Source organism: Proteiniclasticum aestuarii, from assembly GCF_017368455.1.
Lineage (GTDB): Bacteria > Bacillota > Clostridia > Clostridiales > Clostridiaceae > Proteiniclasticum > Proteiniclasticum aestuarii.
This window is the reverse complement of sequence record NZ_JAFNJU010000001.1, coordinates 57,672-115,342: the sequence shown is the minus strand read 5'-3', so window position 1 is coordinate 115,342 and position 57,671 is coordinate 57,672. Positions and strand designations below refer to the sequence as shown.

Annotated in this window: 59 protein-coding genes, 1 pseudogene and 1 riboswitch (2 of these 61 cut by a window edge); of the genes and pseudogenes, 56 read left to right on the top strand and 4 right to left on the bottom strand. The window is 45.5% G+C overall.

What is annotated here, in order from left to right; translation table 11 throughout:
* The 14 genes from J3A84_RS00560 to scpB all read left to right on the top strand — a co-directional run.
* Positions 1-43: the 3' end of a polyprenyl synthetase family protein gene (locus tag J3A84_RS00560; RefSeq protein ID WP_207598050.1), read on the top strand. The gene continues 818 nt to the left of window position 1, outside the view; only the last 43 of its 861 coding nucleotides appear in the window; its start codon lies off the left edge, out of view; the stop codon is at positions 41-43.
* Between the two features lie 11 nt (positions 44-54).
* Positions 55-1,926 carry a 1-deoxy-D-xylulose-5-phosphate synthase gene (gene dxs / locus J3A84_RS00555; RefSeq protein WP_207598049.1) on the top strand — a complete coding sequence of 624 codons (1,872 nt, stop codon included), beginning with the start codon at positions 55-57 and terminating at the stop codon, positions 1,924-1,926.
* Positions 1,923-2,726 (top strand): TlyA family RNA methyltransferase, encoded by an 804-nt coding sequence (locus J3A84_RS00550; protein ID WP_207598048.1) that lies wholly within the window; start codon positions 1,923-1,925, stop codon positions 2,724-2,726. Before dxs ends, J3A84_RS00550 begins: the two co-directional genes overlap by 4 nt.
* A gap of 20 nt (positions 2,727-2,746) precedes the next feature.
* The gene (locus tag J3A84_RS00545; RefSeq protein ID WP_207598047.1) at positions 2,747-3,583 is read left to right on the top strand and encodes an NAD(+)/NADH kinase; all 837 of its coding nucleotides are present in this window, start codon (positions 2,747-2,749) and stop codon (positions 3,581-3,583) included.
* A 2-nt stretch (positions 3,584-3,585) separates the two neighbouring features.
* Positions 3,586-4,038, top strand: a complete 453-nt coding sequence (locus tag J3A84_RS00540) for an arginine repressor (RefSeq protein ID WP_207598046.1) — start codon at positions 3,586-3,588, stop codon at positions 4,036-4,038.
* Between the two features lies 1 nt (position 4,039).
* A complete protein-coding gene (recN, locus tag J3A84_RS00535; protein WP_207598045.1) occupies positions 4,040-5,725 on the top strand; it encodes a DNA repair protein RecN in 1,686 nt (561 codons plus the stop codon).
* 72 nt (positions 5,726-5,797) lie between these two features.
* Positions 5,798-6,598 (top strand): sporulation transcription factor Spo0A, encoded by an 801-nt coding sequence (spo0A, locus tag J3A84_RS00530; RefSeq protein ID WP_207598044.1) that lies wholly within the window; start codon positions 5,798-5,800, stop codon positions 6,596-6,598.
* A gap of 197 nt (positions 6,599-6,795) precedes the next feature.
* Positions 6,796-7,323, top strand: coding sequence for an NUDIX hydrolase (locus J3A84_RS00525; RefSeq protein ID WP_207598043.1), 528 nt, complete (start codon positions 6,796-6,798; stop codon positions 7,321-7,323).
* Positions 7,323-8,198, top strand: coding sequence for a tyrosine-type recombinase/integrase (locus J3A84_RS00520; RefSeq protein WP_207598042.1), 876 nt, complete (start codon positions 7,323-7,325; stop codon positions 8,196-8,198). The genes J3A84_RS00525 and J3A84_RS00520 overlap by 1 nt, the downstream gene beginning before the upstream one ends.
* A gap of 19 nt (positions 8,199-8,217) precedes the next feature.
* Positions 8,218-9,387: a phosphopentomutase gene (locus J3A84_RS00515; RefSeq protein ID WP_207598041.1), complete on the top strand. Its 1,170-nt coding sequence runs from the start codon at positions 8,218-8,220 to the stop codon at positions 9,385-9,387.
* A gap of 27 nt (positions 9,388-9,414) precedes the next feature.
* Entirely contained in the window at positions 9,415-10,230 is an 816-nt protein-coding gene (locus J3A84_RS00510) for a purine-nucleoside phosphorylase (RefSeq protein ID WP_207598040.1), read from the top strand.
* 7 nt (positions 10,231-10,237) lie between these two features.
* Complete coding sequence (locus tag J3A84_RS00505) at positions 10,238-11,539, top strand: pyrimidine-nucleoside phosphorylase (RefSeq protein WP_207598039.1); 1,302 nt, start codon at positions 10,238-10,240, stop codon at positions 11,537-11,539.
* 117 nt (positions 11,540-11,656) lie between these two features.
* Complete coding sequence (locus J3A84_RS00500; RefSeq protein WP_207598038.1) at positions 11,657-12,397, top strand: segregation and condensation protein A; 741 nt, start codon at positions 11,657-11,659, stop codon at positions 12,395-12,397.
* A complete protein-coding gene (gene scpB / locus J3A84_RS00495; RefSeq protein WP_207598037.1) occupies positions 12,387-13,016 on the top strand; it encodes an SMC-Scp complex subunit ScpB in 630 nt (209 codons plus the stop codon). The genes J3A84_RS00500 and scpB overlap by 11 nt, the downstream gene beginning before the upstream one ends.
* A gap of 61 nt (positions 13,017-13,077) precedes the next feature.
* Here the strand turns inward: scpB and J3A84_RS00490 are convergent, their stop codons facing one another.
* Positions 13,078-14,328, bottom strand: a complete 1,251-nt coding sequence (locus J3A84_RS00490; protein ID WP_207598036.1) for a hypothetical protein — start codon at positions 14,326-14,328, stop codon at positions 13,078-13,080.
* 214 nt (positions 14,329-14,542) lie between these two features.
* On the opposite strand from J3A84_RS00490, the gene J3A84_RS00485 reads away from it, so the two are divergent.
* The 8 genes and pseudogenes from J3A84_RS00485 (at position 14,543) to J3A84_RS00450 (ending at position 24,537) form a co-directional block, all read left to right on the top strand.
* Positions 14,543-16,354: a heme NO-binding domain-containing protein gene (locus tag J3A84_RS00485; protein WP_207598035.1), complete on the top strand. Its 1,812-nt coding sequence runs from the start codon at positions 14,543-14,545 to the stop codon at positions 16,352-16,354.
* Between the two features lie 227 nt (positions 16,355-16,581).
* Complete coding sequence (locus J3A84_RS00480; RefSeq protein WP_207598034.1) at positions 16,582-17,439, top strand: MurR/RpiR family transcriptional regulator; 858 nt, start codon at positions 16,582-16,584, stop codon at positions 17,437-17,439.
* A gap of 290 nt (positions 17,440-17,729) precedes the next feature.
* Entirely contained in the window at positions 17,730-19,097 is a 1,368-nt protein-coding gene (gene gdhA / locus J3A84_RS00475) for an NADP-specific glutamate dehydrogenase (RefSeq protein ID WP_207598033.1), read from the top strand.
* Between the two features lie 109 nt (positions 19,098-19,206).
* Positions 19,207-20,415: a BaiN/RdsA family NAD(P)/FAD-dependent oxidoreductase gene (locus J3A84_RS00470; RefSeq protein ID WP_207598032.1), complete on the top strand. Its 1,209-nt coding sequence runs from the start codon at positions 19,207-19,209 to the stop codon at positions 20,413-20,415.
* On the top strand, positions 20,412-20,768 hold the full coding sequence (gene aroH, locus J3A84_RS00465; protein WP_207598031.1) for a chorismate mutase: 357 nt from the start codon (positions 20,412-20,414) through the stop codon (positions 20,766-20,768). Before J3A84_RS00470 ends, aroH begins: the two co-directional genes overlap by 4 nt.
* Positions 20,769-20,982: 214 nt before the next feature.
* Positions 20,983-22,910, top strand: a pseudogene (locus J3A84_RS00460) (bifunctional 4-hydroxy-3-methylbut-2-enyl diphosphate reductase/30S ribosomal protein S1).
* Positions 22,911-23,037: 127 nt separating this feature from the next.
* The gene (locus J3A84_RS00455) at positions 23,038-23,577 is read left to right on the top strand and encodes an ECF transporter S component (protein WP_207598030.1); all 540 of its coding nucleotides are present in this window, start codon (positions 23,038-23,040) and stop codon (positions 23,575-23,577) included.
* Between the two features lie 75 nt (positions 23,578-23,652).
* Positions 23,653-24,537 carry a GNAT family N-acetyltransferase gene (locus J3A84_RS00450; RefSeq protein WP_207598029.1) on the top strand — a complete coding sequence of 295 codons (885 nt, stop codon included), beginning with the start codon at positions 23,653-23,655 and terminating at the stop codon, positions 24,535-24,537.
* 60 nt (positions 24,538-24,597) lie between these two features.
* Here the strand turns inward: J3A84_RS00450 and J3A84_RS00445 are convergent, their stop codons facing one another.
* Both J3A84_RS00445 and J3A84_RS00440 read right to left on the bottom strand, forming a co-directional pair.
* Positions 24,598-25,794 carry a pyridoxal phosphate-dependent aminotransferase gene (locus J3A84_RS00445; RefSeq protein ID WP_207598028.1) on the bottom strand — a complete coding sequence of 399 codons (1,197 nt, stop codon included), beginning with the start codon at positions 25,792-25,794 and terminating at the stop codon, positions 24,598-24,600.
* A gap of 100 nt (positions 25,795-25,894) precedes the next feature.
* Positions 25,895-27,082: an aminotransferase-like domain-containing protein gene (locus J3A84_RS00440; RefSeq protein ID WP_207598027.1), complete on the bottom strand. Its 1,188-nt coding sequence runs from the start codon at positions 27,080-27,082 to the stop codon at positions 25,895-25,897.
* A gap of 274 nt (positions 27,083-27,356) precedes the next feature.
* On the opposite strand from J3A84_RS00440, the gene miaB reads away from it, so the two are divergent.
* The 7 genes from miaB to J3A84_RS00405 all read left to right on the top strand — a co-directional run bounded on the left by miaB (position 27,357) and on the right by J3A84_RS00405 (position 37,421).
* The gene (gene miaB / locus J3A84_RS00435; protein WP_281069599.1) at positions 27,357-28,688 is read left to right on the top strand and encodes a tRNA (N6-isopentenyl adenosine(37)-C2)-methylthiotransferase MiaB; all 1,332 of its coding nucleotides are present in this window, start codon (positions 27,357-27,359) and stop codon (positions 28,686-28,688) included.
* A gap of 137 nt (positions 28,689-28,825) precedes the next feature.
* The gene (mutS, locus tag J3A84_RS00430) at positions 28,826-31,396 is read left to right on the top strand and encodes a DNA mismatch repair protein MutS (protein WP_207598026.1); all 2,571 of its coding nucleotides are present in this window, start codon (positions 28,826-28,828) and stop codon (positions 31,394-31,396) included.
* Positions 31,396-33,249 (top strand): DNA mismatch repair endonuclease MutL, encoded by a 1,854-nt coding sequence (gene mutL, locus J3A84_RS00425; RefSeq protein ID WP_207598025.1) that lies wholly within the window; start codon positions 31,396-31,398, stop codon positions 33,247-33,249. Before mutS ends, mutL begins: the two co-directional genes overlap by 1 nt.
* Positions 33,246-34,163, top strand: coding sequence for a tRNA (adenosine(37)-N6)-dimethylallyltransferase MiaA (gene miaA, locus J3A84_RS00420; protein ID WP_207598024.1), 918 nt, complete (start codon positions 33,246-33,248; stop codon positions 34,161-34,163). The genes mutL and miaA overlap by 4 nt, the downstream gene beginning before the upstream one ends.
* 86 nt (positions 34,164-34,249) lie before the next feature.
* Positions 34,250-34,495, top strand: a complete 246-nt coding sequence (gene hfq / locus J3A84_RS00415; protein ID WP_207598023.1) for an RNA chaperone Hfq — start codon at positions 34,250-34,252, stop codon at positions 34,493-34,495.
* A 189-nt stretch (positions 34,496-34,684) separates the two neighbouring features.
* Positions 34,685-35,971, top strand: coding sequence for a methionine gamma-lyase family protein (locus J3A84_RS00410; protein WP_207598022.1), 1,287 nt, complete (start codon positions 34,685-34,687; stop codon positions 35,969-35,971).
* A gap of 145 nt (positions 35,972-36,116) precedes the next feature.
* Positions 36,117-37,421 carry a hemolysin family protein gene (locus tag J3A84_RS00405; RefSeq protein WP_242693912.1) on the top strand — a complete coding sequence of 435 codons (1,305 nt, stop codon included), beginning with the start codon at positions 36,117-36,119 and terminating at the stop codon, positions 37,419-37,421.
* Positions 37,422-37,483: 62 nt separating this feature from the next.
* Here the strand turns inward: J3A84_RS00405 and lexA are convergent, their stop codons facing one another.
* Positions 37,484-38,089, bottom strand: a complete 606-nt coding sequence (lexA, locus tag J3A84_RS00400) for a transcriptional repressor LexA (RefSeq protein WP_207598020.1) — start codon at positions 38,087-38,089, stop codon at positions 37,484-37,486.
* A 281-nt stretch (positions 38,090-38,370) separates the two neighbouring features.
* On the opposite strand from lexA, the gene deoD reads away from it, so the two are divergent.
* The 27 genes from deoD to J3A84_RS00265 form a co-directional block, all read left to right on the top strand.
* Complete coding sequence (gene deoD / locus J3A84_RS00395) at positions 38,371-39,087, top strand: purine-nucleoside phosphorylase (RefSeq protein ID WP_207598019.1); 717 nt, start codon at positions 38,371-38,373, stop codon at positions 39,085-39,087.
* A gap of 165 nt (positions 39,088-39,252) precedes the next feature.
* Positions 39,253-39,729: a DUF2975 domain-containing protein gene (locus J3A84_RS00390; protein WP_207598018.1), complete on the top strand. Its 477-nt coding sequence runs from the start codon at positions 39,253-39,255 to the stop codon at positions 39,727-39,729.
* Between the two features lie 11 nt (positions 39,730-39,740).
* A complete protein-coding gene (locus tag J3A84_RS00385; protein WP_207598017.1) occupies positions 39,741-39,956 on the top strand; it encodes a helix-turn-helix domain-containing protein in 216 nt (71 codons plus the stop codon).
* A 29-nt stretch (positions 39,957-39,985) separates the two neighbouring features.
* Positions 39,986-40,783: a class I SAM-dependent methyltransferase gene (locus J3A84_RS00380; protein ID WP_207598016.1), complete on the top strand. Its 798-nt coding sequence runs from the start codon at positions 39,986-39,988 to the stop codon at positions 40,781-40,783.
* Positions 40,784-40,897: 114 nt separating this feature from the next.
* Positions 40,898-41,407 carry a hypothetical protein gene (locus J3A84_RS00375; protein ID WP_207598015.1) on the top strand — a complete coding sequence of 170 codons (510 nt, stop codon included), beginning with the start codon at positions 40,898-40,900 and terminating at the stop codon, positions 41,405-41,407.
* Positions 41,408-41,573: 166 nt separating this feature from the next.
* Positions 41,574-41,762: riboswitch (cobalamin riboswitch) on the top strand.
* Between the two features lie 95 nt (positions 41,763-41,857).
* The gene (locus J3A84_RS00370; protein WP_207598014.1) at positions 41,858-43,255 is read left to right on the top strand and encodes a cobyrinic acid a,c-diamide synthase CobB; all 1,398 of its coding nucleotides are present in this window, start codon (positions 41,858-41,860) and stop codon (positions 43,253-43,255) included.
* Complete coding sequence (locus J3A84_RS00365; protein ID WP_207598013.1) at positions 43,224-43,760, top strand: ECF transporter S component; 537 nt, start codon at positions 43,224-43,226, stop codon at positions 43,758-43,760. Before J3A84_RS00370 ends, J3A84_RS00365 begins: the two co-directional genes overlap by 32 nt.
* Positions 43,747-44,499 carry an AIR synthase family protein gene (locus J3A84_RS00360; protein WP_207598012.1) on the top strand — a complete coding sequence of 251 codons (753 nt, stop codon included), beginning with the start codon at positions 43,747-43,749 and terminating at the stop codon, positions 44,497-44,499. Before J3A84_RS00365 ends, J3A84_RS00360 begins: the two co-directional genes overlap by 14 nt.
* A gap of 4 nt (positions 44,500-44,503) precedes the next feature.
* Positions 44,504-45,076, top strand: a complete 573-nt coding sequence (gene cobU, locus J3A84_RS00355) for a bifunctional adenosylcobinamide kinase/adenosylcobinamide-phosphate guanylyltransferase (RefSeq protein ID WP_207598011.1) — start codon at positions 44,504-44,506, stop codon at positions 45,074-45,076.
* Positions 45,073-45,825, top strand: a complete 753-nt coding sequence (gene cobS / locus J3A84_RS00350; RefSeq protein ID WP_207598010.1) for an adenosylcobinamide-GDP ribazoletransferase — start codon at positions 45,073-45,075, stop codon at positions 45,823-45,825. Before cobU ends, cobS begins: the two co-directional genes overlap by 4 nt.
* A complete protein-coding gene (gene cobC / locus J3A84_RS00345; RefSeq protein WP_207598009.1) occupies positions 45,822-46,412 on the top strand; it encodes an alpha-ribazole phosphatase in 591 nt (196 codons plus the stop codon). Before cobS ends, cobC begins: the two co-directional genes overlap by 4 nt.
* Positions 46,413-46,415: 3 nt before the next feature.
* Positions 46,416-47,915: a cobyric acid synthase gene (locus J3A84_RS00340; protein WP_242693911.1), complete on the top strand. Its 1,500-nt coding sequence runs from the start codon at positions 46,416-46,418 to the stop codon at positions 47,913-47,915.
* Positions 47,893-48,879, top strand: coding sequence for an adenosylcobinamide-phosphate synthase CbiB (cbiB, locus tag J3A84_RS00335; protein WP_207598008.1), 987 nt, complete (start codon positions 47,893-47,895; stop codon positions 48,877-48,879). Before J3A84_RS00340 ends, cbiB begins: the two co-directional genes overlap by 23 nt.
* Positions 48,876-49,925, top strand: coding sequence for a threonine-phosphate decarboxylase CobD (gene cobD, locus J3A84_RS00330; protein WP_207598007.1), 1,050 nt, complete (start codon positions 48,876-48,878; stop codon positions 49,923-49,925). Before cbiB ends, cobD begins: the two co-directional genes overlap by 4 nt.
* 59 nt (positions 49,926-49,984) lie before the next feature.
* Entirely contained in the window at positions 49,985-50,956 is a 972-nt protein-coding gene (locus J3A84_RS00325) for an ABC transporter substrate-binding protein (RefSeq protein WP_207598006.1), read from the top strand.
* An 8-nt stretch (positions 50,957-50,964) separates the two neighbouring features.
* Positions 50,965-52,020: a FecCD family ABC transporter permease gene (locus J3A84_RS00320; protein ID WP_207598005.1), complete on the top strand. Its 1,056-nt coding sequence runs from the start codon at positions 50,965-50,967 to the stop codon at positions 52,018-52,020.
* A complete protein-coding gene (locus J3A84_RS00315) occupies positions 52,017-52,820 on the top strand; it encodes an ABC transporter ATP-binding protein (RefSeq protein ID WP_207598004.1) in 804 nt (267 codons plus the stop codon). Before J3A84_RS00320 ends, J3A84_RS00315 begins: the two co-directional genes overlap by 4 nt.
* Positions 52,813-53,340: a cob(I)yrinic acid a,c-diamide adenosyltransferase gene (locus J3A84_RS00310; RefSeq protein WP_207598003.1), complete on the top strand. Its 528-nt coding sequence runs from the start codon at positions 52,813-52,815 to the stop codon at positions 53,338-53,340. The genes J3A84_RS00315 and J3A84_RS00310 overlap by 8 nt, the downstream gene beginning before the upstream one ends.
* A 182-nt stretch (positions 53,341-53,522) precedes the next feature.
* Positions 53,523-54,032, top strand: a complete 510-nt coding sequence (locus J3A84_RS00305; protein ID WP_207598002.1) for a Na+/H+ antiporter subunit E — start codon at positions 53,523-53,525, stop codon at positions 54,030-54,032.
* A complete protein-coding gene (locus J3A84_RS00300; protein WP_207598001.1) occupies positions 54,029-54,295 on the top strand; it encodes an MrpF/PhaF family protein in 267 nt (88 codons plus the stop codon). Before J3A84_RS00305 ends, J3A84_RS00300 begins: the two co-directional genes overlap by 4 nt.
* Positions 54,296-54,307: 12 nt before the next feature.
* A complete protein-coding gene (gene mnhG, locus J3A84_RS00295; protein WP_207598000.1) occupies positions 54,308-54,622 on the top strand; it encodes a monovalent cation/H(+) antiporter subunit G in 315 nt (104 codons plus the stop codon).
* Positions 54,609-54,845: a hydrogenase subunit MbhD domain-containing protein gene (locus tag J3A84_RS00290; protein WP_207597999.1), complete on the top strand. Its 237-nt coding sequence runs from the start codon at positions 54,609-54,611 to the stop codon at positions 54,843-54,845. The genes mnhG and J3A84_RS00290 overlap by 14 nt, the downstream gene beginning before the upstream one ends.
* A complete protein-coding gene (gene mbhE, locus J3A84_RS00285) occupies positions 54,845-55,153 on the top strand; it encodes a hydrogen gas-evolving membrane-bound hydrogenase subunit E (RefSeq protein ID WP_207597998.1) in 309 nt (102 codons plus the stop codon). Before J3A84_RS00290 ends, mbhE begins: the two co-directional genes overlap by 1 nt.
* Positions 55,146-55,571, top strand: a complete 426-nt coding sequence (locus J3A84_RS00280) for an MnhB domain-containing protein (protein ID WP_207597997.1) — start codon at positions 55,146-55,148, stop codon at positions 55,569-55,571. The genes mbhE and J3A84_RS00280 overlap by 8 nt, the downstream gene beginning before the upstream one ends.
* Positions 55,568-55,951, top strand: coding sequence for a cation:proton antiporter subunit C (locus J3A84_RS00275; protein ID WP_207597996.1), 384 nt, complete (start codon positions 55,568-55,570; stop codon positions 55,949-55,951). Before J3A84_RS00280 ends, J3A84_RS00275 begins: the two co-directional genes overlap by 4 nt.
* On the top strand, positions 55,944-57,446 hold the full coding sequence (locus tag J3A84_RS00270) for a complex I subunit 5 family protein (RefSeq protein WP_207597995.1): 1,503 nt from the start codon (positions 55,944-55,946) through the stop codon (positions 57,444-57,446). Before J3A84_RS00275 ends, J3A84_RS00270 begins: the two co-directional genes overlap by 8 nt.
* 13 nt (positions 57,447-57,459) lie before the next feature.
* A protein-coding gene (locus J3A84_RS00265; RefSeq protein ID WP_242693910.1) for a complex I subunit 5 family protein crosses the window boundary here: on the top strand, positions 57,460-57,671 show its 5' end (the start). Its footprint extends 1,828 nt past the window's final position; only the first 212 of its 2,040 coding nucleotides appear in the window; the start codon lies at positions 57,460-57,462; its stop codon lies off the right edge, out of view.

Genomic DNA, 57,671 nt, shown 5'->3' with positions numbered 1-57,671 from the left:
GCTGGCTGAACTGACAAGCCTGCTTCTAAATCGGACCTATTAGGAGGGAAGAAAATGGGTATACTAAGTGACGGCTACAAGAAGCCTGAAGATATCAGAAAATTTACCCTGGAAGAACTCTATCAGCTTTCTGATGAAATCCGAAGCTTCCTTGTGGAATCCGTATCCAGAACAGGTGGTCACCTGGCGCCGAACCTGGGCGTGGTTGAACTGACTGTGAGTCTTTTCAATGTTTTCGATCTGGAGAAGGATAAAATCATATACGATGTGGGCCATCAGAGCTATGTCCACAAAATACTGACGGGACGAAAAGATGAGTTTGGCACACTGAGGCAGTTTAAAGGGCTCAGCGGGTTCCCCAAAAGAGATGAAAGCAGATACGATGCATTTGACACAGGACACTCCTCCACATCCATAAGTGCAGCCCTGGGCATTGCACGAGCAAGAGATCTGAAAGGCGAAGATTTCGATGTGGTGGCTGTCATTGGTGATGGTGCACTCACGGGCGGCATGGCTCTGGAAGCCATGAATGATGTGGGGGACAAGAAAACGGACCTCATCATTGTGCTTAACGACAATCAGATGAGCATATCACGTAATGTTGGTGGTATCAGCACGTATCTCAGCCAGCTCCGGGCTGACCCCACTTATGAGAAGGCGAAGAAGGAAGTGCAGGATCTCTTTGACCGGATGCCTCTGGGAAAAAGCATCAACCGATCGGTGGACCGTGTGAAGGAAGGGATCAAATCCATGGTGCTTCCTGATATGCTCTTTGAAAACATGGGCCTCACCTATTTAGGCCCTGTCGACGGACACAACATCAAAGAGGTTTCAAAAATCCTGAAGATCGCAAAAGAAATGAAGGGACCAAAGCTTGTCCATGTGATCACCAAGAAGGGAAAGGGGTACAAGAACAGCGAGCAGAGACCGGACAAGTTTCATGGTACACCTCCTTTCAACAAATCAGACGGCAGACCGAAGAAGAAGGGAATGATCACCTATTCCAACGTCTTCGGAAATACTTTGACAGAAATGGCGAAAAACAATAAGAACATCGTAGCGGTTGTGGCTGCCATGCCAGATGGTACAGGGCTTTCAGGATTCAAGGAAATCTACGGAAAGAGACTCTTTGATGTGGGGATAGCCGAGCAGCATGCCATGACCCTCGCCGCAGGGCTTGCGGCAGGCGGATTGAAGCCCTACGTAGCGCTGTACTCCACTTTCCTTCAGCGAGCCTATGACCAGCTGATTCATGATGTCTGCATTCAGAAACTGGATGTGACCGTCTGTATCGACCGTGCCGGTATCGTGGGGGATGACGGAGAAACCCATCAAGGACTTCTGGATCTGTCCTTTCTTACCCCGGTTCCGAATCTGACCATTATGGCACCGAAATCTCTGGAAGAGCTCAGGTACATGATGTACTATTCAGAGCATTTCAAAGGACCTTTGGCCATCCGTTACCCGAGAGGAACCGATGAGGCTGATTATCATTTCGAGCCGCTCAAGGAATTCATTCCTGGCAGATTCGAAGTGATGAAGGAAGGTGGAGACGGATATCTCTATGCCACCGGAAAAATGGTATCAAGAGCCGTGAAGCTTTCGGAGATGCTGAAGGAAAAGGGACTGAGTTTTGGTGTGGTGAACGGCTGTTTCATCAAGCCAGTGGACCATGAACTGATCCGAACGCATTTGGACAAAGGGCTGAAGATCATCACCCTGGAGGACAATATGCTTCATGGCGGATTCGGCAGCATGATTCTGGAAAGTGCCATGGGGCATTTCATGGCTGGAAACATTCTGAGGTTCGGCTTCGAGGACAGATTTGTCGAGCAGGGCACGCCGGAGCTTCTCTATGAAGCCTACGGGATGGGATATGAGGAGATCATGAAGAAAATCATCCGTTTCACAGGAGAAAAGCTATGAGTGATAAAGAAAGACTGGATGTGCTGCTGGTGGAGCTGGGCTACTATGAAACCCGTGAAAAGGCGAGAGCGCAGATCATGGCAGGAAAGATTTATGTGAACGATCAGAAATCGGATAAACCTGGAACGAAAATAGCCAGAGATGCCGTGATCGAAGACCGTGGAGAGAAGATGCCCTTTGTTTCCAGAGGGGGATACAAGCTGGATAAGGCCATCAGATCCTTTGAGATCGATCTGACAGGGAAAATCTGTCTGGATATTGGAGCCTCCACAGGCGGGTTCACAGATGTGATGCTGCAAAACGGTGCAGCGAAAGTATATGCGGTGGATGTGGGCTACGGGCAGTTTGCATGGAAACTGCGGACGGACCCGAGAGTGGTCTGCATGGAAAGAATGAATTTCCGCTATGCCACCAGGGAGGACATCAAGGATCCCGTAGACTTTTCCGCCACGGATGTTTCCTTCATCTCCATCATGAAGATCATACCGCCCGCAATGGAACTCATGACAGAAGATGGAGAGATGGTTGCGCTGATCAAGCCTCAGTTTGAAGCAGGGCGGGAGAAAGTGGAGAAGAAGGGTGTGGTGAGAAAGAAATCCACCCATAAAGAAGTGCTGAATGGGATTTCAGATTTCATCACAGGAGAAGGACTGTTTATCTACGGACTGGACTACTCTCCCATCAGAGGACCTGAAGGCAACATCGAATTTCTCATCTATTTCGGAAAGAAGGACAAAGGAATTCTATTTGAGAAGGAAATTATTCTTGACAAGCTGATTGAGGAAGCCCATGGCATCTGATAATGATAGGGGGAGACTGAGTGAAGAAAATTGGAATCATAAGCAACCAGGAAAAAGATGCAGAAGGAATCTATCTGTCAAAAACACTGGATTCTCTGAAGAATACCCTTCCAGATGCTGACATCAGCCTGGTGGACAGCCAGAAAATGGTGGAGGACCTTGAACTGCTCATCGTACTGGGGGGAGATGGAACACTTCTGTCAGCCGCAAGGCTAGCCTATGGATACAATGTGCCGATTCTGGGCGTCAACATCGGCAATCTGGGATTCATGACGGCTACAGACATTCATGGTCTGGAAGACAGCCTCCTGAAGATTGAAGAGGGCAGATATTCCATAGAAGACCGCATGATGCTGGAAACTACCCTTGACTGTGCTGAAGGGAAAAGAACCTTCCATGCACTCAATGATGTGGTGGTCCATAAAGGAGCACTTGGAAATATCATACATTTTGAACTCTATGTGGATCAGGATTTCGCAAACAGTTATCGGGGAGACGGAATCATCATAACAACGCCCACCGGTTCCACGGCATACAATCTTTCTGCGGGAGGATCCATCATGTATCCCACTGTTGAAGCCATAGGGGTGACATCCATCTGTCCCCATACCTTCGGAATCAGAAATCTGATTCTGAGCAGCAGCCAGAAGATCATGATCAAAGTCGGTAAAAGCAATGAAGAGTATTTTCTTTCCATGGACGGACAGATCAATCTGAGACTGACAGACGATGCGGTCATCACCACGAAGAAAGCGGAGCATCCGTGCAAGATTCTGAGACTGGATGACTATGACTATTTTAATGTGTTAAGACAGAAACTGATATATAAGGCAATGAATATTCAAAGGGGTGAATGATGATGAAAATTGACAGACGCAGCAAGATGCTGGAAATTATTTCGAAGAAGGAAATTGAAACGCAGGAGGAACTGGCCCAGGAACTGCGAAAAGAGGGATTCAATGTGACCCAGGCCACGGTATCCAGAGACATCAAGAATCTGCAGCTGATTAAAGTGCTCAGCTCAAGTGGACGATACAAATATGTGGCAAACAAGGAAGACACCAAGGATGCCATCGGAAAACTGGTGACGCTTCTATCCCACACGATTCTATCTGTGGAAAACATTGACAAGATGGTTGTGGTGAGAACCATCACAGCGGCTGCATCCACTGCGGCAGAAGCCATAGACCAGCTGGACCTTGCTGAGATTGCAGGAACCATAGCAGGCGACAATACGATTTTCATGATGGTTCGCTCGGATGAGATGGCAGTGGAAATTGTGAAGAAGATCTCAGAACTTGTAGGTAAGTAAGATGCTGATACAGCTTAATGTGAAAAACTTCGCGCTGATCGATCATCTGGAGCTGAATTTCCAGAACGGATTCACCATCCTCACGGGAGAAACCGGTGCAGGTAAATCCATTCTCATCGATTCCATCAATTTCGTGCTTGGAGAAAAGTTCAACAAGGAGTTCATACGTACGGGTGCCGATTCAACCTTCGTTGAAGCCATCTTCACTCTGGAAGAAGGAACAGAAGAAATTCTGGACGCCCTTGGAATTCCTTATGAGGATACCGTGATCCTATCCAGGGAAAGCTTTGTAAGCGGCAGAAACAATGCCCGCATAAACGGCAAGAGTGTTCTGGTGGGCGTACTGAAAGAAATCGGAAGAGAGCTGCTGGATATTCATGGTCAGCATAACAATCAGAACCTCTTGGACAACACCAGACATATGGATTATCTGGATAGCTTCATCGACCTGTATGAGACAGATGAATTTCGAGCCTACACCAGCGAGTTCACGAGACTTTCAGAGTTGAAGAACACACTTCAGAAGCTTCTGGGCAGTAAAGACCGCGAAAAACTCATGGATTACCTGAAGTTCCAGATCGATGACATCGAGAAGGCGAAACTTACACTGGATGAAGAGCAGGAGCTCATAGAGAAGTTCTCCATGATCTCCCACGCCGAAAAGATATCCACGGGACTTGTGCAGACCTGCGAACTCATGGGCAGCGAAGAAGGAATCCTTAATCATCTGTCCACCTCACTGCATTCATTGAAATCCATAGAGAAATATTTCGAGAAACTGAAAGGCCCCATAGAGAATCTGGAAGGTGCCTATTACACTTTGCAGGAAAGCTTCAGAGAAATCACGGACTACAAGGATTCCGTCTATTATGATCAGGATGAGCTCAATGAAATCAACGAAAGACTCTACACATACGGCAATTATAAGAAGAAATACGGGGAGAAGGTAGAAGATATTCTGGCGTACTATGAGAAGATCAGAGGAGAATATGAGAATCTCGTCAATGCGGAGGAGTTCATCATAAAGGTCAGAAAGGATATCGAGGATGCAAGGAAAATACTGAAGAAGATCGGCGCACGCCTCCACGAGAGAAGAATAGAGGGCGGCAGAAAACTCAGCGAGAAGATCAACAGGGAGCTGAAGTTTGTGGGATTGGAAAAAGCGCAGTTCCAGGTGGACGTTGTGGACGCAGAAGGCATCCACGCGCTCGGTACGGATGAGGTGAATTTTCTTATCTCAACCAATACCGGTGAACCGATGAAACCGCTGGAAAAAATCGTCTCGGGGGGGGAGCTTTCCAGAATCATGCTTTCCATGAAGGTCGCATTCATAGACAAGGACAAAACACCTTCCGTGATATTCGACGAGATCGATACCGGAATCAGTGGACGCATTGCGGAAGCGGTGGGGGAAAAGATGTATTCTCTTTCCCATTCCTTTCAGGTGTTCTGTGTGACGCATCTGCCGCAGATTGCAGCGTTTTCGGACCAGCATTTTGTCGTGTCCAAGCATGAGGACAACAAGAGAACCTTCACACAGGTCGAGTCAGCTGATTTGGGCGCGAAGACAGTGGAACTGGCCAAGATGATCGGAGGAAGCACGATTTCAGACCCTCAGATGCGAAGTGCAGAAGACATCATAGCAAAAACAGAAGAAATCAAAAAGAAATATACACTTAAAAAATGATGCGCTTTGACGTATAATTGATGAATAGGTTAACCACGCGAGTGAGACAAAAGTAATATGAAGAGGTGAAGTATGAACAAGAAAATCAAAGTTGTCATAGCAGATGACAATGCGGATATCAGCAATCTCTTAAGTGAATATCTGGGAAGCGACAGTGACCTTGATATCGTCGGTGTAGCGAAAAACGGGGTGGAGACACTGAGTATGGTGAAGAGCGAAAAGCCGGATGTTCTCCTGCTGGACATCATCATGCCTGAACTGGACGGGCTGGGCGTTCTGGAAGCGCTGAAGACCATTCCCGAAAAACCGGTCATCATCGTCTATTCGGCTATTTCCCATGACAAGGTGACAAACACAGCCATCACCCTTGGTGCGGATTACTATATGGTGAAGGGCATCGATCTGAAGCATCTGAAAAAAAGAATCAAAAGCTATTTCATGGAATCCGAAGAATCTGTAGACCATCTGGAAGCGGCGGGTAATCCCGATTCTTCACAGAACGGGGAAATCAGAGCCGATCTTGCCACAGAGCTTTCCGGAATCCTCCAGGAAGCGGGCATTCTGCCCCATATCAAAGGCTACAGCTATTTAAGAGAAGCCATCACGGAAGTCATCGACAATGTGGATCTTCTTTCTGCTGTGACAAAGGAGCTGTATCCCAATATCGCGAATAAATTCAATACCACCTCATCCAGAGTGGAGCGGGCCATAAGACATTCCATCGAAGTTTCTTGGAACAGAGGTCATCTGGATAACCTGAACAACATCAGTGGATACAATGTGAATTTTGAAAAGGGAAAGCCCACCAATTCCGAATTCATTGCACTGATCAGTGATAAATTCAGACTCCGGAAGAGCAGTGAGGAATCATAGAAATAGTCTTCAGGAACTGGGATTGTGAACAAAATTATAACTTTACATAATATTTCTTCTATTCATGGTTTCAGCACTTATCATCTATGAGATTTTATAGTAGAATTGAATAGAGAAATGAATACATGACTACCGTTTAGAGACCCCGGATAACTCCCAGGGTCTTTTTCTATCATTACAAAAGAAGGAGACATCCTATGCGATTCATTGAAGATACACTCTCAAAGAAAGAACTGTATGACGGAAAAATCATCAAACTGGAAACCCATGAGGTGAAGCTGGAGGATGGCAAGAAGGCGTTCCGTGAAATTGTGCGGCATCCAGGAGGTGTGTGCATACTGGCAAAAGATGAGAATGATAAGATTCTGCTGGTGAAACAGTTCAGAAAGCCCATGGAAGAAGCTTTTCTGGAGCTGCCGGCTGGAAAACTGGAAAAGAATTTAACTCCTGAAGAGAATGCGGTGAAGGAGTTGGAGGAGGAAACCGGGTATAAATGCGAGCATCTGCGATTTCTGGGTGCCTTTGCTTCATCCCCAGGCTACAGTGATGAAATGATTCACCTCTTTGTGGCTGAAGGGCTGCATGAAGGGGAAAAGGGTGGAGACGATGACGAGTTCATCGATATCCATCGTGTCACCGAGGATGAATTTCTGCAAGGCATTCGAAACGGGTCCATCAAGGACCTGAAATCCATTGCCGCTTATACACTGGCGAAGCTGTTGTAATGGAAACCTATCTCAAGGATTATCTGGAAGAACTGAAAAGACTGGAGAAATCCCCCAACACCATCGATGCCTATCGAAGAGACCTGGTTCATCTGCTTTCCTTTCTGAAGGAAGAGGGGCTGGACTATGAGGATTTCAATGAAATCGAAGTTTCGAACTTCATCGGGTATCTTCTGGACTTCAATATGTCCCGGTCCACCATATCCAGGCATCTTGTGTCCATCCGCAATTTCTACAAGTATCTGAGGAAGAAGAACAAAGTCAGGGAAGCACCGATTCTCTATTTTGAACTTCCGGAAATCAAGAGAAATCTGCCGGAACCGCTTTCCATTGAAGAAGTGGAGATGCTCATCGATGCCCCGGATACGGAAAATGCCAAAGGAAAAAGAGACAGAGCTATTCTGGAGCTGCTCTATGCAACGGGCCTGAAGGCCACGGAGCTTCTGGACCTGACCCTTCGGGATGTGGATCTGTCCAGGGGATACATTTCCGTGAAGGGGAAAAAGAACAAGGAAAGACTGATTCCCGTGGGGAGTTTTGCAGTGACCAGCCTCAGAGAATATCTTTCTTCCAGGAAAGAGTCCTTGACAGGGGCATCCGTGCTTTTCCCCTCTCAGAGAGGAGACAGGATGACCAGGCAGGGTCTCTGGAAGATTCTCAAGGAGTATGCCAGAGAATGCGGCCTGGACGATAGCATCAACATCAATACATTGAGGCACTCCTATGCGGTGCACATGCTATCAGGAGGAGCTGACCTCACCACGTTGTCCCTGCTTCTGGGGCATAATGACATCAAGGCTACAGCAGTGTATCTTAAACTGGTGAAGAATAAGAAATTTAAAGAAGTATATGAAGATGCCCATCCGCGGGCATAACAAACAGGAGGCAAAACAGATGAAAAGAGCTATATTAATTGTACTGGATTCAGTGGGAATCGGTGAAATGCCGGATGCGCATCTCTATGGTGATGTGGGTTCCCACACACTAGGAAATATCGCAAAAGCGGTGAAGGGGATGGACATTCCACACCTTGAAGCATTGGGACTGGGCAACATCGAACCGCTGGAAGGCGTCAGGCCTCAGGAAAATCCTCTGGGTGCCTACGGTAAGTCCGCAGAGCTTTCCATCGGAAAGGATACGGTGACAGGGCACTGGGAAATGGCGGGGGTCATTCTGGAAAAACCGCTGAATACCTATCCAGAAGGCTTCTCCAAAGAGATCATGGAGGCTTTTGAGACGAAAATCGGAAGGAAGACCCTTGGAAATGAAGTGGCTTCCGGAACGGAAATCATCGAGCGTTTAGGGGATGAGCATGTGAAGACGGGCTATCCCATAATCTACACATCGGCAGATTCCGTATTCCAGATCGCAGCCCACGAGGACGTGATTCCTCTGGAAGAACTGTACCGCTACTGTGAGATTGCGAGAGAGATGCTTGTGGGAGACTGGCAGGTAGGCCGTGTCATCGCAAGACCTTTTGTGGGAGAATCCGGAAGCTATACAAGAACCGCCAACAGAAAAGATTATTCTCTTGATCCTTTCAACAAGACTATTCTGGAGTATGTCAAGGAAGATGGACAGAATGTCATGTGTGTAGGCAAGATCGAAGATGTCTTCAATAAGATCGGTGTAACCCATGCGGTTCATACGAAGAACAATCTGGAAGGCGTAGCAGAAACCCTGAACTATATGAAGCAGGATCTTCCTGGACTCATCTGGTCTAATCTGGTGGATTTTGACATGAAGTTCGGACACCGTAATGATTACAATGGCTACTATAATGCCATAAAGGAATTCGACGAGAAGCTGCCTGAACTTATGGAGAACCTCAAAGAGGACGATATCCTCATCATCACCGCGGACCATGGCTGCGACCCTACGACAGAATCAACGGATCACTCCAGAGAATATATTCCGATACTGGTATACGGTAAAAACATCAGACCAGGCTCCACACTGGGCGTAAGAAAGACCTTCTCAGACATCGGAAAGACGGTGCTTGATTATCTGGAAATCGATAATGATCTGTATGGAGAAAGCTTCCTCAAGGAAATTCAGAAATAAGACGGAAAGTAAGGAGAGTAGACACAAATGGATATGAGTAGAATAGATAGAATTTGCGAATCAATCAGAAAGAGGGTTCCCTTTGTACCGGATGTACTGGTGATACTGGGATCCGGATTAGGTTCCATGGCGGAGCAGGTGGAAGACAAGATCATCATCAAATATGATGAGATAGATGATTTCCTGGTTTCCACGGTGGAAGGCCATGCGGGGCAGTTTGTCTTCGGTACATATAAGGGCAAAAAAGTAGCCATGATGCAGGGACGATTTCATTACTACGAGGGATACTCCATGAAGGAAGTGACCCTTCCGGTGTACGCCATGAGAAGACTGGGCGTCATGAACATGATCGTGACCAACTCCTGCGGCGGCGTCAATACAGACCTTCAGCCTGGAGATCTCATGCTGATTGAAGATCATCTCAATTTCACAGGAAACAATCCGCTCATGGGCAGAAATTTTGATGAGTTCGGACCTAGATTCCCGGATATGTCCAAGGTCTATGACCGGGGTCTCATGTCCATCGCAGAAAAAATAGCCAGAGACGAGAATATCTCGCTGAAGAAAGGGGTCTACGCAATCTACACCGGGCCGAGTTATGAGACGCCTGCAGAAATCAGAGCCTACAGAATTCTTGGGGCCGATGCCATCGGCATGTCCACAGTGCCCGAAGCCATTGTCGCAAATCACGGCGGAATGCGTGTGCTTGGTGTAAGCTGCATCACCAACATGGCTGCAGGCATTCTGGACCAGCCTCTTAACCATGAGGAAGTCATCGAAGTGTCTGCAAGAGTGAAAGACAGTTTCACCACACTAATTTCGAGAGTCATAGAGGAGATGTAAGAGGAACATGCATATACTGGATATCATCAGCAAAAAGAAACAGGGCATAAAACTGACCAAAGAAGAAATCTATTATGTGGTAAACGGGTATACAGACGGAATCATTCCGGACTACCAGATTTCTGCCCTTCTTATGGCCATCTACTTCAAAGGTATGGATGCGGAAGAAACCAGCACCCTGACCATGGCCATGGTGGAGTCAGGGGACCAGATCGACCTGTCTTCCATCGAAGGGATCAAAGTGGATAAGCATTCCACAGGTGGAGTCGGGGATAAGGTCAGTCTCATCGTCATTCCACTGGTGGCTTCACTGGGGATTCCTGTGGCAAAGCTCAGTGGAAGAGGACTTGGACATACGGGAGGAACCATTGACAAGCTGGAAAGCATCGAAGGGTTTGATATTGGCTTATCCATGGAGAAGTTCATCGATAACGTCAACCGCTATAAAATGGCCATCGCAGGGCAGACAGGCGATCTGACTCCAGCGGATAAAAAGCTTTATGCGTTGAGAGATGTAACGGCGACGGTGGATTCCGTTCCTCTTATCGCAAGCTCCATCATGAGTAAGAAGATCGCATCGGGTTCTGATGCCATCGTTCTGGATGTGAAAGTCGGAAACGGGGCATTCATGAAAACGCTGGAAGAGGCCAGGGTCCTTGCAGAAGCCATGGTGTCCATCGGGAAAGGCTTAGGACGAAATACAGTGGCTGTTCTGACCAACATGAATGAACCTCTCGGAAGAGAAGTGGGGAACGCCAATGAGGTGCGCGAAGCTATAGCCGCCTTGAAAGGGGAGGCCGGAGAGGACCTGATCAGTGTCAGCGTCACCATCGCTTCCTATATGGCGGTGCTGGGAAAAGCCTTCGAGGACCTTGAGACTGCAGAAAAAGCGATTCTGGAGAGCATCCGAAATGGAAAGGCCATGGAGCAGTTTGAGCTTCTGGTGAAGATCCAGGGCGGAAATGCCGAGCAGATCAGACATCCTGAAACCCTTCCCACAGCACAGATTGAAATACCTGTCATTGCCAGAGAAGAAGGCTATGTTCATGAAATCAAAGCCCAGGAAATCGGTACGGCTGCCATGCTTCTTGGAGCAGGCAGAGAAACCAAGGACGATCTGATTGATTATGCGGCTGGCATCCATCTGGAAAAGAAGGTGGGAGACCGCGTCGAAAACGGCGATGTGCTCTGCATCCTTCTCACCAACAGGGAAGATTATCAGGATGCCTACAACAAGGCTCTGGAATCCTATGAAATCAACGAGGAGCAGCCAGAGAAGATTCCGTTCATTCTGGATGTCATCAGCTGAAGCCATACAATACGTTATGCCATACAGGACATCTCATTTGTTTGAGATGTCCTGTTTCAAATGGAGCATAATTTCTGTATAATGGAGAAAGAGTAAAAAAGTCTTTTGGAGGTTGTCATGGAAAGCCTGAATATCAGCATCACCAATTTTGAAGGTCCATTCGATCTCCTTCTACATCTTTTAAAAGTGAACAAGATGCAGATCCAGGAAATCAGGATTTCAGAAATCACCAGTCAGTATCTGAGCTATCTCCATAGCATGCAGGAGCTGGACCTTGAAATCGCATCGGAATTCCTACTGATGGCGTCTACGCTTCTGGAGATCAAATCCAGGGAGATGCTTCCCAAACATGAGGAGGAAGTGGACGAAGAAGAGCTGAAGGAAAAACTTGTGCTGCGTATCGAAGAATATGAGGCGTTCAAGAAGATTGCAGAGAATCTGGCAGAGCTCTTCAATAAAGACCTTTTCATATTCACAAAGAGAGCGGAAACCATCGCCCAGGATGAGGTGCCGCTGGAAGATCTTCTAAGCGGTGTGACCATGGATAGCCTTTATATTACCTATAAGAGTCTTATGAACAGGCAGAAAGAAAAGGTGAACAGAAGCTTCATCAGAACGAAAACCGTGGAAAGAGAAGAATTCAAGATCGAGGATAAAATGGAAGAGCTCGAAAGAATTCTTCTTGGAAATCAGCGGGTGAATTTTTCAAACCTGCTTCTGAAAATGAAATCAAAAGCAGAATGCATCGTGTTCTTTCTGGCTATCCTTGAACTATCGAGAAATCATCGGATAAGGGTTTCCCAGAATACTGTTTTCTCGGAAATCATCATAGAAAAAGGGGAAGAAAATGGAGAATAATTTATTTACAGTTTCGGGAGTGGAAGATCCTTTCGATATAGAGAGCTATGTCAGCGCACTGGAAAGTATTTTGTTTGCAGCAGGGGATGCGGTGAAGAAAAAAGATCTCATGAGAATCATGGGGGTCAGTGCCGCTGATCTGGATGATATCATCGAATCCTACGGGGATGAGCTGAAGGACAGGAAGAGGGGAATCAGACTTCTGATTCTGGAAAATAGGATTCAGCTTGGTACGAAGGAAAACAATACACCCTATCTGAAAGAGCTTCTCGGTGTCAATGAAAGACAGAGTCTGTCCAAGGGGGCTCTTGAATGCTTGTCCATCGTCGCCTTCAAACAGCCTGTGACTCGTGTGGAAGTGGATGAAATCAGAGGTGTGAACAGCGATTATGTGATCCAGAAACTTCAGGAGAAGGGCCTTATCAAAGTCATAGGGAGAAAAGAAGCCCCTGGAAGACCAAAGCTCTATGGAACCACGGATGAGTTTCTCATACAGTTCGGGTTCAGTTCTCTTAAAGAGATGAAAGAGGGGAATCCGATTCCGGAGCGGATCATTGAAAAAGATGAAAAAAAGAAAGCGCTGGAAGCGGAAGATATCGAACTGTTTGAAGAAGAATAAAGCAGGAAAGCTCCATGAATTCATCTGAATTCATGGAGCTTTCCTGTATATGCATGGAACATCATCTGTTCTGCTGATTGGCAGCTGGACTGAAGAGAGAAGACCAGTCGGAAAATTTCTCATGATATTCCTTGAAGAAACTGAGTCTTACTCTGCAGTGACTTTCAAGACATTTATAGAGCTTCTCGGAAACCAGGTGAGGATTCTGGCCCACCACATCCATGATCATCAGTCTGGTGCATTCTCTGATGATTCTCTTGAGGGTTTCTTCTTCAGGGGTGTATATGGTGTACTTATCCAGGACCTTGCTGATGTAGCAGAGTACTTTGATGATTTCCCGGTCGTAGATCTCCTCCTGATGTTTTATGCTGAAAAGGGTCCAGTGATTGTCCTTCCGGTCACAATCAATATCCTGAAGATCATCCAGAAGTTGGAGAAAAGCACCATAACCGAAGGAAAAGTGCATTTCCGTTTCAGAGAGTTCACCTTTACACAGGAAACCGTCCGCAAGCACCGAAGCGCCACCTTTGTAGAAACTGATGGGGAGCAGGATGTTCGGGGAAAGCTTTCTCGGATTGTTCTGAGATAAGCTGAGCACCTGGGCATCCTGAATCATGAGAAGACTCTGATAGACATTCGGATAGCTCTCTCTTTCATACTGCAGTTCTATATTACGGATCATCTCGAAAATCTTCGACTCTTCGTGAGACACATCAGAGGGGATGGTACCTTCGAGAACAAGCTGGAGTCTTTCGTTGAATGCTTTCTTATCCGAGAGGCTGATCTCTGGATCATCCAGAAGATTATCCGTGTATGGATACAGCATGCTGTAGGAGAAGATGGAAGAGGTCATCTGAACATCCATGTCAAACAGGAGCTGCAGGGAATTCATGATCCATACATTTCTTACAGCCTGAAATAGATCTGTGAAGTTCAGGGAACTGTCATGTTCTTGAGCCTTGCTGAAGAAGGATTCAGTGGATTTCAGGTAGCCTTTTCTGATGAATGAGCCCAGGAAAGGTTCATCAAAGAAGATTTTCTTCTTATCCATCTCTTCCGTCAGCTCCAGAAATAGAAATCGGATTTCCTCTTTTTCTTCCTGTGTCATATCATCAGTCAGCCTGTTTCTGAAGGGCTCGATCTTCTTCATGAATCTTTCTATGATTCTTTTCGCATCTTTTTCATGAACAAGTTTCTCAAATAGGGTTACTTTATCCAGATTCTCAAATGGATTTCCAGAAGACTCTGCAATATCCTCCAGGGATGTTTCTATGAGTAGACGATGGTCAAGTTCTTCTTTGAATACATCCATCAGATGTACCCTCCTTTCATTGGCTCAGTGAAGAACTTCATTAGAGCCAGATGTTCTTTATCAATTTATATCAGATAAATGTGAAAATCATATTAAAATAATCAATGCTTTTGATTAAGTTCCAGATTAATCAGGTTTTAGCTTAATTTTGATCAGAATCATCCGACTATATTTAAGTGGAAAACTATAAGGATAGACAGAAAAGGAGCACTAAATGAAGGGTACAGTAGTAAACATATGGCTTAATACCATTGAGAAATTATACGGAACGAAAATAAAGGAGGATGTCCTAGTTGCCAACGGATGGGATCCTCATCGAATCATATCACCTTTGGAAGAAGTCGATGATGCCAGAATCAAAGGTATCATCGAATCATTTGCGAAGAAGAATAATCTTACAAGTGAAGAATTATGGCAAGTAATCGGTAGAAACAATGTACAATCCTTTCACGATTGGTTTCCATCCTATTTTGAGACCAATACTGCCATGGGATTTCTGATGCTCATGGATAAAGTTCATGCCCAACTGACGAAGATGATACCTGGAGCCAAACCTCCAAGACTGATTCCGGAACCCATGGATGATAAGAACTTCATCATGGTCTATAAATCCACCAGGGGTCTACAGCATTATCTTATGGGATTGATTGAAGGAGTAGGAGAATTCTTTAATGAAAAAATAGAAGCACAGATTCTGAAGGAATACATGGAACAGGATACACATGTGGTAAAGATTCATCTGAAATTTAACAAAACCCCTAAGAAAATCCGCAAATATAAGGTTTCCAAAATGCTTAGCTTTGGGTTCATCAGTTCAATCAGCGTGAAGATTGCGCTGATACCGACAGCTCTAAGTATGATCATGCAACTGCAGATCTCTGGTGCGGAGAACCTATTGACAGTAGTGGCTGTTCCATCAGTAATATTTATCTCTGCTTATCTTGTAAGCAGTCTGCTTTTAAAACCTGTACACGATATTGAAAGTGAACTACAAGAGATTCGATCGCTTAATCTTTCAGAAGACGTGAATGTACTCACGGGAGATAAGATGGAATCCCTTTCCACTGAAAGTACAAAGATGAAAGCTGCGTTGCGTGAAGAATTTACCTACTACAGAGGAAGTGTAGATGATTTGTATTCCTATACGGAAAAATTTTCTGAGGTGGCAAAGAAACTCAGTGATGTTTCAGGGCTGATTGCGTCTTCTGTGGAAGAAGTTGCAGAAGGAGCAAGCCATCAGGCTTCTGAAACCGAAGAATCTGTTGCTATTCTATCCCAGAATATTGAAATTCTGAATCAGATCAGTACAAAAGAGTTGGAAGGTAAAAAGAGACTGGAAGAAGCAGCAAAGCAGATAGAAATCTCCTTCAGCAATCTTGAGAATGTATTTGCAGCTATGAATCTCATGAAAAATAATTTCTCAGCAGTTAACATACGTGGAAAGGAACTGGGCAGCAGAGTACAGGATATTAAAATCATTGTGAGTACTGTGGAAAGTATCGCAGAACAGACTAACCTTCTTGCGCTGAATGCATCCATTGAAGCAGCAAGAGCAGGAGAGATGGGTAGAGGATTCAGTGTAGTGGCTGAGGAAATCCGAAAGCTTGCAGAAGATTCAAGAGAAGCTGTGAGTACCATCAACGATAACCTCAATGAATTTGTAGTAGGGGTAAATGAAATGGTTGATCAAGTAAACAGACAATATATTGAACTAAACAATGGCACACATACAATGGAAAAAGTCACATCAGAAAGTAAGGAAGCTGTGACAAGCATCAACAGCGTGACGGAATCCATTTCAGATATATCAGTAAAACTTTCCGCAGAGACCTCAAGAATCAATGATGTCTTTGTTAATGTTCATAAATTGGCAGCCATCGCTGAAGAAAATTCGGCATCCTCTCAGGAAATGAGTGCAAATGTAACAAGCTTTACCACTGAAATCAAAACATTGACAGAAAATATAGATGAGTTGGAGAAAGTGATTCTCTTTCTGAAAAATGAATTGAAAAATATAAGATTATAGTTTTTGAGGAGCATGAAGCAGATTATTATTGTAATGCTGCGCTTATGCTCTTTTTTTTTAAAATAATCCACAAAAGAAGTTAACATAATAATTATTATGATATAAATATTATTGTAAACTAAATCGCACAGTGTGCTTATAAAAAAAGCCCTGCTACATAAAAAATTACACAATATATGTTCAAGAGGATATAATAAACTTAACGATACTATTTTGGAGGATGGAGAATGGAAGGCAATAGAGACGATCTGATGCGGATCATACAAAGCAGATACGCAAAACTCAGCAAAGGACAGAAACTGATTGCAGAATTTATTCTGAAACATTACGATAAAGCAGCGTTCATGACGGCATCAAAGCTTGGAGAAAGTGTGGGGGTCAGTGAATCCACTGTCGTGAGATTTGCCAATGAATTGGGTTATGAAGGATATCCTGAGCTTCAGAAATCACTGCAGGATATCGTTAAGGTAAAGCTTACTACAGTTCAGAGACTGGAGCTGACAAACAGTCTTGTGAATCCGGAAAACGCGTTGAAAGGTGTATTGAAGGCTGATATGGAAAACATCCGTGCAACATTAGAGAAAATCAACGATCGAACATTTGAAGAACTGATCAATGCAATATTTGATGCAAAGAATATCTACATCATCGGTCTTAGAAGTTCCAACACCCTAGCGGACTTTCTGGCATTCTATCTGAATCTTTTTCTGGACAATGTACGCTCTGTGCATCAGGGATACAGCGATATTTTTGAGCAGATGATCAAATTAGGGGAACAGGACCTGGTCATCGGCATTGGCTTTCCAAGGTATTCCCAGAAAACCATTGAAGCACTGGACTTTGCGAAAACCAGAGGAGCAAAGGTTGGAGTCATCACGGACAGTCTCCTCTCTCCACTTGCTTCCAGAGCGGATTACAGTCTGATTGCCCAAAGCAACATGGCTAGTTTTGTGGATTCACTGGTGGCCCCACTAAGCGTGATCAATGCAGTGATCGTTTCAGTAGGAATGAAAAGAAAGGAACATGTGGGAGAAATTTTTGGAACCCTGGAAGAAATATGGAAAAAACATGATATTTTCAATTAGCCACCTACCGATTTGGCGTGTTTGCTCTGATAGATATCGCTAATATTGAATGAATATATATTCGTTACAGTTTTGACAAAATATTGATTTTGCCTGAAAACTTTAGCAGAAAAGGTTTTTCTTAAATAAATTCAGGAAAAACCGGAACTATCTTTAAGGATGTAAAGGTTTTTATAATAAGTTAGTAAAGTTCATTAAAGGGATGAAAAACCCGATATTTCATTGTAAAATAGACATGTAACGTATAAAAAACAAATACTTTTACGGTAAAAGAAATTTGGGGGTAAAAAATGCTAAAGACAATGTTAAGTTCCACTGAGTACATTGAAAAGGTAATGAATGATGTCAGAGAGAAAAATGCTCATGAACCAGAATTCATTCAAACTGTTGAAGAAGTTCTTCCAACTCTTAAGCCTGTTCTTGAAAAATACCCAGAGTATATGGAAAAGAATCTGTTAGGTAGAATTGTAGAGCCAGAAAGACAGATCATGTTTAAGGTTTCCTGGGAAGATGACAACGGTGGTGTGCATGTGAACAGAGGATTCAGAGTTCAGTTCAACGGAGCCATCGGACCTTACAAAGGTGGACTTAGATTTCATCCATCTGTAAATCTTTCCATTATGAAATTCCTGGGATTCGAGCAGACATTCAAAAATTCACTCACAGGACTTCCAATAGGTGGAGGTAAGGGTGGATCAGATTTCGACCCTAGAGGAAAATCAGACAGCGAAATCCTTAGATTCTGTCAGAGCTTTATGACAGAGCTATACAGACATATCGGACCCAACGTGGACGTTCCAGCTGGGGACATCGGAGTTGGTGCTAGAGAAATCGGATACCTTTTCGGACAGTACAGAAGAATCAGAGGTGCTTTTGAGAATGGCGTATTCACTGGTAAGGGTATTCCTTATGGTGGGTCACTCATCAGACCTGAAGCAACCGGATTCGGTATTGTTTATTTCTGTAATGAAATTCTCTTGCACAATAATGATACGATGGTTGGCAAGACCATTGCTTCTTCAGGATTCGGAAATGTTACATGGGGTGTCTGCAAGAAGGCTACTGAATTAGGTGCGAAAGTTGTAACGCTGTCAGGTCCAGATGGATACATTTATGATCCAGAAGGTGTTACGACAGAAGAAAAGATCAACTACCTGGTGGAAATGAGAAACTCTGGAAGAGACAAGGTGAAGGATTACGCTGATAAGTTCGGAGTAGAATTCTTTGCAGGTGAAAAACCATGGGGTAGAAAAGTAGATATCATCATGCCATGTGCAACTCAGAATGATATCCACATCGAACATGCAAAAATGATTGTTGATAATGACATCAAGTATGTCTGTGAAGGCGCGAATATGCCTTGCACCAATGAAGCGGTGTCCTATTTCCTTGAAAAGGGACTGATTGTCGGTCCATCCAAGGCTGCAAATGCCGGTGGCGTTTCCGTATCAGCGCTTGAAATGTCCCAGAACAGTATGAGACTATCCTGGACAGAAGAAGAAGTAGATGCTAAGCTGCATCAGATCATGAAGAATATCCACAAGAATGCTAAGGATGCTGCCGAGTTCTACGGATTCGGATACAATCTTGTAGCTGGTGCGAATATCGCAGGATTTGACAAAGTGGCAAAAGCCATGGTGGCACAGGGACGTTACTAATAGAATAAACTTTATCATTAAAGGCTTGCATACATGCAGGCCTTTAATCTATTATGGAAGAAGATTACAGGAGAATCGGGTGAACCTGATTCCATAAGGACGTGAATATATGAATGTACTGGTTATTGGTGGTGGACCTGCCGGGATGATGGCTGCGATAAAAGCAGCAGGGAAAAATCATCATGTGGTGCTTCTGGAAAGGAATGAGAAACTCGGTAAGAAGCTATTTATTACGGGGAAAGGCAGATGCAATGTGACAAACAGCAGGGACATCAGTGATTTTTTTGAGTTCATACCCAGAAACAGGGAATTTCTGTATAGTGCTCTCTACACTTTTACCAATGAACATCTGATGAGTTTTCTTCAGGCTAAAGGATTGCCTCTGAAAGTGGAAAGAGGAAACAGAGTATTCCCGGTTTCCGATAAATCCTACGATGTCATCGAAGTGCTACGAAAAGAACTATATGAGCGGAAAGTTGACGTGCGTCTTCACACAAGAGTTGTGGATGTGGTTCTGGAAGGGAATACGATCCGCTCACTTGTTACAGACAAGGGGACGTTCACAGCCGACTGGTATATCTTTGCTGGAGGAGGGAGTTCTTATTATGGCACGGGTTCCGATGGAAGCCTTCATAAGCTCATCGAGAAAGCAGGGCATACCATTACTCCATTGAAACCTTCTCTTATTCCACTGGTTTTAAGAGAAGGCTTTCCTAAAGAACTTCAGGGATTAAGCCTGAAGAATGTCAGATTTACGCTGAAAGAAGGGAAGAAGGAGCTGTTTACCGAAATAGGTGAAATGCTGTTTACTCATTTTGGTGTCAGTGGACCACTGGTACTTTCCGCATCGGCTTACTATAAGGGCGGGGATGCAACAGGAAGTATCGATTTCAAACCGGGGCTGGATCTGAAGGAACTGGACAGCAGGCTTCAACGGGATTTCGTGAAGTATCAGAACAAGGATTATAAGAACTCCCTGACTGATCTTCTTCCATCCAAACTGATCCCTGTGATTGTGGAATTATCAGGTATAGATCCGGATAAGAAGTGCAACAGCATCACAAAGGAGGAAAGGATGAATCTTGCTAGACTCCTGAAAAATTTTGCAGTGCATATCAATGGAACCAAATCGATCAATGAGGCAATCATTACAAGAGGTGGGGTGAAGGTCACGGAAATCGATCCAAGTACGATGAAGTCAAAGATCGTCTCGAACGTATCCTTTGCGGGAGAAATAATCGATGTGGATGCAGTGACTGGGGGATACAATCTGCAGATCGCATTTTCAACAGGATCACTGGCAGGTGAAAGCCTATGATTGCCATACGAGGAGCAATAACAATCACAGAGGATACACCTGAACAGGTCAAGGATGCCACAATTGAACTGTTGAGTGAGATCATCAGCAGAAACCATCTGAATCAGAAGAAAATGGTTTCGGTACTTTTCACTGCCACGTCAGATATTATGAGTGCCTATCCAGGAAGATTTATGCGTGAAGGATTGGGTATTCATGATGTGGCGATTCTTCATTTTCAGGAAATGAATGTGAAGGGGGCTCTGCCATTATGCATTCGTGTTCTTATCCATTATGATGATGATATTGATGTATATCCTGTCTATTTGAGAACGGCTAAATCACTCAGACCGGACCTGGAGAAAAAACTATAATCAGGAAAGTGGATATCGCCTACTATATAGACAGAAAATGTAGCTAAAAAAACTAAAATAGAGTATAATATTTAAGGTAACGTTTATGTGTGATTGTTTTTGTATTTGTACTTTTTATGAATAACGGGAACAACTAGTGAAGAGTCTTTTTATCACTTCACTATTTGTGTTATAATTTGGTATGTGAAGACAATTGTACAGGTATAGGAGAGAAATGAGAGAAGTAATTCGTGCAAAGAACTCCGGCTTCTGTTTTGGAGTGGAACGTGCAGTTCATGAATCATTCGGCTTTATCAATTCTGCTGGAAGAATTGTCACATTGGGGCCACTGATCCATAATACTGACGTGACAAAAAAACTCACTGAAAAAGGAATCAACGAGATTTCGATTGATGAAATTCCTTCACTCAGTGAACAGGACACAGTCATAATTAGAACTCATGGAGTTTCCATGAAGGTCTATGATGAACTAAAGGCAAGAAAAGTGGAAATCATAGATTTAACTTGTCCTTTTGTTATAAATATTCAGAAGAAAGTCAGAAAGTACCACGGTGAAGGGTATAAAATCGTAATTCTAGGCGACGAGAACCATCCAGAAGTCATCGGAATCAACGGTTACTGTGAAAACAGTGCTTATATCACAAAAACCGGGATTTTGGACAGTCCTCTGAAAGGCAAGGTTTGCGTAGTTGCCCAGACTACGGAAAAACAAGCCAACTGGATTAAGCTCATAAACAATATTGCTGGCACTTCCAAGGAATTTATCGCTTTCAATACAATCTGCAAAGCGACGGAGGACAGACAGAAGTCTGCTGAAGAACTTTCCCGAGAAGTCGATGCGATGATTGTTATAGGAGGAAAATCCAGTTCTAACACAACAAAACTCTACGAAATTTGCAAAAGAAATTGCGACCTGACATTTCACATTGAAAACGCGAAGGATCTGGAAGCGATTAAGGGAAAAATTAAATATGCAGTGAAAGTAGGGATAACTGCAGGTGCATCCACACCAGAATGGATAATTAAGGAGGCAATGGAAAACTTATGATGGATAACAACAACATCGAAAACAACGAAAATGAAATGTCAATGCAGGATTTAATGGATCTTTATGACAAGCCAGTGAGAATCGGCCAGATCATAAAGGGAAAAATCATTCAGCTTGATGATAAAGAAGCTATAGTTGCATTAGTAGGCGCTAGCCATGACGGAAAACTGGTCATCGAAGAAGCTACTACAGATTCTGAAGGAAATCTTACAGATGTTCTTGAATTAGGACAGGAGATCGAAGCCAAAGTGATCAGAAGACCGCAGGAGAATGATTCATTCTTTATCCTATCTATGGTAGAAATGCATAGAGAAGAAGCGCTCAAAGATTTAAGAGCAGCATTTGAAAACAATGAAACCATTAAGGTTAAAGTGAAGAATGATGTTAAGGGTGGTGTTGTTGCAACATACTTAGGCCAGAGAGTCTTCATCCCAGCATCACATCTTGAACTGCATTCTGTTAGAGATCTTTCAGTATACAGAGATCAGGATCTGGATGTAAATATCATTGAAATTGAAGAGAAGAGAGGCTCAACAAGAATTGTGGCTTCAAGACGTAAGAAGCTCCAGGAAGACAGACAGCTACAGGAAGCTGCTGCCTGGGAGAATTTTGAAGTGGATCAGGTTCTTGAAGGAACAGTTGAAAGACTTACAGACTTCGGAGCATTTGTTAATGTAAATGGAGTGGATGGACTTCTTCACGTTTCAGAAATTTCATATGGCAAGGTTGGAAAACCAAGCGATGTGCTCAAGGTCGGTGATGAGCTAAAGGTTAAAATCATCGCTCTGGACAATGAAAGAAAGAGATTATCACTGAGTCTTAAGGCTTTGGCTGAGAATCCATGGAACAGAATCGAAGAGAAGTACCCTGAAGGAAGCGTAGTATTGGGTAAAGTAGTCAGATTTACAGATTTCGGTGCATTCATTGAACTTGAACCTGGCGTGGATGGACTTGCTCATATCTCACAGCTATCCCATCAGAGAGTGGAATCACCTTCAGAAGTTCTGACCATCGGTGAAACGATTAAAGTCAAGATTCTGGATTCATCTGAAGAAAACAAGAAAGTATCATTAAGCATCAAAGCTATAGAATAGTCTGTTAAAAGTCTCAGGATTTTCCTGAGACTTTTTTTAGTTGAGGAAGCAGAAAAATCCTTGGTTTATTTGACTAAAAAGTATTAAAGTATTATCATGATTAAAAATCTCTGGAGGCGAGGCACAAATGAATACTTCAAAAGAAACAACCAACATGATCATCAGCGCTCTATTACTGACACTGGTTGTCATCATACAGATTCTCGGGAAGAATGTTCCACAGATCAATCAGTTTTTTGTAGGCCCCATGGTCAATGCAATGCTCCTTCTGACCGTATATTTCTCCGGGGTGAAATGGGCAATGCTTGTAGGCCTGCTGACTCCTGTCCTCGCATTCTTTTCCAATGTGCTGGCACCACCAATGGCACCGTTTATTCCATTTATTGCTGCAGGAAATCTGCTGTATGTAATTATATTTTCCATATTCAGGAACAGAAAAAATCTTGATATCATCGGAGTGCTTAGTGCAAGTATAGTGAAATTTCTCTTTCTTTATTTCAGTGCAACGCAGCTGATCAGTCTCTTTGCCCTTGGAATTCCAGACCCTGTGAAGGACAAACTGGCGATTACCATGGGATTGCCTCAGCTCATTACTGCCTTAGCTGGTGGCGCTGCTGCAATCCTTCTTCATAACATGCTGAAGCGAAGAATACGTTCTCTGAGATAAATCTCTGTGATTCGATGCTGTTGGATATGATATAATATGCATACGTGTATTAAAATCGTGAACTAGGAGTAAGTTATGGTTTTATCAGAACAATTCAAAGCCAAGGATTTGCAGACATACAGAAATCAGCTGTTGGAGTATGACAAGTTCAATGAACTCAACGAAAACTTGTATGGTTTGTATCGTAAAAGTTCATTGTTCAATAAGATTCAGTATCGAGCTGGAACCAGAATCATCACTTACCAGAATGAGCCGATTTTTCTGATCTGGTCTGAAACCAGAAGTTATAATGTCAGGATCAGAAGTATCATCCCATTGGCGGATAGGGAAAAGCTGGACCAGATTCCGCTGGAGGATGTGATGGAAGTTTTCAGAGACAGTCTGCCTCAGCATCTGGATATACATCAATTTGAGTATATCGTAGTCAGAAATGAAGATAATGATCATATTCTTTCTCTTCTGAACTTCAACATGAGAAGAGGCGTTAAAAGAATGCATATGAATCTGAATGACCTGACGATGAAAGCGGCGCCAGTCACAATGAAGAAGTTTCAGATTGAAGACATCCGAGCAAGAGTGGATATCCAGAATCGCATATTCGACAACAAATACAGGCTGCCTATCAATTCAGCGGACATCCTCATTGAAATCTCTAAAAAAACCTATATTCCTGAGCTGAGCTATTTTTATCTCTATGAGGATCAGTACATCGGATACGGTCAGATCAACAAAAGCGAGAACAGCTACTTCCTCGTGAATTTCGGGATTGTCCCTGAATTTCGAGGGAAAAAATTATCGAAGGATTTTCTGATTCAACTTCTCTTAAAAGGAAGAGAATTTGGCATAAAAGAACTGTATCTGGATGTCAATGAACAGAACGATAAGGCTGTAAACCTATATAAGACAGTGGGATTCAAGGACAAGCAGAGTAACTGCTCCTGGCTGTACTACTTTAAATGAATCAGGCAATATAAAACAGACAGTATATGCTACTGTCTGTTTTATATTTATTCTATATCTTTACTCCTGTGTCTTTTTATACTCTTTCAGCCCAAGTTCGAGTATTTCTACGCCAAGCTTCAGATCCTCAATGTTGATGCAGTAGGAAAGTCTGACTTCATTCACACCCAGACCTTCTGTAAAGTAGAACCCTTCAGCAGGAGCCATCATAAGTGTTGTATCTTTATAGCTGAAATCTGTCAGCATCCATTTACAGAAGTTTTCTGCGCTTTTGATTGGCAGTCTGATCATCATATAAAAGGCACCGGCAGGTTTCTTCACCTGAACGCCTTCGATGGCGGAAACTCCTTCAAAGAGAACATCTCTTCTTGCCTGGTATTCTTCTTTCACTTCATCGAAATAGGACTGCGGAGTCGCATACAAGGATGCAGCTGCGATCTGTTCCAGTGTAGGCACGCATAGTCTTGCCTGTGCCATCTTCATGACAGAGTTTATGATTTCTTCGTTCTTTGATGCTATGAGTCCTATTCTGGCTCCACATGCGCTGTATCGCTTGCTGATGGAATCAATGAGGATTACATGCTGCTGGATTTCTTCGATTTTCAGAGGGGAATAGGCCTTCTCTCCATCATACACGAATTCACGATACACTTCATCGGATATCAGGAACAGGTCATGTTCCAGGCAGAGTTGTGCAAGCATTTCAATTTCTTCTCGCGTATACACTGCGCCAGTTGGATTGGACGGATTGGAGATCAGGATCGCACGAGTTTTCTCTGTGATGATCTCCTCAAACTTCTCCTTACCTGGAAGATGGAAGCCATCTTCTCCATAGGTGGTAAGGGGCTTGACCTTACACCCGGCGATATCTGTGAAGGAAGAGTAATTGGTGTAGAATGGTTCTGGTACAATGACTTCGTCATCGGGATTGCATGTGGCATATAATGCGAAATGGAGTCCTTCCGATCCGCCATTGGTGATGATCATGTCTTTACGATTGAATTCCACGTCGAAATCCTTATAGTACTTGATAAATGAATCGATAAGAACAGTTTCTCCTCTGGATTCCGAGTATTTCAGCACTTTGCTGTCATAGCTTCCGAGGGCGTCAAAAAACTGTGGAGGCGTTTCAATATCCGGCTGTCCGATATTCAGTCCTAGAACGCGCAGACCTTTGCTGCGAGCATCTTCAGCATAAGGAGATAGTTTTCTGATTGGAGAAAATTTCATGTTGTTGATTCGATTGGATAGTTTCATTCGTCTTACCTCATTTCAAGTTTAGGTTGCATTTTTATTAATATTAAATTATGGGGCAGAACTTTTTGTCTGATGTCTGCCACCATAGTTAATTATACACTTATTCGTAGTATTTATTAAGCACTTTGGCTAATCGCTCTATTCCAACTCTGATCTTATCTTCAGGCATACAGGAATAGTTCAGTCTCATATAGTTGTTGTGGCCGCTTGAGGCGAAGAAAGATGCGCCTGGCACGAATGCAACATTTTCTTTTAGTGCTTCCTGCATAAGCTCCTTGGTGTCGATGTCTTTTCTCACATTTACCCAGGTGAAAAGTCCTCCTGTGGATTCTGTGAAGGTGATGTCCTTATGGAAAGTTTTCTTCATCGTATCAAGCATCACATCTCTTCGCTTCGAGTATACGTCGATGATCATCCGGATATGTTCATTCAGATCGTATCTGGACATATACTCTGCAGCGATTCTCTGATCGATGGAGGAAGTCTGAAGGTCCGCTCCCTGTTTTACCTGAATGAATTTATTGATGATGGTGGGATTCCCTACAACCCAACCGATTCTAAGACCAGGCGTGAAGGTTTTGGAATACGTGCCCATATAGATTACACGGCCTTCAGTATCAAGGGATTTTATGGGATCCAGCTGCTTTCCGTCAAAACAGAGTTCAGCATAGGGAGAATCCTCCACAATGATGAGATCGTACTTATTCGCAATATCTATGAGCCTTCTTCTTTTCTCTTCTGACATGGTGATTCCGGATGGATTCTGATAATCGGGTATAGTATAGATGAACTTCGGTTTCACACCACTCTCGAGCACCTCTTCCAGTTTATCCATATCCATTCCGTCTTCCTGCAGTGGTATTTCCACATAATTCGGATTGTATGCCAGAAAAGCATTAAGTGCACCGAGGTAGGTAGGAGATTCCACAATGACCGTATCTCCTTCATTGATGAACATCTTACCGGTGAAATCCAGTGCCTGCTGTGAACCTGATGTGATCGAAATCTCATCCAGTGTAGCTTCGATATGGATAGGGTTCAGCCTCTGGGCGATAATGATCTCTCTCAATCTCTTCAATCCTTCTGTAGGACTGTACTGCAGAGCCGCTTTGCCTTCCTTCAATACAACATCACCGGCTACTTCTGCGATCTGTTCCAGAGGAAAGAGTTCTGCAGCTGGCAGACCACCGGCAAATGAGATGATTTCCGGTTGCACGGTGAGTTTCAGAAGCTCTCGGATTTCCGAAGCCTTTATTCTTTTTGCGCGTTCTGAAAATTCTATTTTCATATTCCACCCCCATTATAATTACAGATTAAGTATAAACGTTTACAAAAAATTCTTCAATAATGATACAACATTAACAATGTATCAGCAATCAGCACAATTCAATGTAATTTGATGAATTATTAGCTGAAATAACTTACTTTTATTAATGAATGGAATTAGAACAGATACTTTTATTTATTTGTTATATTCGCTATAATAGAAATGCTGTGCAAGAAGAGGAGGATTACCAAAGCAGGTAATCCGTTGATATAGAGTATTAAAGGAGAAATGAGAGTTGAAAAAGAAATATCTTATCGAGACCTGGGGATGTCAGATGAATGAGGAAGATTCGGAGAAACTGGCTGGCATGCTCAAGAACATGGATTACGAGGAAACGCTGTTCCGTGACAAGGCGGATGTGATCATCTTCAATACATGCGCTGTCAGAGAAAATGCTGAGCTGAAGGTGTACGGTAATCTGGGCGCGCTGAAGGCCATGAAAAAGAACAATCCGGACCTGATTTTAGCGGTGTGTGGCTGTATGATGCAGCAGAAGGGGATGCCGGAAGAGATTCTGAAGAAGTATAGACATGTGGACATTGTTTTCGGTACCCACAATGCTCATAAGTTTCCTGAATATCTGGAGCGGGCAAAGGCTGAGAATGCTCAGATCTGCGAGATCTACGAGAAGGAAACAGAGATCATCGAAGGCATTCCCATTGTGAGAGATTCTGAGGTGAAAGCCTTTGTGACCATCATGTATGGCTGCAACAATTTCTGCACCTACTGCGTGGTGCCCTATGTACGAGGAAGAGAGAGGTCCAGAAAACCGGAAGACATTCTGGATGAAATCAGGACTCTGGTGTCCAAAGGCTATAAGGAGGTGACTCTTCTAGGTCAGAACGTGAACTCCTATGGCATCAATCTGGAGAAAGAAGTAAGCTTTGCTCAGCTGCTCAGAATGGTGAATGAGGTGGAAGGACTGGAACGGATACGCTTCATGACGCCCCATCCGAAGGATCTTCATATGGATGTGATCAAGGCTGTCAAGGAATGCGACAAAGTCGTAGAGCAGATTCACCTGCCAGTGCAGAGCGGATCCACGTCACTTCTGAAGAGAATGAACAGAAGCTACACCCGTGAGGACTATATGCGCATCATGGAAGACATCAAGAGAGAGATTCCTGGTGTAGCCCTGTCAACGGATATCATTGTGGGCTTTCCTGGTGAAACAGAGGAAGACTTTGAAGAGACATTGAAGCTGGTGGAGGAAGTGAAGTATGATTCCGCTTACACCTTCATCTACTCCAGAAGAAAATATACTCCGGCAGATCGCATGAAGGAACAGATTCCAGAGGAAGTCAAGCATGAAAGATTCAATCGACTGGTGGAGGCTGTGAACCGGAATGCCATCGCCATCAACAAGACTTACCAGGATCAGATCGTAGAAGTGCTGGTAGAGGGGAAGAGTAAAAACAACGAAGAATACGTGCAGGGAAGAACAAGAACTGGAAAAACGGTGAATTTCCCTGGCGATGAATCCCTGACAGGAAAACTTGTAAAGGTACTGATCACAAAGGCCAGATCTTTCAGCCTGATGGGAGAGATGCTGGAGAATCAGCTGTAACCAGGCAATCAGATGAATCTGAACATCCTCTTGATATGAATAGAGGGTGTTTTTCTCTATACTGGAATTAACGCAAGAAAATTTAAGACGCTTTTGGTATACTGATAAGTAGATGAGTTTACGGAGGAATGAATACTATGGGATTAACACCAATGATGCAGCAGTACTTTTCCATCAAAGAGAATTATAAGGATTGCATCTTGTTTTACAGACTGGGTGACTTTTATGAGATGTTCTTTGATGATGCGGAACTGGCTTCAAAAGAACTGGAACTGGTTCTTACCGGTAGAGACTGCGGCCTGGAAGAAAGGGCGCCCATGTGCGGCATACCTTATCATGCAGCCAATGGTTATATAGGGAAACTGATCAGAAAAGGGTATAAAGTCGGGATCTGTGAACAGGTGGAGGACCCCAAGGAAGCCAAAGGAATCGTGAAGCGGGATGTGGTGAAGATCATCACTCCGGGTACAATGCTTGATGAGAATTTCATGGACAACCGGCGAAACAACTATATCATGGCGGTGACCGATACAGGAGATCGGTATGGTCTCGCTTTCTGTGATATTTCCACTGGAGAGTTTCAGGGGACTTTCATCGAGAAAAGCCTGGTGCTTCTGGATAACGAAATCAGCAAGTTCTCTCCTGCGGAAGTGGTGGTTTCTGACCCTGTGATCAGTGATCACATACAGGATAAATGGAACATTCTCATAAACATTCGTGAAATGGAAGATGCTGTGGACAAGAGTGCTGTCCAGAGTTATTTCAAGAGTCTGTCTGGAGGCTACAATAGAGTGGTGGCTTCCGCCTCCAGTCTGCTTCTTGCCTACCTTGAAGAAACCCAGAAGACCGCACTGACCAATCTGACTCATCTTGAGATCTACAATACCAATGACAGCATGACCCTTGATGTGAACACCAAACGCAATCTGGAGCTGACGGAGAATATCGTGGATAAGGGGAAACGGGGCAGTCTTCTCTGGGTGCTGGATGACACGTCCACAGCCATGGGGTCAAGAAATCTGAGAAGATGGGTGGAAGCCCCTCTTGTGAACAGAGAGATGATTGCAAGAAGGCTGGACGCGGTAGAAGCGGTATACAGCAACATCAATCTCCTGGAGGATCTGAGGGAAGCGCTGAAAGGGGTTTTCGATATTGAGCGAATTGTATCGAAAATCGCTTTGAAGTCCGTGAACCCGAAAGAGATGCTGACTCTGAAGAAGTCGCTGGGGAATCTACCAGCCATAAAAGAGCTCCTTGCCAGAATCGACTATGGCGAGCTGTCAAGGCTCGTCGCCAAGTTCGACACGCTGAGGGATATTCATACGCTCCTTGAGGAGAGCATCGAAGAGGATGCGCCCATGTCCATGAAGGATGGGGGAATCATCAGAAGCTCCTACAATGAGGAAATCGAGGAACTTCGCGACATCCGGATCAATGGAAAGAAATGGATTGCGGAGATGGAACAGAAGGAAAGAGAGTTCACAGGAATCAAATCTCTGAAAGTCGGATACAACAAAGTGTTCGGATATTATATCGAAATCTCTAAATCAAATTACAGCAGCATACCTGAAGGCAGATACATCAGAAAACAGACACTGGCCAATGCGGAGAGATTCATCACCGAAGAACTTAAACTCATAGAGGACAAGATACTGGGTGCGGAAGAAAAGCTTGCAGCCCTTGAATACAGAGTCTTCGGAGAAATTAGAAGCTCCATCGAGATGGAGATCGAAAGGCTGAAACAGACTGCGAGAATCATTGCGGATGTGGACTGTTATCAGTGCCTGGCGAAAGTAGCCAGGGACAACAGCTACGTGAAGCCTCATATGAACGAGGATGGCGGAATCTCCATCACGGAGGGAAGACACCCTGTGGTGGAGAAGATGATGCAGAAAGGGGAGTTCGTCTCCAACGACCTGACCATGAACCAGATGAATGAAAGATTTCTCATCATAACGGGTCCGAACATGGCAGGTAAATCCACCTATATGAGACAGGCTGCACTGATCAGTCTCATGGCTCAGATCGGGTCCTTTGTTCCAGCGAAATCGGCTAGTCTGCCCATTTCAGACCGGATTTTCACAAGAATCGGAGCATCCGATGATCTGGCTGGAGGCAAATCCACCTTCATGGTGGAGATGAGTGAGGTTTCGGATATTCTCATGAATGCCACAGGCAGTTCGCTGATTATTCTGGATGAAGTGGGCAGAGGCACCAGTACTTATGACGGATTATCCATTGCCTGGGCTGTCATAGAACATATTCTGAAGGCGATTCCAGGAGCCAAGACCCTTTTTGCGACGCATTATCACGAGCTTACCGTGCTGGAAGGGGAACTGGAAGGCGTGAAGAACTATTCCGTTCTGGTGAAGGAAGTGGGAAAAAGCATCGCGTTTCTGAGAAAGATCGTACCCGGCGGAGCAGATGAATCCTATGGGATTGAAGTGGCAAGACTTGCAGGCCTGCCTAAAAATCTTCTGGGCAGAGCAAAGGAGATTCTAGGGAAACTGGAGAAGAAGGATGCCAAGGTGATAAAAGGAATCAGCAGTGTCAAGGAAGAGAAGGAGACACTGCAGATCGGGCTATTTGATTATGAGAAGGAACTGATGCTCGACAAACTGAAATCACTGGATGTACTGAACATCACACCCATGGAGGCACTAAAGATTCTTCATGAAATCCATACAGAAGCGAAGGAGTTGAACTGATGGGTAAAATCAACATTCTGTCGAAAGACACCTTCAATAAAATCGCTGCGGGGGAAGTGGTGGAAAGACCAGCTTCCGTGGTCAAGGAGCTCATTGAAAACTCCATTGATGCGAAAGCGACGGAGATCTATGTTGAGATTCTGGAAGGTGGAGAGAAACTCATAAAAATCGTGGACAACGGAGAAGGCATTCTGGAAGAGGACATGCGCAGTGCCTTTCTTCCCCATGCCACCAGTAAGATCAGAACTGCGGATGATCTGTTTTCCATCGTGACCATGGGATTCCGAGGGGAAGCCTTATCGAGTATTTCTTCCGTTTCCAGAGTGCTCATGCGATCCAAAGCCGTGGACAACGATGGACGAGAAATCCTTGTGGAAGGTGGAGAAATCAGGTATGAGAAGTTTTCTCCCATGGACCAGGGCACACTCATGGAAATAAGGGATCTCTTTTATAACGTACCCGCAAGAAAGAAGTTTCTGAAATCGCCATCCCGAGAAGGATCCATCATTTCGGAAATCGTGTCCAAGATTTCCATGGCCCATCCGCAGATCTCCTTCAGACTCATGGTGGAAGGGAAAGAGGTTCTGAGAACTTACGGTACGGGGAATCAGAAGGATGTGATTCGGCAGGTATACAACAAGAAAGTCTATGAGAATCTCTTCTATTTCGAGAATCACTACGATTCTTTCAGCGTATTCGGGTATATCGGCAACGAGGAGATTTCAAGAGGGTCCAGGTCCCACGAGACCATCTTCGTGAACAAGAGACTGGTCCAGTCCAAGGTGATCACCACAGCGGCTGAGAAGGCCTTCAAGTCCTTCGCCACTGTAAGCAGATTTCCGTTCTTTGTGATCAACATCGAGGTGTTTCCGGAAATCATCGATGTGAACATTCATCCCCAGAAGGCAGAGATCAAATTCGAGGATGAAAGCCACATTTTCAAGAGTGTTTTCGGGACGATTCATAGTGCCATGGGGGAAGGTCTGAAAGATACCTTCGCCATCGAAGAGGAAGAGGAGAAAGAGTCTTTTGTGCAGCTGCGGCATCCATCTGCCTCAGCTCCCGTCTATATTGATATTCCGGTGGATACCATGAAGCCGGTGAATGCAGAGGAGTTTCAGAAGAAGGAGCATAGTGAAACAGTGTCGCATCAGGAAGCGAAAAGCTATGAATCCGATGCAGGGCTGGATATCAGGATCAGAGAAGAAGAACGTCCCATGAAGAAGGCATACTGGCCAGAGGATTCCGATGAGAGTTCGGCAAAGACGGCGAAATTTCCCATGCCAAGAATCATCGGTCAGTTCAGAGATACCTACATACTGACCGAGATTCATGATGAACTGTATATTTTCGATCAGCATGCAGCCCATGAAAAAATCAACTTCGAAAAGTACATGACGGAAATCAGAGAGGGTGCCGTGGCATCCCAGGGGCTTCTTATTCCTGAAATCGTGGATCTGGATCTGGAAGACCATCAGCTCTATCTGGAGAATCGTGAAGTGCTCAAGGAAGCCGGATTTGTCATGGAAGACTTTGGCGACCGCAGCATATCCATCCGCGAAGTGCCTCTGTTTCTTGGAAAAGTGCAGGCATCTTTCTATCTTCATGAGATTCTGGACAATATCAGAAATCTCGGAAAAGGCAACAAGGAGGATGTGAAGCATCTGAGGATTGCCACTGCAGCGTGCAAGGCTTCCATCAAGGCCTATGAGCCTCTGACCATGGAGGAGATGAGACACCTCATCAATGAGCTGCGCTTCATCAGTGAGCCCTTCACCTGCCCACATGGACGACCTACACTGGTGAAGCTCACAGAGAAAGATATGCAGAAAATGTTTAGGAGAATAGTATGAGTGATTTAATCATTATCGCCGGCCCCACGGGTGTGGGAAAAACTGAAATCTCCCTGCAGCTGGCGGAACGGATTCATGGAGAAATCGTGTCCTGCGATTCCATGCAGATCTACAAGGGGATGGATATCGGTTCTGCGAAGGCGGATCTGGAGGAAACGAGAAGAGTGCGGCATCATATGCTGGACATCGTGACCCCCTTTGATTCTTTTACAGTCTCAAATTACAAGGTCCTGGCGGAAAAAGCCATCGATGAAATCCTGTCCAGAGGGAAAGTGCCCATCATGGTGGGCGGCACAGGTCTTTATATTGATGCGGTCATCAAGGACCTCTCCTTCACGGAGGGTGGAAATGACGAAGCTTCCAGAAATCAGCTGATGGTGCTGGCAGAAGAGAAAGGGAAAAGCCATGTGCATAAAATGCTTCAGGAGGTGGATCCTGTTTCCGCAGAGAGGATTCATCCCAACAACCTGAAAAGAGTCATACGCGCCCTTGAAGTATACAAGGTGACAGGAAAACCCTTCTCCAGTTTCAAAGACAGCACCAGAGTGAATCCCAAATATGACATCCACTACTTCTATCTCAATAAAGACAGAGAGAGCCTGTATAAGGGGATTGATGAAAGGGTCGAAAAAATGCTGAGCATGGGGCTTCTTGAAGAAGTGAAAAAACTCAAGGCTCTTGGGCTCACGAAGGATTTCGTGTCCATGAAAGGGATCGGATATAAGGAGTTTCTCAGTTATCTGGATGAGGAAATGTCACTGGAGGAAGCTGTAGAGCTGGTTAAAATGAGATCCAGAAATTATGCCAAGCGGCAGCTCACCTGGTTCAGAAATCATGATATTGCCAGAGAGCTGAACAAGGATCAGCTCACCGATGAGGAAATTCTGAAAATTATGGAAGAATGCATCAAATAAATAGAATGAACCATAATAATGTATTATAATGAAACAAAAGCATATACAATCATACATCAATGCTTCACATTTTGGGGGGAATGAATATGAGTAAAGTAATCAATAATTTTCAGGACGTATTCCTGAATGGGGCCCGGAAATCAAAGACCCTTGTAACGATACATCTGGTCAATGGATTTCAGCTGAAGGGGATTGTCAAGGGATTCGATAATTATGTGATCGTGCTGGAAACCGAAGACAAGCAGATGCTCGTCTATAAGCATGCGGTCACAACCATCACACCAGGAAAACCCATTCTGATTCTGGAAGATGAAAAAGAAGATCACGAGTAGATTCGAGAAGGCACTACCATTTCAGGTATGCCTTTTTCATTGGAACGGATTTATACTGTTTCTTTCTGTTTCTTTCATGGATTGCAAAACACATTTCAATCCATGATGAGATGTGGTATACTGTTCAATTGTATGTAAGTGATAATCAGAGAGAAGACAGAAAGTTATAGAAGTGAAAGGAAGAAAAGAATGTATAGAAAATCTCAGGAATATCTGATGAATGAATATAAGATCAGCGCATCAGCGCTGGAGCTCCACCAACGCACCATGGAAGCTGTTGAGCCCCTGTTCAGGGAATACGAGAACATACGGGAGTATAATCAGTTTAAAGTGCTTAAAGCCTTCCAGGAAGAGAGAATCAGCGACTATCATTTCACCAATACCACAGGCTACGGGTATGGGGATATCGGGAGAGATACACTGGACCTGGTCTATGCCAGAATATTCAAGGCGGAAAAGGCTCTGGTGAGACCCCATTTTGTCAGTGGCACCCATGCCATCTCCAGTGTGCTCTATGGGATTCTGAGACCGGGGGATACTCTTCTTGCCATCACGGGACGACCCTATGATACCATTCTGGGTGTCATAGGCATTGATCAGACGGAGGAGGATGGGAACATCGGTTCGCTGAAGGATTTCGGCATCAGCTATGAGGAAATCGAACTGCGTAACAATCAGATTGATATCGATGCGGTACTGAAAACCCTGAGAGCCGATCAGAAAGTGAAAATGCTTCATATCCAGAGAAGCAAAGGATATGCCTCCAGAAACAGCTTCACCATCGGCGAAATCGAAGAGGCGATCCGTGCAATCAGGGTGGAATTCCCCGATGTGATCATTTTCGTGGACAACTGCTATGGAGAATTCATAGAAGATCGTGAACCCGTTGAAGCCGGTGCGGATATCGTGGCAGGGTCTCTCATCAAGAACGCCGGGGGAGGCATATCTCCTACAGGAGGCTATATCGCAGGAAGAGGCGACCTGGTGGATCTTTCCTCCTATAGACTGACCGTTCCTGGATTGGGCGGAGAAACAGGGTCCACATTCGGTGTTATGCGAAGCTTTTTCCAGGGACTCTTCATGGCACCGCAGGTGTCCATCGAAGCACTGAAGACAGCGATCTATGCCGCCAAAATCATGGAGCAGGCAGGATTTGAAGTGCATCCGAAAGCGGAAGTGAAAAGAACGGATATTGTTCAGGCCATCACGTTCAGGGATAAAGACAAACTGATTGACTTCGTCAAGGGGATACAGTACGGCGCACCAGTGGACTCCAATGCATCCTGTGAACCCTGGGACATGCCGGGGTATAAAGACCAGGTGATCATGGCAGCCGGTGCCTTTATACAAGGCGCTTCCATAGAACTGTCCTGTGATGCACCGATCAGAGAACCCTATACGGCATATCTCCAGGGTGGGCTCAGCTTTGATCATGGAAAAATCGGTATTCTTATTGCAATTTCAAGGATTCTCTAAAAAAAACACCGGCAGTATGCTATAATGTACTCAATGTATCAGAAGATAATATAGAAAAAATATGATGAAGAAAAGGAGATTAAGATAGGTCGGATTATGACCTAGATAAGATTTTATGGATTCAAGTGATTTAGGTTCCCAATTATTGTTTATTGTCGTACTCATACTGGTCAATGCTTTTTTCGCCATGGCTGAGATGGCGATGGTTTCTGCGAATAAAGTAAAAATCAGTATGATGGTTGAAAAAGGCAACAAAAAGGCGGAGAAGCTCCTGAAGATTCTGGAGAAGCCCAGTAATTTTCTATCCACAATTCAGGTAGGGATTACTTTGGCAGGCTTTCTTGCCAGTGCCCAGGCAGCCACAGGGCTTGCGGTGCACTTATCAGGATTTACAGCCGGAATCGGTTTGGAACTTCCTGAACAGGCATCCATCATCATAATCACAATCATTTTGTCCTACTTTACGCTGGTGTTCGGAGAGCTGGTTCCTAAAAGAATCGCACTCCAGAATTCGGAAAAAATCGGAATGGCGACAGTGGGGATCATTGGTGTAATATCCACCATATTCAAGCCTTTTGTGGTTCTCCTCTCGTTTTCCACCAACATATTCGCCCGCCTGGTCGGTGTGGATAGCGATGCGCTGGAAGAAGAGGTCTCACTGGAAGAAATCAGATCCATCATTGAAGTGGGCCGGGAAAAAGGCGTCATCAATGAAACGGAACGGGATATGCTCGATGGTATCTTCGAGTTTGATAACCGTCTTGCAAGAGAAATCATGACACCGAGAACAGAAGTTGAGATGATTGAAATCGTAGAGCCGATCAATAATGTCATCACGAAGATTACTAACGGAAGCTACTCCAGAATCCCGTTCTATCTGGATGAAGTGGATAATGTGGTGGGGATCCTCTACATCAAGGATCTTTTCAGACAGCTGATCAATAAAGGGAAAGTCCATAATCTGGAAGATCTTCTTCGGAAACCGTATTTTGCGCCGGAAAACAAGTATATCGACGATCTCTTCAAGGAGATGCAGGTGGCCAATGCCCAGATGGCAATCCTTCTGGATGAGTACGGCGGCTTCTCGGGTATTGTCACCATAGAAGATATTCTCGAAGAGATTGTAGGAAACATATATGATGAACATGATGTTTTCGATGAGTACATCAACAAAGTGACTGATAACATATACCTTATCGACGCTCTGGTTTCCGTGGACGATTTCAATGACGCATTGGGATTTGAGATTGAAACGGATAATGCGGATTCCATAGGCGGATATGTCATTGAACGTCTTGGAAGAGTGCCTAAGAAAGGAGATTCCATCTTCTATCAGGGCCATGAATTCAAGGTCCAGCAGATGTCTGGAAGAAGAATCAAAGTACTGAAACTGATCATGGATCAGAAGAAAATGGACAAGGAATATATCGACGCGAAAGAAACAAAGTGATTTGACGCATAATAAAGAGATGAAAACCCCTCTGGATTTCCAGAGGGGTTTCACAATCTATCTTAATATTTTCTGTAGAGGCCCACAAGTTTACCGATGATTTCACACTCGGTCACAATGATCGGTGACATGCTGGAATTTTCAGGCTGAAGCCTGATATAGTTTTTTTCCTTGAAATATCGTTTGATGGTGGCATCGCTGCCGATGAGGGCAACGACGATGTCTCCGTTATTGGCGCTGCTCGCTTTTTCGATAAAAGCAAAGTCACCATTATGGATTCCGGCTTCGATCATGCTTTCGCCTTCCACTTTCAGGATAAAAAGATCATTATCATGCTTTACAAACTTCAAAGGAATCTGGAAGTAGTCTTCCACGTTCTCCACTGCCAGAACCGGTTCTCCTGCGGTGATTTTTCCGACCATGGGAATGGGAATCATTTCAATCTGCTTGTTCATCAGCTCAGGAATCATAAGCGCTCTTGGCTTTGAAGGATCCCTCTCAAGCTTTCCGTCCTCCTCCAGCTGCTGGAGATAGGAATGCACGGATGATGTGGATTTAATATTCAAAGCCGTGCAGATTTCTCGCACTGATGGTGGGTATCCTTTGGCTTCTGTATAGGAAAGAACATAGTTGTAGACCAGCTCTTTCTTTAATTGACCTTTTTTCATAGCATTCACCTCAAGATTATTTTATAGTGATTATATCACGTATAGAGGCAATAATCAAACGAGCGTTCTCATATATAAAAGTCATCAGAATCATCAGGCATTGTTTGTCCTGATACATCACCCGGCCCTGTTTCGCAGCTCTGGCAGAGGGATAGGGATGCCTTGTGGATTATTAGAGAAATTTTTCCCATCTCATGGTAAAATAAGAGGGAATAGACAGACTGCAGAACCGGGATGCACTTTCCGTCTGCGACATGTCAGCAAATAATTGGAGGTATGTTATGTCAACACATATTGGAGCAAACAAAGGCGATATCGCAAAAACAATCCTGCTGCCAGGAGATCCGCTGCGTGCCAAGTTCATCGCTGAAACATTCCTGGAAAATCCGAAACAGTACAACAATGTACGAGGAATGCTCGGATACACAGGAACCTATAAGGGCGTAGAAGTATCTGTACAGGGAACAGGGATGGGTATTCCGTCCATCTCCATTTATGTTCATGAGCTGATTCATGAGTATGGTGTGAAAAATCTCATGAGAGTCGGAAGCTGCGGTTCCATGCAGGAACATGTGAAGATCAGAGATGTCATTCTGGCAAGCTCCGCTTCCACCACATCTTCCATCAACAAGAACAGATTCAGAGGTATGGACTTTGCACCGACAGCAAGCTTTGAGCTTCTGCACACCGCCTACACCAAGGCTAAGGAGTTAGGTGTGAATGTGCATGTGGGGAACGTGCTCAGCTCAGACATCTTCTATGATACCACAGGCGCTGCAAAGCTGTTCATGGATGCAGGAACCCTTGGGGTGGAGATGGAAGCTGCTGCTCTATATACAGAAGCAGCCCTGGCCGGCGTCAACGCACTTACACTCCTGACGGTTTCAGACAGTCTGATCACAGGAGAAGAGACCACTGCTCTGGAAAGACAGGAGACATTCAAGGAAATGATGAAGATCGCACTGGAAACGGCTGTGGCCATGGCGGAAGCAGAATAACACGATCTCAAAGGCAGGAAGAATGAGAAGAAGAACTGGCAGAGCGAAATGCTCTGTCAGTTCTTTTTACAATAATCAATAAAATATTATTGATTATCGATAAAAATAATGATATAGTATGTATAAATCAAGTATCATTACTAGTGGAGAAAGAAGGTATTATTTATGAAAAGAATGACCATTTCCCTATTTCAGATCGGTGTCCTGTTCATCACCCTATGCATCGTACTTTTAGCCGCATTCTGGCTGCCCCAGACAGCAGCGTATTTCTCCAAGGACGCACCGGAATACGCCTATCTTCAGTATCCGCTCCTGGGGGCGATCTATGTGACGCTGATTCCTTTTCTGCTGGCTATTTTGGAAGGCCTGAGGTTAAGCAGAAGAGTCGCACTGAATGATGCCTTTTCGGATGCTTCAGTGCTTCACCTGAAAAGAATCAAGATGTGTGCGTTTCTCATCTCTCTTCTGTACCTGGTGGGAGGACTCCTGCTCAATGCTCTTGTGGATATGGCCCCGGGAATCGCACTGCTGGGCATCATCATCATGCTGGCATCGCTGATGATCGGACTCATCAGCGGAATTCTGGAAGAACTTTTAAGAAAGGCGCTTGAGATCAAAGAAGAAAATGATCTCACCGTGTAAGAGGTGAAGATATGGGAATCATAGTAAACCTGGATGTCATGCTGGCCAAAAGAAAGATGAGTGTCACAGAACTGTCAGAGCGTGTGGGCATCACCATGGCCAACATTTCGAATCTCAAGACGGGGAAGGCCAAAGCGGTGCGTTTTTCAACCCTGGATGCCATCTGCAGAGCACTGGACTGCCAGCCGGGTGATATTCTGGAATTCCGGGACGAGATGGAAGAATAGGAAGTAAAGTGAAGTGGAGGATCATGCGAATGGATTTTGAAAAGCTGAAGAAGATGGAAGATGAACTGGAACGCATCGCGGCAACCTATGAAATCTTTCAGGAAGATACCAGACTGAACTGGTCCCAGGCAGCTCGCGTGGAGTTTCTCACCACCGTGAGATACATTGAGCAGTATCTTAAGCCTGGAATGAGGATTCTAGACATCGGCGCAGGTGCGGGGGAATACAGCATTCACTTTTCCAGGAAGAAGTATCATGTGGATGCACTGGAGCTGTCGGCAGCGAACATCCGGGCATTCAGAAAAAAACTGACGAAAGAGATGAACCTGACGCTTATTCAGGGGAATGCCATGGACTTATCCATGTACGAGGATGCTTCCTTTGACATTGTTCTTCTGTTTGGTCCTCTGTATCATTTAAGCAGAGAGGAAGATAGAAGAAAGTGTATCTGTGAAGCGAAGAGAGTGCTGAAAGACACTGGAACACTGTTCTTCTCCTTCATCAGCAATGACATGGTCATTCTCACGGAATTCAAATACAGGAAGAACTTTTTTATCGAGAACAGCTATGATCATGATACCTTCAAAGTACATGATTTCCCGTTTGTCTTCTTCACTCTGGACCAGTGCAGAGACATGCTGAAATCAGCTGGCATCAGGGTGATCGGAGAAGTGGCATCAGATGGGGTCACGGAACTGATGCAGGATGAAGTGAATGCCCTTGATGAGATCTCTTACGCAAAATATCTGGACTATCATTACTACACCTGCGAGAAACCGGAAATGCTTGGAAGAAGCAATCATCTGCTCTTCATCGGAAAGAAGTAGAGAAGGGACATCTATCATGGAATCCGTTCAATATGAGGATTATTGGTGAATCTGTACACGGTGAAACATATCAGACAGAGTGCATCCTGAAGGATGTGCTGAAAGGAGATGCTGATGCATAAAAGATGGATCCTAATGACGATGCTTCTGACGTCTGTTCTATTTCTATCGGGCTGTCATCTGCTTACCATCAATCATAGAATAAGTGAATCAACGGGGATTCCTATACCGGACTCCATCAGAATTGATTACGAGGATACCCATGGCGGTTTTCATGGAGATGGGGAAACCCTTGCCATCGTGAAATTTGACGGAGATACTGCACAGAGCGTTCGCGCAGAGATTCTAGAGCAGGCGGACTGGAAAAGGCTGCCCCTTACTGAAAGTCTTGGGGTTATGATGTACGGTGGCGTGAAAAATGTGATCACTTATGCCTATGAGTATGCTGAACTTCTCCAGATGCCACACATAGAAAATGGATACTGGTATTTTGAGGACAGACAGATTGAAAGCGGATTATCCAGGGAAGGTCAGGATCTGTTTCCAAGAGCTTCTCAGAATTTCACCATAGCCATTTATGATCTGAATACAGATATTCTCTATTATCTTGAAGTGGATACGTGATGCGCAATATGAGACCGGAATCCCCTGTGTGTGAGCGTTATTGACGATCAGGAGGGTGCGCGGTTTTCATCGAAAAAGAAGGCATTGATATTTTTTTATCCGGATTGATTAAAATAATCCTTTGACATTTTATTCTCATCTGCACTATACTGTGGATATAACACAAAACGAAATAATACATTAGGTATCTTTACTTCAGGTAAAGATTTAATAGGGAAAGAGGTTTGAATCCTCTACAGCCCCCGCTACTGTGTACAGGGATGAAATCTTCAGAAACCACTGAGTTATGCTCGGGAAGGTGAAGAGAGTAAAACGATCTGTAAGTCAGGAGACCTGCCTAATTGTAGTTCATCATTTCATAACTTCGGAGGGAGGTTTGTGAGTTTTTTCTTTTGCAGAAAAACACATGGATTTCGCCATGTGTTTTTATTTTTTTCAGGGGGAATGGATTTGAGACAGATCATGATCGCAGGAACAGGAAGTGGAACAGGAAAGACGACAATCAGCACAGGGATTATGGGGGCATTGAAAAGAAGAGGACATGAAGTGATCCCCTTCAAAGTAGGTCCTGACTATATCGATACCGGATTTCACAGAGCAGCTACAGGAGTTTCCTCTGTGAACCTGGACCTGTGGATGGCTGGAGAAGACCATACAAGGTTTCTTTATGGACATCATATGGATAAGGGAGACTTTGCCGTGGTGGAAGGGGTCATGGGGCTTTATGACGGAACAGGGGATGAAAAGGGGACAGGGAGCACGGCTCATACTGCAAAAGTTCTGAATCTGCCGGTGATTCTGATCATTGACGGGGAAAAGACAGGCAGCTCCGCAGCTGCCGTGGTCCTCGGATTCAGAGAGTATGACAGGGAGGTGAATCTGGCCGGTGTGATTGTGAATCGCGTCTCCTCGGAAAGTCATTACACACTCATCAGAGAAGCCATAGAGAAACGAACGGGGATTCCCTGTCTAGGCTATGTACCTCTTGACCAGGAGATTCATCTTCCCTCGAGACATCTGGGTCTTGTGCCGGATAACGAAGCCCAGGAGGCGGATGTCGTCCTGAAAAGGGCTGCATCACTCATTGAGCAGTACATGGATCTGGAAGCGCTGGAAAGAATTGCGGTATCCGGTGAAAAGGGGGAGAAGGAGAAGGATCCGCGCAGAGCGCTGAAAAACATCGGGTCAGGCCTTCGGATCGGACTGGCGGAAGATGATGCCTTCTCCTTCTACTACCGGGACAACGTGGAGCTTCTGGAGTACATGGGGATGGAAATCATACCCTTCAGTCCTCTTCAGGATGAAGCACTCCCTAAAGAACTGGATGGGATCTATCTGGGAGGAGGATTTCCGGAAGTGTATGCGAAGCGGCTTTCTTCAAACGATACTTTCAAAAAGTCTCTGTATGAAGCCATGGAAGAAGGAATACCTGTCTATGCGGAATGCGGAGGATATATGTATCTGACCCAGGGGATTCTTGATGGAGAAGGAGAGTTTCATGACATGTTGGGATTTCTGGAAGGACACTGTGAAATGACGAAGAAACTCCAGCGGTTCGGTTATGCGGAAATGACTGCTGAAAACGGGGCTGTATTTCGGGGGCATGAGTTTCATCACTCCAGATGGATCGGCCTGGCCACCGTGAACCACACTTTGTCTCTCAAAAAGCCGGATCACATGATAAGCATGCTGAACTGGACATGCGGACAGAGAAGAAAAAATGTCCAGGGAGCCTATGGGCATATACATTTCTACAGCAATCTTCAGGCAGTGGGGGACATCGCTCAGCTGCTGGTCAAAAGAAAGGAGTCGAAACATGGAAAAAATCCAATCAATGACAAGAAATAAGAGTCAGGTCCTTGTTCTCATGAGTCTTCTTGTGGCATTTTCCTATCTTGGGTCTCTCGTGAAAATTCAAGGCACCATCGCTCTGGATGCACTGCCTGCCTATCTTGGGGCACTGCTTCTGGGACCGCTTCCGGGCGCAGTCATCGGATTTGTCGGACATCTCCTCACAGCGGTGACCAGCGGGTTTCCCATGACGCTGCCCATGCATCTTTTCATCGCCATCCTGATGGCTCTCACCATTGGGATCTTCGGATGCCTTGCAGAAAAGACCAACAATCTCTTTCTGGCGGGGCTGACGGGCGTGTTCATGAATGGTCCTGTGAGCACCTTGGGTGCATCGTATCTTGCTGCTATGCTCGGACTTGGCTTTTCGGGAAAGGTCATGTTCTTTGCACTGATTCTTCCGCTGTCCCTTACTTCCCTTGTGAATGCGGCAGGGGCGGTGGCGCTTTATAAAGTCCTGAAGGCAAGACATGTCCTAGGAGGTCCTCATGAAGTATCGTGATCTTACGCTGATTTCGTGGGATGAGGAAACCTATCTTGTGGTGACCTGCGACAGTTCAGGAGGAATAGGAGATAAGCAGCGGGACTCTGTTCCTGTATCGCCTAGAATCCTTGGATTTCATACAGCCCAGGTGGCACTTCTGGAGATGCTGAGCGTTGGCGTTTCTCCTCTGGCTCTCTGCAATACTCTGTCTGTGGAGATGCATCCCTCAGGAGAAGAAATCCTGAAAGGAATTCATGATGCACTCAGTCTTCTGGAAAATGGAGACCAGGTGGAGGTTACAGGCAGTACGGAAGAGAACATCGCGGTTTCGCAGACCGGCTTGGGTATCACGGTGATGGGAAAAGCCAGGAAGAAAGACTTCCTTTTTCCTGAAACCTCTGAGGGGGACCAGGCGGTGGTCATAGGCATGCCCCTGATGGGGGGATGCGTCCTGGAAGCGAAGCCCTCGGAGCTCTTCGGTCTGAAGACTCTGCAGAAGCTCCAGGGAAAAGACTATATCCATGAAGTGATTCCAGCGGGATCCCAGGGCATCATCCAGGAGATCCGTCTTCTGGAGAAACGGACAGGGCTTGTTTTTCTGGAAGCAGAATCCAATCCGGTGGATCTTCATGCATCTTCAGGTCCCGCCACGTCAGCGCTCATCACGTTGGATAGAGGTGCGGTGGAGAAACTGAGAAAGGATGCTGAAATGCCGGTCTATGTAGTGGGTGAGTTTGTGAGAAATGAAAGGAGTTGAGTTCATGGGGAAAGTCATACTGGTAACGGGCGGAGCGAGAAGCGGAAAAAGCGGGTTCTCGGAGAAACTGCTCTCCGGAAGAGACGCGGTGCTCTATATCGCCACAGCCACACCCCTGGATGAAGAGATGGAGAGGCGGATTGCCCACCATAGAGCCCAGAGACCGGAAGCATGGGAAACGCTGGAAGCATTTTCTGATCTGGAAAGAAAGCTCAACGAAAAAAATCGCGTTTACGACGGAATTCTTCTGGACTGCATCACGGTGATGCTGACCAATCAGCTGTTTCATCATCCTGATTTTCAGGAAGACCAGTATTCAGAGCAGTTCTGGTCGGATTTCGAGAAAAAGGCGAAGCTGGGGCTTCATAAATTTCTTGCTGTAGCGCGATCTATGTCTTATACGGTCATTCTGGTCACCAATGAAATCGGGATGGGGCTGGTTCCGGAGACGGCTCTGTCAAGACAGTTCCGCGATCTGGCCGGCCGCATCAATCAGATGCTTGCCGCGGAAGCGGATGAAGTCTACCTTCTGGTAGCTGGCATTCCGCTGAAGATCAAGGAGGGGAATCCCTCATGAGTGTTTTACTGCAGGTGATTGCCCTGTTCACGAAAATTCCGATTCCGGAAAGAATCGGATTCGATGCGGAAAGGATGAGAAAAGGCGTCCGTTTCTTTCCGGTTGCAGGTCTTCTGGTGGGTCTGCTCCAGGCGGCAGTGGCGGTGCTGGCAATGCGGTTTTTCAGCAGAGAAGTCGCCGTGGCGCTCTCCATGGCCTTCGTCATTCATCTCACCGGAGGTCTGCACCATGATGGTCTTGCGGATACCATGGACGGGATCCTGTCCGCACGCAGAAGAGAAGAGATGCTGCGCATCATGAAGGACAGCCGTATCGGGACCCATGGGGTTCTGGCGCTGATCCTTTCACTTTTGCTGAAGTTTCTGTTTCTTCTGGAAGTGGAGGAATCGCTTCTGATCCGGATTCTTGTTGTCTTGCCTGTGGCGGGAAGAACCTCCATGGCGGTGATGCTATGGGGCAGCCGGTACGCAAGAGAAGAGGGGCTTGGCAACCTTTTCATCGGAAAGACGCTGCCCCGAGATTCCATCTATGCAGGAACAGTGGGGGCGATTCTCCTCTATATTCTTACGGGTCTTCCCGGGGTATCTGCTCTTGTTCTGATCTTATTCATGATGCTGCTCTTCAGAGGACATCTGGAGAAGCTTCTCAATGGACTCACCGGAGATACACTGGGTGCCATGAATGAGATGGCTGAGCTCCTTTTTCTGCCCGTGTTTCTGCTGCTGCCTCAGGGAGGTGGACTGCTATGACCCGATACTACTTTGTAAGACACGGCACGACGGACTGGAACAAGAGTGGTATCTACTACGGCCTCACGGATTGTCCGCTGAATGTGACAGGCATACTGGAGAGCAAGAAGCTGGGCGGACTGCTATCGGGTATTGATTTTGACGAGATTTATGCAAGTCCCATGAAAAGGTGCATGGATACAGCAAGGCTCATCACAGGCGGAAAAAACCTGAAGACATCAGAAGCGCTCCTGGAGATGGATTTCGGTCTCTGGGAAGGGATGCACTATACGGAGTGTATGGAGAAATTCCCGGAAGAATTCGGAAACTGGTCTTCAGATTACAGAAACTATGCTCCGCCAGGTGGTGAAAAGTACGGGGACTTCTATGACAGAGTCCATGGTTTTTATGAACAGGTGCTGACGGAAGAAAAGAAGAATGTCCTCATCGTCACCCATAAAGGGGTACTGCAGCTTCTGACATCACTGCTTCTTACCGGAGAGGACAGCCTCTTCTGGAACTTCAGCTTTCAGCATGGAGCATACAGCGTTCTTCTGAAAGATTCCGGTCACACAACCATAGAAAGAATGAACATCAGGGAGGAATAATTTATGAGCAGAAACATCATGGTCCAGGGTACATCTTCCTCAGTGGGAAAAAGTGTTCTGGCGGCAGCCTTATGCCGCATCTTCACACAGGACGGGTACAGCGTTTCTCCGTTCAAATCCCAGAACATGTCACTGAATTCCCACGTGACCACAGAAGGACATGAAATGGGCAGAGCACAGGTACTGCAGGCGCAGGCGTCCAGAAAAGCACCCCACGTGTCCATGAATCCGATCCTTCTGAAGCCTACGACAGACCAGAAGTCTCAGGTCATTGTCATGGGAAAAGCGGTGAAGAATATGAAGGCATCAGACTATTTCCGTTACAAGCACGAACTGAAGGATCTGATTGTTTCCGCTTATGGCGATCTTTCGGAACGAAGCGACATCATGGTCATTGAAGGGGCGGGAAGTCCTGCTGAAATCAACCTCAGAGCCGACGATATCGTCAATATGGGCTTTGCGGAAATGGTGGATGCGCCGGTGATCCTTGTGGCGGACATCGACCGAGGAGGTGTATTCGCCTCCATCTACGGTACCGTGATGCTATTGGAGGAGGCGGAAAGGAATAGAATCAAAGGGGTCATCATCAACAAGTTCAGAGGAGACCCGAGTCTTCTCACCTCAGGCATAGAAGAGCTGGAAAGGCTCATCAGAATACCTGTTCTGGGGGTTATCCCCTTCTTTTCACTGGATCTGGATGAGGAAGACAGTGCCATGGATCTTATGCATTTCAGGAAAGATGAAGATCCCAAACTGGATATTGCGGTGATACGCGTTCCACATCTATCGAACTTCACGGATTTTCAGCCTCTATCCGCTTTGAAGGAGGTCAGCCTCCGTTTTGTTGGACTTCACGAGGAAATCGGTCATCCGGACCTGATCATACTGCCTGGAACCAAGTCCACGATGGAAGATCTTCAGAAAATGAAAGAGAGCGGAATGGATGAAAGAGTTCTGAGATCACAGAAGGCTGGGACTCCGATCATGGGCATCTGCGGAGGGTATCAGATGCTGGGTGAAAGAATCTGTGATTCATACGGGGTGGAAACCGACAGGCTGGAGACAGAGGGGCTTGGCCTACTCAGGATGGAGACCCGGTTTGAAGAGGAGAAGAAGACCTTTCTCGTGGAAGGCATCAGTCCCTTCGGTGAGGCGAAGATTTCAGGCTATGAGATCCATATGGGAGAAAGCCGGCACAAAGTGAAGTATTCCCCGCTTCTGACCCTCACAAAGAGAAGCAATGAGGAAGTGCATCCTTTGGAGGAAGGGGTCATGGACAGGGAGCAAGGCATATTCGGCACCTATGTTCATGGAATCTTTGAAAATGCAGGCTTTACCAGATCTCTCCTGGATTATCTCTGCACCAGGAAAGGGATTTCTCCCCTGGAGGAAACCATCACCGATTACTGGGACCATCGGGAGAAAGAGCTGGATAAACTGGCACAGATCGTACGGGAGCATACGGATATGGAGAAAATCTATGCAATACTTGCTGAAAACTGAGACGGTCTATATTCTGCTTGCGCTGATGATGGATTTTCTTCAGGGCGACCCGGTATGGATCTATCATCCGGTCAGAGGCATCGGTCTTTTCATCTCAAATGCTGAAAAACGAATCAGAGAGAGGAAGGCATCACCTGGACGTCTGAGATTATGGGGGCTTCTCTTGTGGATCGCCACGGTATCGGGAACCTTTCTTGCGGTATACGGTCTGCTCTTCATCGCGGCGAGAATCCATCCATTTCTTCTTATCCTGCTGCAGATCCTGCTCATCTGGCTTGGCCTTGCGGCCAGGTCCCTGGAAAGAGAAAGCGGTAAAGTGATGATGCCCCTTCAAAGAGATAATCTTCCAGAAGCCAGAAAACGCCTTTCCTGTATTGTGGGAAGAGACACAGAATCCCTTGAACGGGAGAGCATCATCAGAGCTGTCGTGGAGACTGTAGCAGAAAACACCTCAGATGGAGTCATCGCGCCTCTTTTCTATGCCTTTCTTGGAGGGGCACCGCTTCTGTGGGCCTACAAAGCGGTGAACACGCTGGATTCCATGGTGGGGTACAAAGATGAGCGGTACGGGGATCTAGGCTATGTTTCAGCAAAAATGGATGATCTTATGAACTACATTCCCGCGCGTCTCACGGCTCTTTTCCTCATACTGTCTTCGCTTCTGCCTGGTTATTCCTTCAGAGAAAGTTTTCATATATGGAGAAGGGACAGAAGAAATCATAAAAGTCCGAACTCCGCTCATCCAGAGGCAGCTGCAGCTGGAGCGCTAGGCATTCAGCTTGGAGGAGATGCAATCTATGCTGGAAAGATGGTGCAGAAACCATTCATTGGCGATGAAAGAAACCTTCCGGAAGTGGAGGACATCAGAAAGGTCCATCGGCTGATGTATAGCGCCACGATTCTCTTTGCACTGACCTGTAGTCTCATCCACGCACTGATATCGAAAGGAGGTGATTTGTTTTGAATTATCATGGTGGTGATATCTACCGGTACAAAGAAGAAATGACAGACTTCAGTGCCAACATCAATCCCCTGGGGATTCCGGAGCATTTCAGCAAGGTTCTCCTTGAAGATCTGTCCTGCCTAACCAGATATCCGGATAGGCAATACAGAAAACTGAAGGCATCCATAATGAGCTATCTTCAGCTGGACCAGGAAGCTCATGTGGTACTGGGAAATGGTGCCATCGAAGTGATCTATAAAACCATACAGGCGCTCCCTGTGAAGAGAGTGCTCATAGCATGCCCTACCTTCTCGGAATATGAAAGAGCCGCCAGGATGGCTGGGATTCCTGTACAGGAAGAAGTCCTCTATGACAGGGAGGGAAAGCTCGACGGACGGGCGCTAGCGGATCTTCTGGAGGAGAAGGACCTGGTCATATTATGCAATCCGAACAACCCCACCGGCACGCTGACGTCAAAAGATGAGCTCCTTGCTCTGGGGGAAATGATAAAGGAAAGACGGGGATATCTGGTCATTGATGAGACCTTCATCGAGTTTACCAGGGACTATCCGGAAACAAGCATCCTAGACGCAAAAGAGGAGAATATCATCGTCATCAGAGCCCTGACGAAATACTTCGGCATGCCTGGAGTCAGGCTGGGGTATGGTGTGTTTCATCAGATGGAACTGGCCAGTGAAGTGGAAGAGCGCATGGAACCCTGGCACATCAATTCCCTGGCGGACCTTGCAGGGCAGACCGTGCTTCATGACAGAACATATCAGGAAGCGACCAGAAAATGGATTCTGGAGGAAAGAACTTTCTTTATGAAGGAACTGGAGAAGCTTAGAGACTTCACTTTTCTTCCCACGGATTCGAATTTCATACTGGTGACTTCGAAGACACATAAGGCGGAGAAGATTCAGGAGATGCTTCTTGGAGCAGGGCTTCTGATCCGACTTCCCATCGGATTCAAGGGACTCAGCGACTATGCATTCAGAATCGCCATCAAGGACCACGCTTCAAACAGGAAGCTTCTAGCTGAACTGAAAAAGATGGATCGGAGCTAGAGAATGAAACAGGAAAAAAGAACGAATCGGACAAAAAATAAAAAACTGGAGTGATAGAAATGAAAAGAAGAATAGCAGCGTTACTGACTGGAATAATCCTTACGGCAGGTGTTTTCACCGGATGCGGCGTGAAAGAGGAAGCAGACGCGCCAATAGAGAGTGAAACCATCGAAACGCCGGCAGATGCGGAAGAAGTGAATGAAGAGCATACGATTTATCCGTTAACCATAGAAGACTCCTTCGGGGCTGAGGTGGTCCTGGAGAAGAAACCGGAAAGAATCGTTTCCGTTGCCCCAAGTATTACAGAAACAATCTTTGCTCTGGAAGCGGAAGAGCTTCTGGTGGGGAGAACGGATTACTGTGATTATCCTGTGGAAACAGCTGATGTGCAGTCCATCGGCAGCCTGAAGGAGCCGAATATCGAGAAGATCGTGGAGCTTGAGGCAGATCTTGTCATCGCGTCTACACACTTCAGTGAGGATGTCTATGAAAAACTGAGTGAGCTGGATATTCAGGTGATTGTACTGAATCCCAATGACAGCTTTGAAGGGGTCTTCGGTGTCATTGAGGCTCTTGGAGAAATCACGGATGAAAAAAGCACTGCAGATCAGCTGATAGAAGGGATGAAGGCCTCCATTCAGGAGGTTACGGAGAAAGTCAAGGGACTGGAAGCCCCCAGTGTGTATTACGTTGTCGGGTATGGCGAGTTTGGAGACTATACGGCAGGCGGAGATACATTCATCAGTGAGATGATCGGCATGGCCAATGGCAGAAACATCGCCGATGATGTGGAAGGCTGGAGCTACAGCGTAGAAAAAATCGTTGAACATGATCCGGATCTTCTCATCGTGTCAGAGTACTATGATGCGAAAAGCGGTGTGATGGAAGCGAACGGATATAAGGATCTTCGTGCCGTGAAGGAAGGGAATGTCTTTGAAATTGACAACAATCTTATTGACAGGCAGGGTCCAAGACTGGCGGAAGGATTCTACGCTCTGGCCAGACTCATTCATCCGGATGCGTTCAAATAGGTGGCAAGATGAGCTTTATTGAAAGAAAGGGATTTTATCGATCCCTTTTCTTCCTGCTCCTTCTGAGCCTTCTGACGCTGATGATCTTTGCCAGCACCCTTGGCGCAGCGGATATATCCTTCATGGATGCGCTCTCGATTCTCATAAGAAAACTGCCGGTAGCGGGAAAACTGATTCAGAAAGAAGGGATGAAAACCCACGAAGTCATCATGCTGAACATACGACTGCCCAGAGTGATTCTCTCAGCTGTCATAGGTATGGGACTTTCTGTGGTGGGCGCGGCCTTTCAGGGTATGTTCAAAAATCCCATGGCAGATCCTTATGTCATCGGGGTATCTTCAGGAGCGGCCTTGGGTGCGAGCATTGCCATCACACTTGGTGGCACCTTTCTTGCAGGACCATTTCCGTCTGTTCAGCTCATGGCCTTTCTTGGTGCGATTCTTACAGTGGTCTGTGTATATGAGATCGCGAAAGTCGGCACAAAGATTCCGGCAGTGACGCTTCTTCTTGCGGGGGTTGCGGTCAGCGCCATGGCTTCCGCCATGATTTCCATCCTGATGATTTTCAACAGGGACCAGGCAGACAGCATCATTTTCTGGACCATGGGCTCCGTGGCGGCTGCCAGATGGGGGCAGATTCTCTATCTCCTTCCTGTGGTGGGCATGGGTACGCTGATCATCCTGTTTTATGCGAGAGATCTCAATCTTATGATGGCGGGGGATGATACAGCCCATAATCTGGGCGTGGAGATTGAAAAGACGAAAAAAGTGCTTCTGGTGGTGTCTTCTCTAATGATCGCATTTATCGTATCTTCCAGCGGAATCATCGGGTTTGTGGGTCTCATCGTTCCCCATGGGGTCAGACTGCTTCTGGGTCCGGACCATCGGGTGCTGATTCCGTTCTCGGCCATAGGGGGTGCAGTGTTTATGATTGTATCCGACACGCTGGCAAGGACAGTATTATCGCCCATGGAAATACCTGTAGGGGCCGTCACTGCACTCTTTGGGGCACCCTATTTCATCTATCTGCTGCGCAGAACAAAATTAAGGGGGATTTCTCTATGAAAATGATCACTGTGAATAATCTGGACTTTTCCTATGAGGCAGCTTCTGTTCTCAGCGGCATAGATCTTTCACTGGAAAAAGGCCGGTTCTACAGCATACTAGGACCCAATGGTTCTGGAAAGACTACACTGCTTAAGAATCTTCAGAAGGTACTGCGCGCCGATCAAAATTGTGTGTATATCAATGGAAAAGATATCACATCGATTTCCGTGAAAGAACTTTCAAAGAGACTGGCAGTAGTTCCGCAGGAAACGCGAATGGATTTCGATTTCTCCGTGCTGGATATGGTGCTCATGGGACGGTCTCCCTATCTGAAGCGATTTGAAACTGAGAGCAGAAGTGATCTGGAGCTGGCCGAAAAAGCCATGATGATCACCGATACATGGAGACTCAAAGACAGATCCGTGCGAAGCATCAGTGGAGGAGAACTACAGCGTGCCATCGTATCTCGCGCCATGGTACAGGATACGGAGATTCTTCTTCTGGATGAACCGGTTTCTCATCTGGATATCCATCATCAGATCGGAATATTGAAGACCGTATCCGGGTTTTCGAAGTCCAGGGAAATCACAGTGGTGGCAGTGCTTCACGATCTGAACCTCGCCATCGAATTCAGTGATTCCGTGATTCTTTTGAATCATGGAGAAATCAAAGCCATGGGGTCCCCAGAAGAAGTCATTACGGAAGAGAGAATCAGAGAAATATACAAGATGAACTGCATGATCATCAGAAATCCTTCTTCTGGCAAACCCCATGTCATTCCAACAGAAATAAGCAAGCAAGGAGGTTCATATGAATAAAGGATTTGTACAGATCTATACAGGAGAGGGAAAAGGAAAGACAACGGCCGCATTGGGATTATCCTTTCGTGCGGCAGGCAGAGGAAAAAAAGTCCTGTTTGTTCAGTTTCTGAAAGGGATCCGGACCGGCGAGGAAGTCAGTATGGGACAAAATGAACAGATCACACATCTGAAATTAGCGGAAACCGTGCGTTTCTTCCATACCCTTTCAGAAGAAGAGCAGGGGGCATTGAAGTCAAAAGTGAAGGGGGAATGGATCGAACTGATGAAGAGAATCGAAACAGAACCCATGGACATACTGGTTCTGGATGAAATCATGGCTGCCATGCATCATGGTCTGGTGGAGGAAGCGGATGTGATAAAACTTCTGGAAACGAGACCGCCGCATATGGAAGTGATTCTGACGGGCAGAGACCCATCGGATAGACTGATGCAGAAAGCAGACCTGGTGACGGAAATGGTGAACTGCAGACATTATTACAGTAAAGGCGTGTCATCCAGAGTCGGAATTGAATACTGAAAATTGAGCTTCGGGCAATGGCCTGGAGCTTTTTTTCGGGATAATCTATGGAAATGTTAAATCTGAGGCTGTAAACCATTATAATCTCATATTTCGTTGAAAAATGCCCCTAATTCAGATAAAGTTCATATATAATAGTAGGTATAGATTCAATATTTCAAATTTACTAGGTGGGGTGCATAATGAGTAAGACAGCTTTACAATCAAGAAAAAACATCCTGATCATGTTTTTTCTTCTTCTTTTTTTCTGGTCCATTATCGATGGGAAGCTTACCGTGGAGTCTGTTCTTCTTGGAGCATGTTCAGCCACTCTCATCCTCTATCTGAATCGGGACATTCTTTTCACCAGAGCAGATGGAGGTCCTGTGACGGCCAGATTTCTCTGGCATTTCACGACTCTTATCGCTGTTCTGATTGTGGAGATTGTGAAGTCCAACATCAATGTGGCGAAAATCGTTCTGAATCCAAAGATGCCCATCGCACCTTCTTTTGTCAGAGTTCCCGTGCGATTCAGAAAGGATTTCAATAAAGTGCTATATGGGAATGTGGTGACCCTGACCCCAGGCACACTGACGGTGGATATCGTGGGGGATGAGTATATCGTTCATGCGCTGACCAGAGAGGCGGCAGAAGGATTACAGGGAAGTGCACTGGAAGAGCATGTTCTTCGTCTGGAGGAAAAAGTCAAATGAGTATACAAGTATTTACTGGCATGACGATTTTTCTGGCGCTTCTGGCTTTCATCTGTCTTTACAGAGCTTATGTGGGACCAACCGCTGCCGATCGTGTTGTTTCCATCAATGTGATCACCACCAAAGTGACGGTGCTTATTGCCCTCATATCCGTCATCACGGAACAGAACGCATTTATCGACGTGGCACTGATTTATTCCATGATGGGATTCATAGCCACCATCGCTGTATCCAAATTCATTGAAAAAGGGAAACTGTATTAGGAGGTGTTTGCAATGTTCAAAGATTTTGTTATTCTAGTGCTTGCGCTTTCAAGCTGCTTTTTCTTTCTGGTAGGCACCACAGGACTCATAAGGCTTCCGGATGTCTTCAGCAGGATGCATGCGACCACCAAGAGTGACACGTTGGGTGCGGGCCTTGCACTCCTGGCTCTGATTGTCTATAAGGGGGTTGATCCGGTGAGCCTGAAACTCCTCGTTGTTCTTGTCTTCATCATGGTCACCAATCCCGTTGCAGCCCATATCATTTCCAAAGCAGCCTATGATAAGGAAATCGGGAAGAGAAAGGAGGGTCCGGATGCAGATATTTAATGTGATTCTCATCGTGTTTCTGATCGTTGCGGCCATTGCAGTGGAAAGAACAAAAGATCTTCTGGGTGCTGTGATCATCTTCACAGCATATAGCCTGGTGATGGCTCTTTTGTGGCTTCTTCTGCGTGCATCGGATGTCGCCATGACCGAAGCGGCCATCGGTGCAGGAATCACCACCATACTATTTGTGGTGGTCATCAGCAGAACCAGGAGGATGGAATAATGAAGAAGATTTTCACGCTCATCGTCCTTGGAGGCCTTCTCCTGGTGCTTCTTTCAAGCATCTCTGAACTCCCGCCCGTTGGTGACAGGACGAATCCATCGTATAACGAGATCGCAGAGTATTACATCAGTGAAGGGGCTGAAGATACAGGAAGCACCAATCTCATTGCAGCCATCATCACGGATTATCGTGCATTTGATACGCTGGGGGAGACGACTGTGCTTTTTACAGGTATTGCAGCCGTGGTGTCTTTAATCGGAATTTTTCATCACAGAAAATCGGACAATGAGGAGGAGCATCATGGATGATTTATTTGTACGAGTCATAACAAAAATGATTCTGCCCTTTATCCAGCTCTATGGCATCTATGTGATCATTCATGGGCATCTGTCTCCGGGAGGAGGCTTTTCAGGGGGGGCGATTTTCGCTGCGAGTATCGTTCTCTATACATTGGCCTTCGGACTGAAGTCTGGACAGAAAAGGATGCCTCATGGTGTATCCTCAAAGATTGAAACCGGTGGGATCCTCTTCTTCATTCTTGTGGGATTCGCCGGCATAGCTGCAGGCTATAATTTCCTCACAAATCAGGAAGCCGGCTTTCCCATGGGTCAGCTGGGTAGTGTGTTCAGTGCGGGTCTTATACCCATTGTGACCATCGCCATAGGACTGAAAGTCATGAGCACCATCGTCACGCTGTTTCATACCATGCTGGAGGAAGAGGAATGAAGTTTGATTTAAGTACCATCGCAAACAACATCAATTATATCGGTGCCATGATTCTTTTCATCATTGGTCTCTATACAGTGCTCACGCACTCTAATCTGATCAAGAAAATCATCGGAATCAATATCATGGAGACTTCCATATTTCTTTTCTTCGTTTCCATTGGCTATGTGAAGGGGGCGGTGGCCCCGATCATTGATCCGTCTTCTGGAGAAAAAGTGTTTGTGAATCCGCTGCCTGCAGCCATGATACTCACGGGTATTGTAGTGGCTGTAAGCATCACGGCCTTTGCGCTGAGCATCATCATGAAAATCCATGAAGCCTATGGCACCATCGATCTGGATGAGATCATGAAGATAAGGAGTGTGGAAGAAGATGAGTAACATACACTTTCCGGTCTACATCCTGATGGTTCTTCTGATCTTCGCAGTGACCATTCCACTGCAGAGGAAACCGTATGGCAGAAGATTTCAGCTTCTGATGGTCTCCATTCTTGGTATAGCATGGATCATGGCTCTGCTGGAATTATTGAAGGTACTTTGGGATGCTCCTTACAGCTATACCTTCGGATCTTATCCCGCCGGAATCGGCATCGAGTTTCTCGTGGATGAGTTTTCTGCGCTGATGACGCTGATTGTCCTGACGTTGTCTCTTCTAATCATCATTTACTCACTGAAAGATCTGGAACATGAAATCGAATCGTCCAGAATGTACAGCTATTACACGCTGGTCTTCCTGCTGATTTTTTCGATGATTGGCATGATCTTTACCAATGACATGTTTAACTTATATGTGTTCATGGAAATACTTTCCATCACTTCTGTTGCGATCATTGCAATCAAGAAGAAGAAAGATACACTCATGGCCAGCATGAAGTATCTGATGATGGGGGCCATCGGTTCTGTCACAGTGCTCATGGGTATAGCGCTCATCTATATGGTCACAGGACAGCTGAATATGAGTGCCATCAATCAGGAAATCAGTGCGGTGTGGAGGCTATACCCCAGAAACATACTGCTGGCCATGGGATTCATGATTACAGGCTTCAGTATCAAAGCAGCCATTTTTCCACTGCATAACTGGCTCCCTGATGCACATTCCACAGCGCCTACACCATCCAGTGCGCTTTTATCAGGACTGGTTGTGAAAGCATACGTCTTTTCCATCGCCAAAATCATGTATCGGGTCGTGGGAAAGAATATTTCTGTTGATATTGGGATTGCTGATTATCTCATTATCTTCGCTGTCTTAAGCATGATGATGGGCTCGGTTTTTGCACTGACTCAGAGAGACATCAAGCGAAGACTGGCTTATTCCAGCGTGTCACAGATCGGTTATATTTTTCTGGGACTTGCCCTTGCAAGTGAAATGGGATTCTCTGCAGCACTTTTCCATGTGGTGTCCCATGCATTCATGAAATCAGCGCTGTTTCTCAGTGCGGGCTCCATCATTTACCTCACTGGAAAGAGGGATGTGAAGAACCTGGATGGAATCGGCTATGAAATGCCTATTACCATGACGGTGTTCAGCATAGGTGTCCTTGGGATGATTGGAATTCCAGGAACCAGCGGATTCATGAGCAAATGGTATCTTGGACTTGCTGTGCTGGATGCTGGGCACCCGGAACTGCTCATCGTCCTTCTTCTCAGCAGTTTTCTCAATGCGCTGTACTATCTGCCCATCATAGTCTCAGCTTTCTTAAGAGAGCGTCCTGGAAAGCCGCTTGAAATGCATCGGGATGGCATTCCGGAGACCATGAAAGTTTCCATGGTTCTCGTGGCATTGGGCAGTCTTGTCATCGGACTTTTCCCCCATCTGGTGATGGATATTATCCAGCAGGCTGTACCGACCTTCATCGGTTCGGGTATGGGCTTATAAACGGAGGATTGATTTGAAGCATACAAATAAGCAATATAAATATACAGAATTCAAAAAAAAGAAGAAGCTGGATGCTTTCTGCATCAACTGCATTATCCTATATATCATTCTGGGACTTCTATTCTCGGCATTTCTCTTTTTCTCCGCCAATGTGGACAAATCCACATTGAGTGGCGTCGCTCTTTTTGCCGTGAACATAGCCGAGAGCATATCCAGCTATCTGAA

Excerpts from the sequence above, each read along its gene's own strand:
- J3A84_RS00305 (WP_207598002.1), top strand. The coding sequence starts at position 53,523 with ATGAGTAAGACAGCTTTACAATCAAGAAAAAACATCCTGATCATGTTT.
- aroH (WP_207598031.1), top strand. The coding sequence starts at position 20,412 with ATGATTGCCATACGAGGAGCAATAACAATCACAGAGGATACACCTGAA.
- J3A84_RS00525 (WP_207598043.1), top strand. The coding sequence starts at position 6,796 with ATGCGATTCATTGAAGATACACTCTCAAAGAAAGAACTGTATGACGGA.
- J3A84_RS00310 (WP_207598003.1), top strand. The coding sequence starts at position 52,813 with ATGAATAAAGGATTTGTACAGATCTATACAGGAGAGGGAAAAGGAAAG.
- J3A84_RS00520 (WP_207598042.1), top strand. The coding sequence starts at position 7,323 with ATGGAAACCTATCTCAAGGATTATCTGGAAGAACTGAAAAGACTGGAG.
- J3A84_RS00280 (WP_207597997.1), top strand. The coding sequence starts at position 55,146 with ATGGATGATTTATTTGTACGAGTCATAACAAAAATGATTCTGCCCTTT.
- J3A84_RS00455 (WP_207598030.1), top strand. The coding sequence starts at position 23,038 with ATGAATACTTCAAAAGAAACAACCAACATGATCATCAGCGCTCTATTA.
- J3A84_RS00480 (WP_207598034.1), top strand. The coding sequence starts at position 16,582 with ATGGAAGGCAATAGAGACGATCTGATGCGGATCATACAAAGCAGATAC.
- miaA (WP_207598024.1), top strand. The coding sequence starts at position 33,246 with ATGAGTGATTTAATCATTATCGCCGGCCCCACGGGTGTGGGAAAAACT.
- gdhA (WP_207598033.1), top strand. The coding sequence starts at position 17,730 with ATGCTAAAGACAATGTTAAGTTCCACTGAGTACATTGAAAAGGTAATG.
- J3A84_RS00290 (WP_207597999.1), top strand. The coding sequence starts at position 54,609 with ATGCAGATATTTAATGTGATTCTCATCGTGTTTCTGATCGTTGCGGCC.
- J3A84_RS00490 (WP_207598036.1), bottom strand. The coding sequence starts at position 14,328 with ATGGATGTATTCAAAGAAGAACTTGACCATCGTCTACTCATAGAAACA.
- mbhE (WP_207597998.1), top strand. The coding sequence starts at position 54,845 with ATGAAGAAGATTTTCACGCTCATCGTCCTTGGAGGCCTTCTCCTGGTG.
- J3A84_RS00380 (WP_207598016.1), top strand. The coding sequence starts at position 39,986 with ATGGATTTTGAAAAGCTGAAGAAGATGGAAGATGAACTGGAACGCATC.
- J3A84_RS00485 (WP_207598035.1), top strand. The coding sequence starts at position 14,543 with ATGAAGGGTACAGTAGTAAACATATGGCTTAATACCATTGAGAAATTA.
- J3A84_RS00275 (WP_207597996.1), top strand. The coding sequence starts at position 55,568 with ATGAAGTTTGATTTAAGTACCATCGCAAACAACATCAATTATATCGGT.
- mnhG (WP_207598000.1), top strand. The coding sequence starts at position 54,308 with ATGTTCAAAGATTTTGTTATTCTAGTGCTTGCGCTTTCAAGCTGCTTT.
- J3A84_RS00385 (WP_207598017.1), top strand. The coding sequence starts at position 39,741 with ATGGGAATCATAGTAAACCTGGATGTCATGCTGGCCAAAAGAAAGATG.
- J3A84_RS00515 (WP_207598041.1), top strand. The coding sequence starts at position 8,218 with ATGAAAAGAGCTATATTAATTGTACTGGATTCAGTGGGAATCGGTGAA.
- J3A84_RS00540 (WP_207598046.1), top strand. The coding sequence starts at position 3,586 with ATGAAAATTGACAGACGCAGCAAGATGCTGGAAATTATTTCGAAGAAG.
- lexA (WP_207598020.1), bottom strand. The coding sequence starts at position 38,089 with ATGAAAAAAGGTCAATTAAAGAAAGAGCTGGTCTACAACTATGTTCTT.
- J3A84_RS00445 (WP_207598028.1), bottom strand. The coding sequence starts at position 25,794 with ATGAAACTATCCAATCGAATCAACAACATGAAATTTTCTCCAATCAGA.
- J3A84_RS00340 (WP_242693911.1), top strand. The coding sequence starts at position 46,416 with ATGAGCAGAAACATCATGGTCCAGGGTACATCTTCCTCAGTGGGAAAA.
- J3A84_RS00270 (WP_207597995.1), top strand. The coding sequence starts at position 55,944 with ATGAGTAACATACACTTTCCGGTCTACATCCTGATGGTTCTTCTGATC.
- cobC (WP_207598009.1), top strand. The coding sequence starts at position 45,822 with ATGACCCGATACTACTTTGTAAGACACGGCACGACGGACTGGAACAAG.
- J3A84_RS00325 (WP_207598006.1), top strand. The coding sequence starts at position 49,985 with ATGAAAAGAAGAATAGCAGCGTTACTGACTGGAATAATCCTTACGGCA.
- J3A84_RS00375 (WP_207598015.1), top strand. The coding sequence starts at position 40,898 with ATGCATAAAAGATGGATCCTAATGACGATGCTTCTGACGTCTGTTCTA.
- J3A84_RS00505 (WP_207598039.1), top strand. The coding sequence starts at position 10,238 with ATGCATATACTGGATATCATCAGCAAAAAGAAACAGGGCATAAAACTG.
- J3A84_RS00410 (WP_207598022.1), top strand. The coding sequence starts at position 34,685 with ATGTATAGAAAATCTCAGGAATATCTGATGAATGAATATAAGATCAGC.
- J3A84_RS00315 (WP_207598004.1), top strand. The coding sequence starts at position 52,017 with ATGAAAATGATCACTGTGAATAATCTGGACTTTTCCTATGAGGCAGCT.
- deoD (WP_207598019.1), top strand. The coding sequence starts at position 38,371 with ATGTCAACACATATTGGAGCAAACAAAGGCGATATCGCAAAAACAATC.
- J3A84_RS00500 (WP_207598038.1), top strand. The coding sequence starts at position 11,657 with ATGGAAAGCCTGAATATCAGCATCACCAATTTTGAAGGTCCATTCGAT.
- mutS (WP_207598026.1), top strand. The coding sequence starts at position 28,826 with ATGGGATTAACACCAATGATGCAGCAGTACTTTTCCATCAAAGAGAAT.
- J3A84_RS00550 (WP_207598048.1), top strand. The coding sequence starts at position 1,923 with ATGAGTGATAAAGAAAGACTGGATGTGCTGCTGGTGGAGCTGGGCTAC.
- J3A84_RS00450 (WP_207598029.1), top strand. The coding sequence starts at position 23,653 with ATGGTTTTATCAGAACAATTCAAAGCCAAGGATTTGCAGACATACAGA.
- cbiB (WP_207598008.1), top strand. The coding sequence starts at position 47,893 with ATGCAATACTTGCTGAAAACTGAGACGGTCTATATTCTGCTTGCGCTG.
- J3A84_RS00365 (WP_207598013.1), top strand. The coding sequence starts at position 43,224 with ATGGAAAAAATCCAATCAATGACAAGAAATAAGAGTCAGGTCCTTGTT.
- scpB (WP_207598037.1), top strand. The coding sequence starts at position 12,387 with ATGGAGAATAATTTATTTACAGTTTCGGGAGTGGAAGATCCTTTCGAT.
- cobS (WP_207598010.1), top strand. The coding sequence starts at position 45,073 with ATGAGTGTTTTACTGCAGGTGATTGCCCTGTTCACGAAAATTCCGATT.
- dxs (WP_207598049.1), top strand. The coding sequence starts at position 55 with ATGGGTATACTAAGTGACGGCTACAAGAAGCCTGAAGATATCAGAAAA.
- cobU (WP_207598011.1), top strand. The coding sequence starts at position 44,504 with ATGGGGAAAGTCATACTGGTAACGGGCGGAGCGAGAAGCGGAAAAAGC.
- J3A84_RS00360 (WP_207598012.1), top strand. The coding sequence starts at position 43,747 with ATGAAGTATCGTGATCTTACGCTGATTTCGTGGGATGAGGAAACCTAT.
- recN (WP_207598045.1), top strand. The coding sequence starts at position 4,040 with ATGCTGATACAGCTTAATGTGAAAAACTTCGCGCTGATCGATCATCTG.
- J3A84_RS00300 (WP_207598001.1), top strand. The coding sequence starts at position 54,029 with ATGAGTATACAAGTATTTACTGGCATGACGATTTTTCTGGCGCTTCTG.
- mutL (WP_207598025.1), top strand. The coding sequence starts at position 31,396 with ATGGGTAAAATCAACATTCTGTCGAAAGACACCTTCAATAAAATCGCT.
- J3A84_RS00440 (WP_207598027.1), bottom strand. The coding sequence starts at position 27,082 with ATGAAAATAGAATTTTCAGAACGCGCAAAAAGAATAAAGGCTTCGGAA.
- hfq (WP_207598023.1), top strand. The coding sequence starts at position 34,250 with ATGAGTAAAGTAATCAATAATTTTCAGGACGTATTCCTGAATGGGGCC.
- J3A84_RS00510 (WP_207598040.1), top strand. The coding sequence starts at position 9,415 with ATGGATATGAGTAGAATAGATAGAATTTGCGAATCAATCAGAAAGAGG.
- J3A84_RS00470 (WP_207598032.1), top strand. The coding sequence starts at position 19,207 with ATGAATGTACTGGTTATTGGTGGTGGACCTGCCGGGATGATGGCTGCG.
- J3A84_RS00390 (WP_207598018.1), top strand. The coding sequence starts at position 39,253 with ATGAAAAGAATGACCATTTCCCTATTTCAGATCGGTGTCCTGTTCATC.
- spo0A (WP_207598044.1), top strand. The coding sequence starts at position 5,798 with ATGAACAAGAAAATCAAAGTTGTCATAGCAGATGACAATGCGGATATC.
- J3A84_RS00320 (WP_207598005.1), top strand. The coding sequence starts at position 50,965 with ATGAGCTTTATTGAAAGAAAGGGATTTTATCGATCCCTTTTCTTCCTG.